Origin of the sequence: Lentibacillus juripiscarius, assembly GCF_042685205.1 — a bacterium.
GTDB classification, from domain to species: domain Bacteria; phylum Bacillota; class Bacilli; order Bacillales; family Amphibacillaceae; genus Lentibacillus; species Lentibacillus juripiscarius.
In genome coordinates, this window is the sequence record NZ_JBHUNA010000020.1 from 115343 (window position 1) to 173013 (window position 57671).

The window sequence follows — 57671 nt, forward strand, 5'->3', positions numbered from 1 at the left end:
GCTTTTCACGGCATGCTATTCAAGATATTTGGAAGCGGACGAAACGGCACCATATATTATTTCGCTGGACGAGGCGTTTGCCGGAGTCGATGAAAACAACATCCGGGAAATGTTCGAGATTGTCGAGGAGCTCGGCTTTGACTACATCATGAACTCCCAGGTGCTCTGGGGCGACTATGATACGATTTCATCCCTGGCCATTTGTGAGCTCGTTCGCCCGAAAAACGAAGGCTTCGTCAGTGTTATCCGCTACTATTGGGACGGGAAGACCCGGCACTTGGATATTCCTGAAGGGGAAATAGCTGCAACGGTGGATTCGTAAAAGGAGTACGTTGGTTATGAACAAAGAACTACAGAAAGCAGTGGCATTTTTTAAAAGTGAACCGGCTTATCAAAAACTGTTCGGTGAGTTCAAAAGGAAATACGAGTCCCTTGGCAGAATTGGCGGTACTGTGCCCGTCCGATTGTTTACGGAAGAGGAACTGGAGGTGATTGGCGGCTTTTTCGGATTGCCCGCATCGAAATTAGGCGCCAAAAAATCCATTTCTGTTGAGGGATTCGAGCGGCAACTGCAAAACACCCGCTTCAGTGATGTGGAGTTGAAACCATTACTAGATGCGTTTTTCGGTGAAGAGATTATCTCGAAAAAACAACGCAAGGAAGAGAAGGAAGCGAACGTGCTCGCGTTTGTGGAAGATCTGAAGGAAAAATATAGTCCACTCGCATTTTGGTTTGACTTTTTGCAGGAAACCCCTGGAGAAACACGCTGGATCTGGACGCTGCTGGAACGGGAAGCCGAGCATTTTATGGGATTGGTCACCCGGCTTCATGATGCCTTTTGTCAATTGCCGGTGTCACCGGAGCGGCTCCCGATGTTCAGCCAGCGGGTGACAGGGGATCCGCACGCGTTTGACTTGCATACAGATCAGGGGAAATTATGGCTGCATGTGTTGGCTGTCAAAGCCGGCGAAGCTGTTCCGTCAAGTACAGAGGCGATTAATGAACTGCTGCAGCACTATCACATTTACCGGGATGATTTGCTGAATTATGTTACTTGTGCAGGGCTTCTCGCCGAGACGAAAACAGGCGTACATCCCGTCTGGAGTGCTGCGGTCAGCGAGAATACCGTGCAAATTGTTCCGATTCGGGAGCTGGTGAGCTCAACAGCTGTTTATCCGGCTCGTGGTAAGGATGTCTGGATTGTGGAGAATTCCGGTGTTTGTGCGACGTTGCTCGATTACAGGCAGGACGTCCCGATTGTTTGTACAAATGGGCAGTTTACGCTGGCCGCGCTAATGCTTTTGGACAGGCTGGTGGAAGCAGGGAATACGCTGCATTATGCCGGGGATTTCGATCCAGAAGGCCTCGGCATGGCTCAGCGGCTGCTGGAACGGTATCCCGAAGGCCGTGTGCAGTTGTGGCATATGAATGAAAGGGCCTATGCAGCTAGCAATCCGGTGAAAGACTTGCCGGAGGAGCGTTTGGAGAAGCTGAACCGGATTGAACACCCTGCCTTGGCAGAAGTGGCTGCAGCTATGCGAGAGAAAGGTAAAGCAGGTTATCAGGAGGCACTGGTGGAGCGGATGGTGGAAGATATTAAAATTGAAGAATGAGCGGGGATGTATGTCGTAACATTGAATTTTGCCCTAGGGGAAAATGATATTTTGAGGGTGTTGAATTGTCAAATTTTCATATTATGTTCTCTTGTTGGATATGGGCCGCGGTGCTATGATTAATGCATGAAAAATGGAGGTGAAATCAGGTGAGCGAAATAACCATGAACGATTTGTTTGTTGCGATCAAGGAGATGTCAAAAGATCTAAATGGACTAACAAAAGATGTAGGAGAGGTTAAGGAAAGCGTCGGCAGGCTGGAAGGAAGAGTCGAAAAATTGGAGACTCATGCTGGAAATCTAGAAGATAGAATGGGAAACCTAGAAACCAGCGTCGACAACATGAAAAAAGAGATGACAAATATGCGCGGTGACATGCGCCGAATCGATCATAAGCTAAACAATTATAATAACGAGCTTGGAGATGCCAAGGCCCAAACTCCGATTTTGCAAAAAGAATTAGGAATAGATTAAAAAACGTGCCCCGTGCAGGCTTATTTTTTTCGTTTTAACCCCGCGTTCCAACCCTATTGTAAATGTAAAAAAATTCCCCGGAAAAGGTTAATAGATTCTCGAACTTTGCCGATATAAGTAATACATCATCATGATGCATGACGAAAAAGCAGGCAGAAAAGTATGCACTTCATCATACATAACTGGTATTAACGCTACGCGGTTCACGCAGTTTCTTTCTCCGCGTTCCCAACGCTTACCTATTAGAAAAGGGGCACCCCTGTTAAAAAGAGTACCCCTTTGGTTTATAAAGTAATACATAAGCTTTCAATTTTATTAATAAGCCTTTTCAGGCGGGAATCACAGAAAAGATTCCGGTTTTGCCGCGGTTTGTGTTCCACTGGAGTTTTCTAACTTAAGCAACGTCAGCCCTTCCTGCTCGAACGTCCTTGTGACCCCGAAGTCACGCCAGTGTGAATAAGCATTTTCAAAAACAAACGAGTAGAATGCCAGAATTAAGTGCTTATCATTACTTCACTCACATCTTTATATAATCGCACAAATACACTGGATTGTCAAATCTATGAGAAACCACCTCCGATAAATAGTTGCACTACGGTTGCAAGCCCCTTAAAACTGGTGCTTAAAATTTTTATTTCCGGTTCTATAAAGTTGGCTGAAACATCTTGACTCTTCTAAGCCCTGTGATATAATTGGCAGTAATTTTTAACTATATAAAAAAGTCAAATAACTAGCGAGGGGTTGAAAAGATGAAAAAAGGTTTATTGCTTGTCATTGCACTTATTACATTCATGGTTATGACTGCATGTGGTGGCAGTAAAAATAATGAGAGTGACGGTTCAAGCTCGAGCGATGCTGATGCTGCAGACGGAGAAAAAACGTATCAGATCGGTGCTACGCAAATTGTCGAGCATCCGTCCCTTGATGCGGCATATCAAGGCTTTCAGGATGCACTAGAAGACGCCGACTTGAATGTGGAATATGATTTGCAAAGTGCTCAGGGGGATCAAAACAATGTCACCCCTATTGCGAATAATTTTGTAGCGGACCAAGTGGATTTAATCTTTGCCAATTCGACGCCTAGTGCACTTGGCGCGGTACAGGCTGCAGATGATATTCCCATTGTGTTTACATCTGTAACGGACGCAGTTGAAGCTGGGCTGGTTGAATCCATGGATCAGCCGGGAGACAACATTACCGGTGTGGTGGATCTTCATCCGGATGCAATCAAAAAGACCGTTCAATTTATTGCGGATAATTTTGAAGAGGCCAACGTCGGGTTGGTTTATAATGCCGGGGAGCAAAATTCCGTAACACAAATTGAAGCAGTAAAAAATGCAGCGGATGGAACCGATCTATCGTTTGCCGAACGGACCGTGGCTAATTCTGCTGAAGTACAACAGGCTGCCCAGTCGCTTGTCGGTAAAGCAGACGTGTTTTATATCATTACCGACAATACGGTCGTATCGGCATTGGATAGTGTTGTCGGTGTAGCGAATGAACAGGATATCCCAATGATCGTAGGGGAACCGGATTCCCTTGAAAAAGGCGGGTTTGCCACATTTGGAATTGACTACGAATCCATCGGTTACCGAACAGGAGAAATGGCGGCGGAAATCCTGAAGGGGAATAAAAAGCCAAGTGAGATAGCTGTTGAACATCCACAAGAGATACAGTTGTTTATTAACAAGCAGGCAGCTGAAGAACAGGGCGTTGAGTGGAACGATGAATGGGACGAAAATGCAGAAATCCTAAAAGCAGAATAACATATTCTTCATTACAATCGCAGCAGGTAGAAGCCGTATCTGCTTGCTGCATTGTACTTCTTAACCTAAATAACAACAGTACATATATTGCAGAAAGACACGTGGAGGTGGACACCATGTTTATAGCATTGTTTGGAGCAGTTGAATCAGGAATTATTTATGCGATTATGGCTTTAGGGGTATACTTAACCTTCCGTGTTTTGGATTTTCCGGATTTGACAGTAGATGGAAGTTTTGTAACGGGTGCGGCCGTTGCTTCAATCTCCATTGTCAATGGGATACCACCAATTTTGGCTACCCTGTTTGCGGCAATTGCCGGATTTATTGCCGGATGTATCACCGGATCCCTTCATGCAAAAGGGAATATTAATGCACTGCTTTCCGGAATTTTGATGATGATTGCCCTTTATTCGATAAATTTACGAATCATGGGGCAACCAACATTATCTTTATTACAAGAAACGACGATTTTCAAACAGTTGGAAACGATGTGGGCTGCAACCGGAATTGATGGGTTGCTGAATGGGATGCTGGCATCTCTTGGTATGGATCAATTGCCGGAAACCTGGGGCCTTTTGCTTGTCATGATGGTTGTAACTGTTCTGATAAAATTTATAACCGATTACTATTTAAAAACGGAGATTGGGCTGGCTTTGCGCGCGACGGGGGATAATAAACGCATGATTCGCAGCTTTTCAGCAAATACCGATTTACTCATCATTACAGGTGTTGGCATCTCCAATGCACTTGTCGCTTTATCAGGAGCTTTCATTGCGCAGTATGGCGGTTTTGCTGACGTTGGTATGGGAATTGGTATGATTATTATTGGTTTGGCCTCTGTCATCATAGGGGAAGCATTATTTGGAACAAAGACCATTGTCTGGACAACGCTGGCGGTTATTGGCGGTGCTGTTATTTATCGAATCGTTGTCACTATGGCACTAAGAGTGGAGTTTCTGGAAACCGGTGATATGAAGCTGATTACGGCACTGCTGGTTATTGCTGCCTTAGTGGCACCAAAAGTGATGAAAGCGCGGAAAGAACGAAAGCGCCGTAGGAAAAAACGGGCAGAGCTTAGCGGATCAAAGGTAAAGGGAGTTTTGTAAATGCTGCAGCTAAACGATATTTCCGTTACATTTAATGAGGGCACCCCGGACGAAAAAGAGGCTTTGCAGCGGATTAACCTGCAATTGGAAAAAGGGGACTTTGTTACCGTTATTGGCAGTAACGGTGCAGGGAAATCAACGTTAATGAATACCGTTGCAGGCAATATTATTCCGGATGTTGGTGATGTTTTTATCAACAATCAGCAAGTTGTCCAGCTGCCGGAATATAAGCGGTCGCAGTTTATCGGGCGCGTTTTTCAAGATCCGCTGGCCGGGACTGCACCGTCCATGACCATTGAAGAAAATCTGGCAATGGCTTATGCACGGAATAAAAAGCGCAAACTCAAACTTGGCGTCACGAAAAAACGAAAGGCAATGTTTCAAGAGTATTTACAAACATTACACCTTGGACTGGAAGACCGCCTCACTGCTAAAGTCGGCTTGCTTTCCGGTGGCGAGCGTCAGGCATTGTCCTTACTGATGGCTACGTTTACAGAACCGGACATTTTAATGCTGGATGAACATACCGCGGCATTGGATCCATCCAGGGCACAATTAATTACGGAAATCACCAAGGATATGGTGAAGAAATTCGATTTAACCACTTTAATGGTTACCCACAATATGCAACAGGCGCTGGATTTGGGAAACCGGCTGATTATGATGGATAGAGGACAAGTTATTTTAGATTTAACCGAAAAGGAAAAAGAAAAACTTACCATAGAACAATTGCTGGAAGAATTTCAACGCATCCGCGGAGAACAATTTAACGATGATCGTGCGATATTGGGGTGAATGTCGGCGGCGGCATTCGGTGCTGGTGTTTGCCGCTGGTCTGCCGGTGCCTGTGGTGCCGGCAGTGCCTGTCACCGCCCGAATTTCGTCGAAACATGTCGAACACGTTGGCAATTAAAGTCGGAGTTATTGTCAATAATGAGCTGCAGCTAGCAGTCATGCACTGGTCAAAATATAAAGCTATGGCTTCAGCCGAATAATCTGAAAGAGTGTCCTACCGGGATTACCTTGCTTAGCCCGAGAATACGGTTCCAAAAATATTTTTCCCAGTCTAGTTCCCTTCTCCATTTAACACCTGGTCCTAATTGTGCTACATTATGTATATAACCCTTTTTACGGAGGTACATATATGAGTGCTATCTTGCAGGATAAAACGATTGTTGTTATGGGTGTTGCGAATAACCGCAGCATTGCGTGGGGGATTACTAAGTCCCTCCACAACGCCGGGGCGAAACTAATTTTCACATACCGGCAGGAGCGTTCCAAGCAGAAGCTGGAAAAATTGCTCGAGAAAAATGACATTGAGCCGCAGATGGTGGTTGCTTGTGATGTGGAAGATGATGACAGCATCAAACAAGCATTCCAGGAAATTGGTGAAACGAATGGCACGATTCATGGGCTTGTCCATTCGGTTGCGTTTGCCAACACGGACGAGCTTCAGGGTGAGTATGCCGATACGTCCCGTGATGGGTACCTGACTGCGCAGAATATTAGCGCGTATTCGCTCGTTGCCGTGACGCGTGAGGCAAGAAAGCTGATGACCGAGGGCGGCGGTATTGTCACGCAGACGTATCTCGGTGCTGAACGGGTTGTCCCGAACTATAATGTGATGGGCGTGGCTAAGGCGGCGTTGGAAGCCAGTGTTCGTTATTTGGCGGAAGATGTCGGCAAGGATGGTGTTCGTGTCAACGCCGTCTCGGCCGGCCCCATCCGCACGCTGTCGGCAAAAGGCGTTTCCGGCTTTAACGAAAAAATGTCGGTTATCGAGGAAAAAGCACCGCTCCGCCGCCAAGTTGATCAGGATCAGGTTGGAGATGCAACCATGTTCTTGCTGAGTGATCTGGCACGCGGAGTAACTGGTGAAGTGCTGCACGTGGATTCCGGCTTTCATATCGTCGCCGGTTCCTAATAATTGAGGCTGTTGGCACAGTGCGTGCGGCCGCTCCGATTTAAAAGCAGGCATCTGTTTATAGATGCCTGCTTTTTTTGCGCTTTTCTCCCCTAAATGAATTACAAACCCTGCAAAATTTCGCATATGCTGAACTATACAAGCATACAACGAAGCTCCCTGTACAGCTATTTTCGAATTCCATCGGCAAAGGTGTCATCTTATACCCGGAAATCTTCTATTACGGAATAGGGTTAGCAATAAATAGTCAAGGCCATGTAAAACAAACATTTGTTCGCATTAGTGGCAGAAAATGTGCTATACTAGTGAATGGATAATGTTCTCGCAAAAAGGGAGAGGGCCATTCCTTCCGGTGAAGGAGGTGAGGCCTTTGGGAATATTTGAAGTGCTGATGGTACTGACGAGCTTCGGTACCCTGCTAATTTGCTTGGTGACACTCATCGTGGAGCTCATCAATAAAAAATAGACCTCCCCGCACATGACAGTAGCAAGAGGTCTATTTCCGGATAGCCAATTCTTCTCGAGAACCGCTTATCCATAGACCACAGTGAAGGCTGTGGTCTTATTACTATATGCACCTTACTTCCTACATTATACCTAGAGAGCCCCTTAAAGGAAAAGGAAAAGCATTTTGAAAAGCAGTAGCATGTCTCGTGAGAAAAAGCAATACCTTAGTAGCGGATCGGTCCGACTTTTTATGAAAACATTCACAAAAAATACATATTTATAGGCGAAAGGAAAAATAAGTAAAAGCCAGCCTGTTTCCGCACTAAAACACGACAAACATATTCATCATTCGACAGTTTTTAACATGGAAAATGAATGGAAGCAATACATTCGACAAAACTGGCCACGAAACCTCAGCACTTGACCTTTGTGTATAATAGAAGTGAGAAAATAAAATATATTCGGAGAGAAGGTTGGTTTGGGGATGAATAATAGAGGCTTGGAACATTCATTTTGTGCTGCTGTGGCACAACACGGGGAACAGATTTATTTTTTTGTGCATGAACCGGGACTTTCTGACTGGGGTGGGTGCTGCTTTCAAGAGGGACTTTTTGGATTATGGGAGGCTCATAGGACATTTGATGCAGGGAAGGGCGATTTTTCCACCTATGCAGGGGAATGTATAAAAAGTCGAATCCAGATTCATCTGCAAAAGCGTCGAGTTCCATGGTTAATCGACCGACATTTACTTCAGATGCTGGAAAACGGTGTGGCTGCGGACTCCCTGAATATGAGGGAACGGAAAAATCATGATCCCCTGAGTGATACTAGGATGAAGTTCACGGTCAATCAATGGAAGTGGCTGTATGGCCATGTTTTGCTTAAAGATTCCCTTATGAATGACCATGGCCAGGAAGCAGGTTAAATCGTACGGTAACTTTTGGCTGGTTGCTGTTGCTTTGTGTCAGGAAGTCCGATTATAATAAAGAAAGGAGTTTTTACGAAGACATTTTATAAAAAAGATAAAGGCAAACTGCTTCGAAAGGACAGGACGCAAAGCCGAGGGTCTAACGTGCATGGAATCTGACCAGCACCACGATCGCCTGGCTGCCATTATTTGCATCCATTTTTGGCTATTCATGTCCTTTTGAATAGCCTTTTTATTTTGAAGTGGTTTGGGAGGGAGAGGCAAAGCCCTGACAGAGGATAGGAGGCTTCAAATGAATACAGATGAATACATGGTGTTATTTCTTGATGAAACGAATGAACTTTTACTGTCAATCAGCGACAATTTGCTAGAGCTGGAAAAACATCCCTTCGATTTTGCCGTTTTAGATGAAATCTTTCGCTCGGCACACACGTTGAAGGGGATGGCGGCGATGATGAAATTCCATGACATCGCTTCTTTGATACATAAAATGGAAAATGTCCTCGACAAAATCCGGAAGAGGGAGCTACCTGTGACGGAACAAGTTATTAACACGCTTATGGAGACACTAGAGGACATGGAGAAATTAGTTGGTGCCATCAACAGCGGGGAGGATGGCAGTGGTCCCGCTGAACGGATGGATGAGCTCGGGAAGGAAAAAAGTCCGCTGTTAGGGAAGCAATATGAAAGGGGAATGGCCACCGCAACAGAATTGGCGCTGGATGATAATCAGCTGGATATGCAGCGTGTAGCCCGGACGATGCGAAAGGCGCCAGTGGAACTGGTCTTCAACCGGTTCCCACAGATGGTGCGGGGGCTTGCCGAGGATCTGAACAAGAAAATAGATTTTGACATTATCGGGGGAGAAGCTGAACTGGATCGGACGGTAGCGTTTGAAATCGGTGATCTGCTTGTCCACCTAATTCGAAATTCCGTTGACCACGGAATCGAGTCACCGGAAGAGCGAAAGGCAAAAGGAAAGCCGGAAAAGGGCAACCTGACACTAAGAGCATATAATAGCGGTACTCATGTGTTCTTTGAAATAGAGGATGATGGAGCTGGCATGAGCCGGGAAGAAGTCGCGAAAAAGGCAATTGAAAATGGGTTGCTTTCCGCGGATCGTGCGGCGCATGTTGAAGAAGAGGATGTTTATCGGTTTATTTTTTCTTCCGGGTTCAGTACTTCGGAAAATGTGTCCGATATCTCAGGCCGGGGTGTTGGTCTGGATGCTGTACGTATGAAAGTTGAAGAACTTGACGGGAATATAGCAGTAGAATCTGAACAAGGTACAGGGAGCAAGTTTTCCATTCAGTTGCCACTGACTTCCTGATAGTAACGATGCCTCCTTTCTATGTTCAGTATGAAACCAGGTATGGGGAAAATTTCCTTGCACCTGGTTCTACTTTGTGAAAGACTTTTGCAGTGGAGTGGATAGGGAAAAATATCCACTGGAGTAGCGTGGCACATCAACCAGGTTTACAGCAGATATCATTCTGTCAGCGGCATATCTCAACCCGAAAGACTAACCATTAACTTAGCCACTTATCTTTTTGAATCACGGTCGTTATGCTATAGTAGGAAGGGAATTTTATCGGGATTTCAATAAAATAAAGCGCCTTAAATTGTGGGTTGCAGTTTCGCGGCACTTTACATATGTTGTGCTGGCCTTGCTGCAGTCCGCTGAGTTTTGCAGAAGGGAATTTGAAAAATGACACATAATCATCCAAAACAGCTATATCGTTTCCTGCTTGTTGCAGGAATTGTGCTTGTGGCGTTTAATCTGCGTCCGGCAATTACATCGGTTGGTCCGGTGATTGGCATTATCCGTGATGATGTCGGTTTATCTAACTGGAGTGCGGGGATGCTGACAAGTCTTCCGCTGATTGCTTTTGCATTTATGTCACCGGTTGCTCCTAGACTCGGCAATCGTTTTACCAATGAACGAACGATAATTGCAGGGCTTATCCTGCTTTTGTTTGGAATCAGCATACGGTCCATATCGGTTATGCTCCTCCTTTTTGCTGGGACACTGTTCATTGGAATGGGAATTGCCATTCTTAATGTTCTCTTGCCCGGTGTGATTAAGGAAAAATTCCCGCAAAAAGTCGGTCTGATGACGAGTGTATATACGACGGCGATGGGCACGTTTGCCGCTGCCGCTTCCGGATTGAGCATACCGTTTGCAGAGGGACTTGGTACGGGCTGGCAGCTGGCACTTTTTGTTTGGGTGGCACCGGCTGTTCTGGGAATAATCGTCTGGATCTATTTGTCAAGAAAAGCTAAAGAAGATGAAGATGCTGATATGAAATATGCGAGTGTGCGCGACAACCGAATGTGGTCGTCCCCACTCGCTTGGCAGGTTGCCTGTTACATGGGGCTGCAGTCGTTCATATTTTATGTCACGATTTCATGGCTGCCGGAAATTTTGCATGACAATGGATTGAGCATGGGAACCGCCGGCTGGATGCTGTCGTTCGCCCAGTTTATCGGGCTTCCGGCCAGTTTTGCTGTGCCGGTTGTTGCCAGCAAGCTAAAATCACAGCGCAGCATTGTTCTGGCATTGGGGCTGTGTGCGCTTGGCGGTTACAGCGGTTTGCAGATCGGTGACTCCTTTGTGGTGATGGTCATAAGCACCATTCTGATCGGGATTACACTAAGCGGAACTTTTGCACTGGCGCTTGCTTTTTTGGGAATGCGCGCACGCAATTCTCGGCATGCGGCAGAGCTGTCTGGGATGGCACAGTCGCTCGGATATACATTGGCAGCCGTCGGACCGATGTTCATTGGTTTTCTGTATGATATGACCCATGCGTGGACCGTGCCGCTGATTACGCTAATTTGTGTGGCGATAATGGTGATGGCCTTTGGAATGGGAGCCGGTCGTGACCAGTATGTGTTAGAAGCAGATACGGCAACTGAGTAAATGGGAATGTTAGTTCTGGTGCGGGGAATGCCGGAAGAATCAACCGGTTCAGGGCAGGAATCGACCGGTTGGCGAGAAGAATCAACCGGTTCAGGGCAGGAATCAACCGGTTCAGGGCAGGAATCGACCGGTTGGCGAGAAGAATCAACCGATTCAGGGCAGGAATCAACCGGTCGCTACTAAATATCAACCCGAACGTGAGAAAACCCTCTGGGAACCGGGACACAAAAGCATCATCCCGAGGAAAAAGACGGCCGGTGCCGGAATAGATAGGAACTGATTATCATTGGATGTGAAATACATGCGACAGCAGGAACAAGGGGTTACGAATATTCATTTTTGGCGGATTACGATTAGCCTGGCTCTGGCATCGTTTTTTGTATTTGCTGGGATGTATGCGGTACAGCCACTTTTTCCGGTTTTTGTAAAGGAATTCGATGTGGCGGTGTCTGCTTCGGGGCTTACATTGTCATTGACGATTGCGGGTCTGATCATTGGACTGGTGGTACTTGGCTTTTTGTCGGACCGCAATGGCCGGACCATTTTTATTAAACTATCATTGGCCGGCTCGGCGGTTCCTTTTTTAATCATGCCGCTGTACGATTCATTTATGGTGCTGCTGGCGTTACGGTTTGTGCAGGGGGTTGCGCTGGCGGGGCTACCCGCTGCCGCACTTGCTTATTTGAGCGAAGAGATAGACAAAAAGCGTGTGCATGTGGCGACAGCGCTGTATATTTCGAGCAATGCGCTCGGGGGAATGGTCGGCCGAGTGATGACAGGATACATAACCGATCATTTTTCCTGGCAAATGGCTTTTTATGCTTTGGCGGTGCTTGGTATTCTTATTCTGGCGGCTGTTGTGTTCATGCTGCCGAAGTCCCGTTTTTTCGAACCAAGCAGGGATACATTCTCTCATGACCTGAAAGCTTTTGCGTATCATTTGAAAAATCCGGTACTGCTTTTGATTTTCGGTCTTGGGGTTGTGCTGCAGCTGTCGTTCACTGGTATGTGGACGTACTTGCCGTTCTATTTGGAGGCGCCGCCATTTTCGCTGTCCCTGGAAACGATCTCGTACATGTTTCTGGCATATGGCCTTGGAGTGGTCGGTTCACCTGCAGCAGGCTGGCTGGCCGGTCATTTCGGCTTGCGTGCTGTCCGGCTTGCCGGGGTGTTTGTTATGGCTGTCGGGATGCTGTTGACGCTTGGGCCGGCGTTATGGATGATTGCGACTGGGCTTTGTGTGACATGCCTTGGCTTTTTTACGGCGCATTCCTTGACGGCTTCATCGGTCGGGGAGGAAGTGAGCCATCATAAAGGCAGTGCTTCCAGTCTTTATCTCGTATCCTATTATATTGGTGTGTCGCTTGGCAGTTCGGCACTGAGCCCGTTATGGAATCATATCGGCTGGCTCGGGCTGGTTGCAGTTATTGCCTGTATTCCTGTTATATATGTTCTGTTTATTCGAATGATGCAGCATAAAAAAAGGAAAGCCTCTTGATGCCGCCTCCCTCATATGAAGGGGACAGATCGATAGAGGCTTTCTTTTTTTAATTGTTTTTAAGCATATCCGGAATTTCACCCAGATCGATGCCCCATGCGATTGGGAGCCAGAAATAGACGGCAAGGCCGACTAAGAGAATCCCGAGAAGATTCAAGGCAAATCCGGCTTTGGCCATATCCGGGATCCGCAAATATCCGGAGCCGAACACGACAGCATTCGGTGGTGTTGCGACCGGGAGCATGAATGCGCACGATGCTGCGACACCAGCTGTAATCATGGCAGCATAAGGATGAATGCCAAGTGCAATCGCCAGGGAAGCCATAATCGGATACATCATGTTTGCGGTTGCTGTGTTGGACGTAATTTCGGTAAGGAAAATAACCATACCAGCAACAACGAGCAAGATAACAAACAGATTGATATCATCGAGGACGGTCAGTTGATTGCCAATCCATTCGGACAACCCTGATTGGCTGAATCCACTGGCAATCGCAAGTCCGCCACCGAACAGAAGCAGGATTCCCCATGGCAGTTTGACAGCTGTATTCCAGTCCAGCAAATGATCACCTTTGTTGTTTTTGGATGGAATGATAAACAAAATGATCGCTGCCGTCATAGCGATGATGGCGTCATTAATATTTTCATTGATTTCCGCCAAAACGAATGAGCGACTGATCCAGGCCAGGGCGGCCAGACCAAAAACGGTCATGACAATTTTTTCCTCGTATGAAGCCCGGCCGAGTTTGTCCTTTTCCTCATGGATAACTTCCTTACCTCCAGGCAGTTCACTGAATTTTAACGGATAAGCAACTTTGACCAGATAAAACCAAACAATAAAAATGAAAATCCAAGCGATGGGCACCCCGAACAGCATCCATTTGGCAAAGGACAACTCTATGCCATATAATTTATCAATTGCACCGGCGAGTGCAGTGTTTGGCGGTGTTCCGATCAATGTCGCAATTCCGCCGATGGATGCGGAATAGGCAATTGCCAGCATCAAGGCTTTTCCGAATCCGAAGTTTTCAGCTGACGTATCGATGGAGTCATCGTCTTTCAGCTGCTCGGACACTTGATAGATAATGGCAAGCCCGATTGGCACCATCATCATGGCGGTTGCTGTGTTGGAAATCCACATGGACAGGAATCCAGTTGCAACCATAAATCCAAGGATAATGCGCTCTGTATTGGTTCCAATCATCGTGATGATGTTTAATGCAATCCGGCGGTGCAGATTCCATTTCTCCATGGCCAGCGCAATCATAAAACCACCCATAAACAGGAAGATGGTATCGTCTCCATACGATGATGTTGTTGCGTCTACGTCCAGTCCGCCAGTGAGCGGAAAGAGAATAATCGGAAGTAAGGATGTCACCGGAATCGGTACAGCCTCCGTCATCCACCAGACGGCAATCCAGAGGGTGCTGGCAAGAATAGCCTGTCCATCACTTCCCAGTCCTTCCGGGTGGAAAAAGACAATCGTCAATATAAATAAAATAGGACCTAAAAATAGTCCGATTAATTGTGCGGGTTTATAGGAACGGTTATTGCCGCCTCCGCCATTGCCCGATGCCGAGTCCGGATGTGTACTTTCCGATCCCAGCTTGGCATCGTTCGGCCGTGCAAAAAATTGCAACAGTTCTTTTGCCTGATTATGCTTTTCCCATAACCAGTCCCATGCAGCAGTTACCATGTAAAATTCCTCCTTTGTCATTCAAAATTGAAAAATAGTCGTATTAAAAAAAGTGCAATCGCTATCATTCCATCTTTTTTATTATAAAGATAAATGCTAGCTTGGGCAACTAGTTTTTGAATACGATTGCAACTATTGCTGTCATTACTTAAGGGGGAAAATATGCTATTATTTTAATAACAATAGATTTCACGTTTAGGGGGCGTCTGGGATGAATGTTAATATGCAGCCGATTGGTGAAACTAGGGTGAAGGTGACGTTTCCTGGAGATGTTTCACCATCGCTGAACAGGACCATAGGACAATTTTGCAGACATTTGAGAGAAGCTGGAAACATACTTGCACAAATTGGAATCATTTTACCAAAATGAGGTGAACGAAAATGAAAAAATTATTGCTGACAGGATTTGAACCTTTCCTGGAATTCCCGGTCAATCCAACAACGGACATAACAAACGAACTTCACCAAAACGTCATCGGCGATTTTGAAATCACCGGCGAAATTTTAACGGTTGATTTTCAAAAGACGGGAACTCAATTAGTAGATTTAATCAAAAAACACCAGCCAGATGCCATTGTTTCATTAGGACTGGCAGCGGGCAGAAACTGTATTACGCCGGAGCGGATTGCGATCAACTGTAATGATGGGCCTGAAGATAATCATGGCCATAAGCCGGATGGGGAAAAGATTTTCGAGGACGGTCCGGTTGGTTATTTTTCCCGTCTGCCGATCAAAGCGATGGCCGAAAGCCTGCAGGAAGCCGGGTTTCCAGCCAGCATATCCAATACGGCCGGAACATACCTTTGTAATCATGTGATGTACTATGGGCTCCACCATTTCGACGGGCCGGCTGGGTTCATCCATATGCCTGCATCGCACAAACTTGCCGTTGCGAAAAAGATGCCAAGCTGGTCTCACGCGGATTTGCTGCAGGCGGTAAAAATTAGCATCCAGTGTCTGTAAGGAGGGCTGCTATGAATCTGACACAGCCAAAGGTCTACGTTCCTGCAAGCAAATGGGAGAAGGTATGCAACGCTGCCTCGCTTGTTGTGATTGCTGTGACGGTACTGTATGTGATTCGCTCCTATGCCAGCCTGCCGGAGACGATACCAATTCATTTTAATGCCCAGGGTGAGGCGGATAATTGGGGCAATAAAGCTACGATTTTTCTTTTGCCTGGCATTTCGTTCGTTCTATTCATTTCGTTGTATTTTTTAAATAAAGTACCGCATTTGTTTAATTTGCCGGTAAAAATAACCGAAGAGAATGCACGGCGAATTTATCCGCTTGCACGAACGATGATGGCCATCATTAATTTTCAAGTAGTTTTGATGTTTTCGTATGCAACCTGGCAAACGATTCAAACGGCACAAGGAAACGCAGGTTTTGGAGTATGGCTGATTATCATTGCTTTCATCGTCCCGCTTGGTACAATTGCACTTTTCATCAAACCGATGCGCCGGCGCCAATAACCCGATCAATAACAATTGCTTAGACTGTCGAAATATATTACAATTAGCTGATGATATTCTAAAAAGCGGGTTGATGGAATTGCCGAAATATATTTGGCTGTTAGTGATTGGAACAACGATTAATGTAACGGGTGCGTCTTTTCTGTGGCCGTTAAACACTATATATATGCACAACGAACTCGGCAGGACGCTAGCGTTTGCCGGGTTCGTTTTGGCGCTGAACCAGGGAGCCGCTATCGTCGGTAACCTTGTCGGCGGCTTTCTGTTTGATAGATTTAGCGCGTATAAGACGGTTCTGATCGGTACAGGGACTGCGTTTGCTTCAGCCGTTACGCTGTCTGTTTTTCACAGTATTGTTCCGTATTCGATATTGCTCGTCATTATCGGCTTCAGCGCTGGTATGACGTGGCCAGTTATGTTTGCGATGGCTGGATCGGTCTGGCCGGACGGGGGGCGGCGTGCATTTAATGCAATTTACGTCGCGAGGAATCTTGGGGTTGCGCTTGGTGCTTCGATTGCCGGGTATGTGGCAAGTTTGTCTTTTGATTACGTGTTCATTGCCAACGCAACGCTATTTGGCATGTTTTTCCTATTCACGCTGATTACGTTCCGGAGCATGGATACGGAGCGGAATAACCGTGTACATACGTCCGTGATTGAGCAGAGTGACAAAATTGAGGATAAACCTGCCTTTATTGCATTGCTTATTTTGTGCAGCGGGCTGCTGATTTCGTGGATTGCCTATAGTCAGTGGCAGTCGACCATTGCTTCTTATACCCAGGATATTGGAATTCCGCTTGATCAATACAGTCTGCTGTGGGCATTAAATGGTTTTCTCATTGTTGTCGGCCAGCCGTTCATCAAATGGATAACCAAGGTAATTACATCGGAAAAAATGCAAATCTATGTGGGGACGACGATATTTCTAGTCTCCTATGTCGTTGCTATGTTTGCAGAAGCCTTTACCTTTTTCGCTGTGGCGATGGTGATTCTGACGCTTGGGGAAATGCTGGTATGGCCGGCAATCCCGACTTTGGCAAATGACCTGGCACCAAAAGGCCGGGAAGGATTTTACCAGGGATTCGTCAACAGTGTCGGTTCAGCCGGACGCATGGTAGGACCGTTCCTTGGCGGTTTGATTGTTGATATGTATAATATAGAAGCGATGTTTTTTGTGCTGCTGGTCTTACTGCTGATTCCGTATATAACGACACGGATTTATGACCGGGGAGTAAAAGAAAGTGAGGCATTGGAATAAAATGAATATAAAACTGATTGCACTGGATATGGATGGAACGCTGTTAAATATGGAAGGAACAATTTCAGATGTTAATCGGGAGCTGATTGCGCAAGCACTTGACAAGGGTGTGTATGTTGTGCTCAGTACGGGCAGGTGGCTAGAATCCTGTTATCCTTACGCTGAGTCACTCAAACTTGACTCTTATCTGGTAACTTGTAATGGCGGTGAAATCTGGACCGTTGATAAAAAACTGATAGAGCGTCATCTACTTGCTCCAGACCGGGTAAACATGATGTGGGATTTATGCAGGGGACTGGACGTCAACACATGGCTGGTGTCGACTGATAATATATGGTACGGTAACCGGCGGCCGGATAACTTTTCAGACCATGAATGGCTGAAACTCGGCTGTGATTCCCATGATACGGAAAAATTAGATGAGATTGTTAAAGAACTATCCTATTATGATGATCTGGAACTGACCAATTCGCTGCCGACCAACATTGAAATTAACCCTAAAGGTGTCAGCAAAGCGAGTGCACTTGAACGGGTTTGCGAGGAACTTGGCATCACGATGCAACAAGTACTCGCGGCAGGTGACAGCCTTAATGACATAAAAATGATTCAGGCAGCAGGAGTCGGTGTGGCGATGGGCAATGCACAGGATGCCATCAAGCAGGCTGCCGACTATGTAACTGAGACGAACGAACAGGATGGTGTCGGGAAAGCTATTGAAAAATTTGTCCTGTAAAAGGTGGTTCAAAAAGTTCTTCTACCTGATCATGCGCTAAAACAAGCAGCATCCCTTTATTGTTCTAACGTCAGAAAGCAAACTATGGATGACCTTATGGGGGAGACGAAATTTTACTATTTTCCGATAAAGGAGTATAATGGTAATAATATCATGAAAGGGGATGCTGTTATGTCATTTTCTCGGAAACCGAAGAAAACGGTTCAGGAAGTGGATACAAATGTGTGGGCCTGCACAAACGAGGACTGTGCCGGCTGGATGCGGGAATCATACAGCTTCAATGAAGTACCTGAATGCCCGCTTTGTCAATCTCCAATGAATAAAGAAGTGCGGGTCCTGCCCGAACTGGACAACAGCTAGAACAAAAGCAGCAATGAATCAAAAAAGAATACATTTTAAATCGGGATGTCGGTCAGAGGCATCTTTTTCTAATGTATAGGCGCTGGAAAACCAGTGCCTTTTTGGTTCGGCTAAATTATTAGCAGGTCAGTCTTTAAGCGCTTCCTAAGTCAAATAATTGGAATAATTTAAAATAAAATTGTATAATCTGATATAGAGGTTTCATCTAGATGTTCCAGCACCTTTGTAAGCGATTACAATAATAAGAGGAGGAAGGGTACAATGAGGTACGCAAATCCGAACACGGAAGGTGCAGTCGTTCATTTTGCCAAGCGGTATGATAATTATATTGGAGGGGAATACCAGCCACCTGCAAACGGCAAGTATTTTGACAATGTGAGTCCGGTAACAGGGCAAGTTTTTTGCGAGATGGCCAGGTCGACGAAAGAAGATGTGGAGGCTGCAGTTGAAGCTGGGCATGCTGCCTGGCAAACATGGTCCAAAACATCTCCGGCAGAACGGGCGAACATCCTGAATAAAATTGCTGACAGAATTGAAGACAATCTCGAAAGCTTAGCGGTTGCGGAAACGTGGGACAACGGGAAAGCTGTCCGTGAAGGGCTCGCTGCTGATATGCCGCTTGCTGCTGACCATTTCCGCTATTTTGCCGGGGCAATCCGGGCGCAAGAAGGCGGTATCAGTCAGATTGACGATGACACGGTTGCCTACCATTTTCAGGAGCCGCTCGGTGTTGTTGGTCAAATCATCCCGTGGAACTTTCCAATTCTGATGGCCACCTGGAAATTGGCACCGGCGCTGGCTGCTGGAAACTGTGTCGTGCTGAAACCGGCGGAACAGACACCAGCCTCGATTCATGTGCTTCTTGACTTAATCAAAGACTTGCTGCCGGCAGGTGTTGTCAACGTGGTGAATGGATTTGGCGTTGAGGCAGGGAAACCACTGGCATCGAATGATCGGATTTCTAAAATTGCCTTCACTGGTGAAACGACAACAGGACGGCTGATCATGCAGTATGCTTCCGAAAATATTATCCCGGTGACGCTGGAACTGGGCGGTAAGTCACCAAACATCTTCTTCCCGGATGTCATGGATAAAGACGATGGATTTCTTGATAAAGCAGTTGAAGGACTCGTCATGTTTGCGCTGAACCAGGGTGAAGTGTGTACTTGTCCATCAAGGGCGCTCGTTCACGAATCGATTTATGATGAATTTATGGAACGCGCCATCAAACGGGTCAACGAGATTAAGATTGGTCACCCGCTTGATACAGAGACGATGATGGGCGCACAGGCTTCAGAAGAACAAATGGAAAAAATAAAATCCTACCTGGATATCGGTAAACAGGAAGGTGCGGAAGTCCTTACCGGTGGGAACGTGAACGAAATGGATGGGGATATGAAGGATGGCTATTATATTGAGCCGACCATTTTCAAAGGAAATAACAGCATGCGCATTTTCCAGGAAGAAATTTTCGGACCGGTTCTTGCCGTGACAACATTTAAGGACGAGGAAGAAGCCATGTCGATCGCGAATGATACGTTGTATGGACTCGGCGCCGGTGTATGGACACGGAATATCAATACCGCCTATCGTTTCGGGCGCGGCATTGAAGCAGGACGCGTCTGGACCAATTGCTATCATCAGTATCCGGCCCATGCTGCATTCGGCGGGTATAAAAAATCCGGAATCGGCCGGGAAAACCACTTGATGATGCTCGATCATTACCAACAGACGAAAAACTTGCTGATCAGCTACAGTGAAGCTCCAGCAGGTTTGTTCTAACACGCTATATAAAATTTTAGCATCCCAAGTGTTGGTCGGACTGGATTATAAAGGAAAACTATTTAGAAAGGGTGTGACGAATGGTCGAACGTGTGACAGCTACCGATGAAGCACTAAGGCTGATAGATACACTGATGGAAACACATGGCCCACTCATGTTTCATCAGTCGGGCGGCTGCTGTGACGGGAGCTCGCCGATGTGCTATCCACGAGGGGAGTTTCGCGTCGGTGAATCAGATGTACTGCTCGGTGAAATCGGGGAAACACCTTTCTACATTTCAAAAGACCAGTATGAATATTGGAAACACACTCAGCTCATCATCGATGCCGTAAACGGGCGCGGCGGCATGTTCTCACTCGAAGGCCCCGAAGGTAAACGATTCCTGACCAGATCACGCGTCTTCACTGAAGAAGAGCGAGCACAACTTTAATAAAATACCATGCGGCTAAAAAGGCCGCATGGTAATTTTTGTGGGGCGTGGGGACAGGTTCATTGTCCCGGCTCAAGCTTTGTGCGAAACCATGCTTGCAGAGGCGGGTTTCCGGCCTGCCTCTGGGTCCAGTATCAACTGGTCTGCGGCATAAATCAACCGTCCGGGACTAAAAATCAACCCTGCGGAAGAGAAATCAACCGGTTCCGGGAAAGTATCAACCGGACAGCAGGAAATATCAACCGGACGATGCCAAGTATCATCCTGTTTTCAACGGATATCAACCGGTTGGCACCAAATCAACAAGACAGCGACGAATGTCCCATTTAAACCAAATATCCGCCCGGGCACAATAAACACAATACCGAAGTCCCCCGGTATAAACATCCCTCCGTCCTGAAGATGAATGTAAAAAATACTAGCATAATGATGCATGATTTTGAAAAATCTGTATAATAAAGGTAACAACTCATTGGAAGGGGACTCAGCCTTAAATGGAAAGTATTATTAAAGTAAATGGTATACATAAAGTGTACAAAAAGCGAAAATCAAAAGAGGTATTTACTGCTGTTTGTGATGTGTCATTCGAAGTGGGGGAGGGCGAGATTATTGGGCTGCTCGGCCCGAATGGTGCCGGAAAAACAACGACAATCAAAACGATCTGCGGACTGCTCGTTCCGGATCAGGGTTCCGTTACAATCAATGGTTGTGACAGTGTGCGGGAGCGGAACAAGGCACTTCGGCATATCAGTGCCGTGCTGGAAGGGAACCGGAATCTGTACTGGCGACTGAGCGTCCAGGAAAATCTAGCTTATTTTGCCGGCAACCGTGGGGTTTCCAAACGAGAAATCCGGGCAAAAATGGACGAACTGATTGCCACGTTCCGCCTCGGTGACAAAAAATATGAATTAGTGAACAATTTGTCCCGCGGGATGCAGCAGAAACTGGCAATAGCCGTCGCCATGCTCGCAGATACGGATGTTGTGCTGCTTGATGAGCCAACACTTGGTCTGGATGTGGAAACGAGTTATGAGGTGAGGGATCTGCTTAAACAAATAGCCTGTGAGCAAGGAAAAACGATTATCATCAGTACTCATGACATGGCGGTCGTCCAAGACTTGTGTGAGCGGACGGTCATTATTAATCAGGGCAGTGTGATTACCGATGAGCGTGTCGACAGTTTGCTGAGTCTGTTTAAAACGAGCGCCTATCAGATTGCGCTAAAAAAAATGCTGACTGACAAGCAGCAGGAGTTGCTGGAGCGGCAATTCCCAATTCATCATTGGGACGGACTCACGTTGGAAGTGAACTTGGATCAGGAGCGGGATATTTACAAACTAATGGACATTCTAAAACAAAACGAAACGCCAATCGAAACAATCAACCCGACTGAAATAAATTTTGAACAGGTGTTCCGGAGACTTGTTCAAGAGGGGGCTGCATCATGACTACGTTTTGGAATGTGCTGCGAATGAACACGTTAAAGGAATATATTGAATTGAAACGGTACACTGCCAACACAATCAGTCTGCTCTTGACGTTCTACATTATCTTTCTTGGCATGATGTATGGGATTCAGGTTGTCGGAAATCCGGCAGAGGCCGGAATGAATACGCAATTCATCATCGTCAACTATATTTTCTGGTATTTTGCCATGATGGCTATCCAGTCCATCGGAGGAACCATCTCAGAAGAAGCGATGCGCGGCACATTGGAACAACTGTTCATGTCACCGGTCAGCCCATGGAAAATTTTACTGGCCAGGCTGGGCGGGATGATTTTTATCCATTTCCTGATTGTCATTGTCCTGTTGTATGTGTCGATGGCGACTGCGGGGGAATGGCTGCATGTGAAACCCGGCGCGATATTGCCAATTTTACTTTTGACAATTGGAAGCCTGATTGGTGCAAGCTTTATTATCGCGGGCATGGCGATTATTTTTAAACAGATTCAGGCATTCTTGCAGATTCTGCAGTTTATTATTGCCGGGCTTACCTTTGTTCCACTGTCAGCAGCGCCATATATGGTGGCAGCACCCATCGTGAAAGGGGTTGATATGACAAGGCATATCATGATTCATGACTATGCACTGGCCGACTTCAGTACCGGTGACTACGCCTGGCTGATTGGAAATACTGTCGTTTATGGTGTCATCGGCATTTTCATTTATATTGCTTGTGAAAAATACGCTATGAAAAAAGGACTGCTTGGCCATTACTAAGTTTGAAAAATCGTTGTCCCGGTATATAGGGATGACGATTTTTTTCATTCAAGAGCTGCTGTATGGTAAGTTCTAAATACGGGAGATGTTTTGAATATATCTTTCAATAGTATAATCATTTCTGAGACCGTTTTGGTGTCATCTAAAAAAACATCATGACCAATGTTACTTTTTCTGGCTGGGATGCGATTATAATAGTAAAGAGGAATGTATTGTTCGGGAGGTTTGTAATGATATGAAGAGAAAAATAGCAATGATTCAAATGGATGTGACGTATGGTGATCCGAAAGTCAATTTCGCCCGTGTTGGCAAATGGGTGATGGATGCTGTGCAGTCGGGAGCGGAAATAATCGTCCTGCCCGAGCTGTGGGATACAGGCTATGATCTGGAGCGGTTTGAAATGCTGGCTGACAAAGATGCAAAAGCGACGATTGAATTTTTGAGCGATCTGGCCAAACAGTGGAACGTTGCCATTGTTGGCGGATCGGCAGCGGAACAAACGGTTGATGGCATGAAAAATACGATGCTCGTAGTAGACCAGGATGGGAAGCTTGTCCATAAGTACAGCAAGCTTCATCTGTTTCAGCTGATGGATGAACATGTGTACTTGACGAAAGGGGAGGACCACGCGGATTTTGAGCTGGCTGGAATCCCATCAGCAGGCTTCATCTGCTATGATATCCGCTTCCCGGAATGGATGCGCAAATCAGCCGTGAATGGGGCAAAAGTCATGTATGTCACCGCGGAATGGCCGAAGCAGCGCATCGATCACTGGCGCACTTTGCTGCAGGCACGTGCAATTGAAAACCAGTGCTATGTGGTCGCTTGCAACCGCGTTGGAGCGGATCCTAATAACGAATTCGGTGGTATGTCGATGGTGGTTGATCCTTGGGGCGAAATTGTTACGGATGGGGGCCATGACGAAAAAATCGTTCTTGCTGAAATCGACCTGGATAAGGTGGATGAAATCAGACGGGAAATACCTATATTTCAAGATCGGCAAGAAGATTGGTATTAATTTTTGTAGGGTGTGAAAGTTGGGGGGGCGGATAACGGACTGTTTTGGCACCACCCACTTTTTGGTATAGAAACTCTAAAATCACTAGATAAAAAGAAATTAAAATGAGCATATCTAATATAATACTCCGATTTTTTAACACTTTTACCCGCTCGCCACATATACTATCTAGGCGATATCATTATATTTATAAAGGATGTGTTCCGTTTGTCCAATCTGCGTTATTACGTTATCGGCAACACTGCTGAAGGGCAAGTTAATCATCTTGATACAAACTTGATTGGAATAGATCAAGTTGTTGCACTCCACCATCCATCAGCTAGGCTAAAAACTGCAGTCCTTCAGAAGTTAATGGACCATTATGCCAATCATAATATTGAGGTACTGGAAAGCTCACTCGGAAACGACGTACTCGACGGCATCATTATCCGTGAAAAGGCCATTGCCTTCCTCGATGAAAGGATCGCGAGGCAGCTTGCAAGCACGGATGTTCATGATCTCAACAACTTTTTCCCATCCCCGGGAACGACCCGGCCGGATGTTAGTGGACTCATGCAGCAGGCGTATGATTCGTTTGCTGAAGGTTTGCGGATACATGACGACCTGGAAGCTATTTACATTAACCAGATGGATTTTGAGCGAGCGGATGAATTTGCGGAAGATTTTATCACTGAGCTGCTAACTGATGTGCCCAAAAAACAGCGGGAGCCGCGGAGGTTTCACAGGCTTTTTGGAACGAACACGGCGGATGGGGTCGTGAATGTGGTGCCGCATTTAATCGAAAACATAAAGGATGTCTATTATATTAAAGGCCGTGCCGGGACGGGGAAATCTGTTTTTATGAAGAAGATTGCTAATGCCTGTCTGGATCATGGTTTTGATGTGGAGATGTATTATTGCAGTTTTGACCCGGGCAGTATTGACATGGTGCTTGTCCGTGAATTGGATTTTTGCATATTTGACAGCACGGATCCCCATGAATTTTTCCCACAACGTGACGGGGAGAAAGTTATTGATATGTATGAAAATTTTGTTGCACCTGGAACTGACGAAACTTATGCAACAGAGATTGATGATGTGCATAAGCGGTATAAATCCTGCATGAAGAAAGGCGTGCGTTTTCTAAAAGAAGCTGGTGAACAATGGCGCAAATGGGAAGACGATTATATGAAAAACGTATCCAATGCTGCTGTCAAAAACGTGGCGAAGTCCTTGCAAATATGAAGAAGAGCAACCTTGCCGCTGACTGTTTGGCAGCAGTTTCATATTATAAACTCCTTGCTATCCAAAGTGGTATTGTGGCCGCATAAAAAGCAATCCGTTCGCTTAGACTAGGGAGAGAAATCCCATTTGCCAAAGCAATGTGAAATTTCTTCTTTCTTGATATTACATTTCATGTTAAAATTGAAAAAAATATAGTTTGGATTACCTGTGCCAACTATAAAAATGAAGCGCCATTCCTTACTATCTTCTGGATAGTAAGGAATTTCTATTTTCGATAATTTATCACTCTATTATTAATTGTCTTAACTTTTTGACGGAAATAGTCTTCATTTTCATTAATAAATCGTAGGAAGGTGTTCAACATGTCAAAACAGGATAATAAAGAAGAATTCAAGCCGTACGTACCGGCATCAAAACACCCTGCCGAATTTACATGGGTAGCGATGGTTATCGGTGCGATACTGGCGATTGTATTCGGTGCAGCTAACGCCTATTTGGGTCTTATCGTAGGTATGACTGTTTCTGCATCGATTCCGGCAGCAGTTATCTCGATGGCCGTTCTCCGTATCATTATGAAACGGACGTCCATTTTGGAAAATAATATTGTCCAGACGATTACCTCAACAGGGGAATCGCTGGCTGCGGGTGTTATTTTTACACTGCCGGCGCTATTCATCTGGCAGCTCGAACCGAGTTTGACGACCATTGCGATCATTGCACTAGCCGGCGGTATATTAGGTGTTGTATTGATGGTTCCGCTCCGCCGCGCGCTGATTGTCAATGAACATGAGACGCTCCCGTATCCGGAAGGCACTGCCTGTGCGGAAGTGCTTCATGCCGGTGAAGAAGGCGGGAAAGGAGCAAAGCTGGTGCTGGGCGGACTCGGTGTCGGCGCTTTGTTCAAAATGCTGACAGATGCGGTTAAAGCATTTCCTTCATCTGTTGAATGGGAAATCTATAAGTTTAAAAATGCGGCCATTGGTATGGATACATTGCCTGCCATGCTTGGTGTTGGTTACATTATTGGTCCGCGCATTGCCGGGATTATGTTTGCAGGTGGTGTATTGGGCTGGCTTGGTATCATTCCGCTGATCAGCTTTATCGGTGATGTTGCGACAGCGCCAATCTATCCTGGTGAAGTGCCGATTTCGGAAATGGGCTTTCACGACATTTGGGATAATTACCTGCGTTATATCGGTGCTGGTGCGGTTGCGTTCGGTGGTATTATGGGACTGATTAAGACATTGCCAACGATTGCATCATCCTTCGCCGGTTCCATCCGAGGCTTCTCGCAGGCCGGGGAAACCAATGATCTCCGTACAGACAGAGATATTCCGATGCCGCTGATTGTGGTGTTGACCGTTTTGTTCATGGGAATTCTCTTACTTTATCCAACGATTAATGTTGGCATTGTCGGTGCTATTCTGCTGTTTATCTTTGGTTTCTTCTTTGTGACTGTATCATCACGGATTGTTGGTATTGTCGGAAGCTCGTCCAACCCTGTTTCGGGTATGACGATCGGGGCACTTATCTTTATTTCCCTTGTTTTGTCTGCCATTGGTCAGACTGGACAAGCTGGGGCAACGACAGCGATTATTATCGGTTCCGTCGTTTGTATCGCGGCTGCGATTGCCGGGGATACATCCCAGGACTTGAAAACCGGTTATATCGTTGGTGCGACACCAAGATGGCAGCAAATCGCCCAGCTGTATGGTGTTTTAGTTACAAGTATCATTATTGGCTTTATTCTTATCTTGTTGGATAATGCTTATGGATTTGGTTCCGCTGAACTTCCGGCACCGCAAGCCGTTCTGATGTCCATGATTGTGGACGGTATTATGAATGGTGATTTGCCTTGGAACTTGATCTTTATTGGTGCGGCAGCTGCTGCAACAGTTGAATTGTTCGGCATTGGTTCACTGCCATTTGCTGTTGGTCTGTACTTGCCGATTCATACGACAGCACCGATTATGGTCGGTGGCCTTATCCGCGGTATCATTAACCGCCGCACGAAAAATAAACAAGAACTGGAAGAGAAAAATGAGCGCGGTATTCTGCTGGCGTCCGGTTATATTGCCGGGGAGGCATTGATGGGGGTTATTGTCGCATTGGCTGTTACGGCTGGTGTCACATTCCCTGAACAGACGATATTCGGACCATTTGTATCGCTGGCAGCTATTGCTATAGTAGCCTGGATCTTGTACCGGACTGCTAACAAGAAGGCGACAAAATAAAATAGGCTTCATGCCAAAAAGAGCCATCTCGCTGTGCGGGGTGGCTCTTATAGTTATATGGGAGGCAAGATGAACAGCCGTTTTTTGTAAAACTTGACCTATATCAAGGAATTGTTCGTGCAGCTGCCGGATACTGAAGAAAAAGGGAGATGGCATGTATGGAACTATTCATGCAGAATTATGCGCTTGTTTTTATCGTCGGGCTATTGACAGGTGTACTGACACTCATGCTCCGGGCGTTTGTGATTACGGCCGTGCAGGCAGCTTTACTGGCGGTCATGCCGGTTCTGCCGGATGTCGGAATGCTTTTGTCTATACTGTCTGTGGTGCAAGTATTATTGAGCGGATGGATACTATTCAAAATGGTGAAGGTAATCGACATGGGTTACCGGCTGGTGCTCGAAAAAACGCACTAAACAACACCGCGACTCATCAAAGAGGAACACCGTGGAAGCAGATTTTCATTTGCCTTGAGAAGCTTTCTCTCGGACATTTCGGCCCGCTTTTGGATGGGTTTTGGCCTTGAGAAGCCATCTTTCGGACTTTTCAGCGGCGGTTTTCCGCAACGGAGGCTGAAGCCGTGCCCGCGGTAAAGAAGACACTGCGAAAAGCGTGAGGTTGAGCAGATGTCGCACTTATGCCTGTGGTGAAAGCGACTGCCCGGAGTGGAAATCAACGTAGCAGTTACGTCGCAGTTTATATAAATTGTTAAGTAGGGCTTCATCCTTAAATATTGCAAATAGCAACGATCTTTTAGAAAACAGCCTTCATTAAAGAGATTGTTCAAAAAGTCCGATAGAAATGATACTTCGATGGAGGACCTTCGACTAAATCCTATTGGAACACGCATTTAAAGTTTTTTCCAAAAGTTCAACATCATCAAACCTGGATTTGGTATGATGGTGGGAGAATGACTGGGGAAGAAAGGGGGAGTGCATTGTTTTGCAGGGAATGTGGTAAGAAAAATGATCCGCATGCGAGCTATTGCCGTTATGACGGGTATCCATTAAAGGCGGAACAGGGTGGGCGACTATGGCCTGCAGAGTCTATGAGCTGTATGGAATGCGGAGCTGAAAAAAGTGATCCCGCTGCGAGGTATTGCACCGCTTGCGGCAGCTCGTTTGATACATATGAAATAGCTGACCCCGCTTCTGTTACCCCGTTTAACGCTGAACTTGGCAGAAAAGTCCTGCCGGGGTTTTTGCTCTCAGCTGGTCTCTTGTTCGTTATCAGTCAGCTAATTGTTCTGTTTGTGGGGAAAATAGAGCGTCCCAGCGGTTATTTGCAACTCCAGCTGCCGGTTGATCAGCCGGTGATTGAATCGCTCAACTTTCTGGATTTTTCTCTATTCGCCAATTTAACAAGCATTACACTTACTTTAGGCAATGATGATTTCACGCAACACATCAGTTATGTATCCTCCGGGCTGGCGTTTATGGCTGTCGTTGCTGTACTGGCTCTGGTACCGGGCGGATTCCTTGTGAAGCGCTTAAACCCAGGAATCACGGCGTGGAGGGCAGCCCTTGTTTTTGCAACCGGTTATGGTGCACTGCTGGGGATTCTATCGCTGCTGGCTGGCGTTGATAATGTCAGCGGTCATGGACATTACCAGACGTCAATTGACTTTTGCATGTGGAGTGCGGTTATAAATGGGGTGTTTCTAGGATTCGCAGGAAGCTATGCCGGTATGGGGCTGCGTTCTGATCGGCATATGCCTGAGAGCAGATCGATAAATGACCGGGCAATCTGTTTTGGAATTTTCACTGTAATGGCGGGCTATGTACTCATGGTATTGGTGAGTGTGATTTTAAATGCACAATATGAACCGCAGCTGGAAACGGATCCAGCAGTTGATGTGGCGGAAGAACAACGGTCCACTTTTGCAAGTTGGTCATTTGTGGCCAAAATGGGCAGCTATTTGTTCCATCTGGCTATAGGGAATTCGTTTATCGTAAATATACCTGGACCTGAATCGGAAACAGTCACGTATTCCTTTTTATCCGGGGAACTGGCGGCAAGAACGTCAGATATTGCTTTTCTGATACCGCCAGATTTCTTTGCTTCTTCTGAAATTATCATTCTTGTATTGACAGCGGTATTTTTTATCGGTGCGGGCTTTCTTTTGGCCAACGTTCGGGGAGGTACTGTCAGGACGATTGCCATCTACAGTTTTGCCGTTGCTGTCATGATGACGTTTTTTGCATTTTACACATCGACGAATTATTCGTTCCAAGTGGAAGAGCAAGCCCATCAATTTCATGAAGATACATCGGTATTTTTCGGGTTCAGGCTGCTTCGGACGTTTATCATTAGTCTTTTGTATGCCGGCGTGACAGCGTTGGTTGGAGCGCTGCTAAGGAAATTATGGAAAGGTGGGATGGAATGAAGAAAAAAACAGACGCAAAACAGCAAGTCGATGAATTGACTTCTGCCAAGTCCAAACTGCTGATTGAGTTGGGACAGGAAGTTTACCTTGCCTATCGCCGCGAGGAACAGATTGCTCCGATTGTCGAGGAGAAAGGACGGGCGATTCAAGAGCTTGATGCGAAACTGTATGCGTTACTGAAGGAGAAAGGCGAAAAGAAAAATGAAGGGCCGGAGTGTTCGTGCGGAGCGCCGCTGGCAGAAGATGATTTGTTCTGTCCAGAATGCGGCAGGAAGGTAGAGCGAATGGATGAAGCTGAAGCAGAAACAATCATTTGCCAGAGCTGTGCCAACGAAGTACCGGCTGATGCAGACTTTTGTCACGTCTGTGGTATAAAAATGGCAAAAAGCCGCCCTGATAGTTGATCAGTGGCGGCCTTTTGCTGTGCAGCAGACAGGATGCTGAGTTTAGACGTGTATTCTTTTAGTTGACGGCTTTTAATATGTCGGTGACTTTATCGACGGTATAGCCGCTGCCACCTTTATCCTCGGTGTTTTCAATCATCATGGCGATTAAGATGTCCTGTTCGTCAGCTGGATAGCCGACAAACCAGCCGTTTTCGGCACCTTCTTCGTCACTGGTTTGCTTGAGTTCTGCTGTACCGGTTTTGCCAGAGATTGGGAAATCGGCATCCCGCGCGCCTTTTGCAGTTCCTTTTGGTGATGCAACAACTTCTCGGAGTGCATCCCGTATGACGGCTGCTTGTTCGCCTGACAGCAGATCTTCTTTCCATGCCTGGCTCTTTTCCGTATCAGCAAGCAGGGTAGGCTTGAGCATAGTTCCGCCATTTAGAAACGGGGTATAGCTTAATGCCAGATGCAATGGGCTAATCTGAACTTGCCCCTGACCGTAAGCCGTGTTGGCAAGGAGCACTTCATCATCAATCGATCCGTTTGAGGAAATGGTTGAGTTTTCAATTCCATATGGAAGTGGAAGCTCATCACCAAACCCAAATTGCTCCAAACCATCCACAAATTTTTCGCTGCCCATTTCAACAGCTTTCTTGGCAAAGTAAATGTTATCAGAACGGATCAGTGCGTCCGTCACGTCAACCGGGCCGTCTGACTCAGAAACGCGCCGGACTTTGTAATCGCCCCAACCTTCGCCATTGCTCCATGTCAGCCCGTTAATTTTTATACCTTCACCTGGAACAATGCCGCCGTTTTGGAGTCCAACAGCTGCTGTAATTGGCTTCATGGCCGATCCGGGTGAGAAGGTTGCACGGAAGCGGTTCACCAACGGGCGCTGCGGGTCATCCTGCAATTGTTCATAACCTGATTGCGAAATGCCAAAGATTCGCTTGTTCGGATCAAATGCTGGTGCACTGACCATTGCGAGTGTTTCGCCTGTTTTTGGATGGATAGCAGCAGCTGTGCCAGCATCATCTTCATACGTGTTATAAATTGTTTCCTGGATATCCGCGTCAATGGTTGTAACGACATTTTCTCCGTCCTGGACTGGTTGTTCAGCGATGACGGTTTCGTCGCCTTCTTCATTCACCGCAGAGATGGTGACACCTTCCTCGCCTTTGAGACGGTCTTCGTACAAGAGTTCAAGTCCGCGCTTTCCAATCATGTCATCCGCATCATAGGAATTGGAGTCCATTTCTTCCATTTCATCAGCGGTGATTTTGCCAATGTAGCCTGTCAAATGTGCTGCCGCTTTCCCAAGCGGATACTCTCTTGCTGTCGCATCCTGTGTGGAAACAGCATCGATTTCAAGCAGCTGGGCTACCAGATCTTCTTGACTTTTGCGCACTTTTTGAATCGGCACGTGCATGTTCGGGCCAACCCAGTCCTGGTTCAGTTTGCTGTTAATCGTTTCAACCGATACATCGAGCAAATCGGCAATCTTTTGTTTTGCCTGTTCCGGATTGTCCCCCAGTTTTCCGGGTATGATACCAATCTCATGGACGATAGCATTGATAGCCAGTGGCATGCGGTTGCGGTCAAGGATTTCGCCGCGCTTTGGTTCTGTCGTTTCTAGAGCGATGTCTGCACCGTCCTTAATCTCTGGAAAGATAAACCCCGGATCCCATTTAAGATACCAGTTTTTCTCTTCTTCTTTGCCTTCTTTAATGAGTGTTGCTTTATAGTCAAAGGTGATTGATCCGGCGATAGATTCCATTTCAACCGTGAATGGAAATTGTGCTGTCCCTTTTTCCATGGCTTTTTCCATTGCTTCATCGGATAGTTTGTCATAGGACACTTTTAAGTCTGAAATCCCCAGGTCGCTGTATATTTTTTTGTACCGATCGACAAATTCTTTCGTTGGATATGTTTCAGCTGCATTGGATGTAAGCATTTTGTACATCTTGGGAAATTCTTGTTCATTCCAATGATCAACATACGTATCAAAACGTTCCTGTGGCGTAACTTCATCGTCAGAGCATGCGGTGACGAATATAGATAGCAAAATAATAAGGAATATAACTGATTTTCTCATGACAACCCCCCGCGATCATGGTTTGTTTCGTACTATTATAACATGGGCTCTGTGCAAAAATATACAAGACGAACTTTTCTCCTTTGAGACTAAAAAGGTAAAAGCCGAATGTAACGGACTTTACCTCGCCTGCATGTGATTCTTTATCTCGGTTTGAATGCGATTGATTTCCTCGTCCGGCACCATGTAATACCATAAACCCCCAATATACTGCCCACTTCCGTTCATTTCCATAGAATCAATATTGTTGCGGGTCTGCCGGTAGTCGGCAAGCAGTGCACGCATCTGCTTCATTTGCAGATCTGTTTTCACATTGTCTCCAATAATGTTGAGAATGTCAGTGACTTTCGTAATACTGGAAAAACTGGAACCTTTGTCGATTGCTGCTTGAATGACAGCTCGCTGCCGTTCATTCCGGCCGATATCCCCTTTAGAAAGTCCTTTGCGTTTGCGGATGTATTTCAGTGCTTCCTCGCCATTCAAATGGATTTCACCAGTTGGGAAATCTTTGCCTTTATGGGAAAATGCGGTATCATTTTGGACGGTCACGCCGCCGAGTGCATCAACCCCTTGCTTAAATCCTTCCATGTTTACTTTGACATAAAAGTGGACGGGTACATCCAGCAGCCCATGGACAGTTTGTACAGATAAGCCGACCCCTTCATAGGCATAGGCATGATTGATTTTATCCATGCCGTATCCAGGAATAGGGACCCGGGTATCACGCGGAATGCTCAGCATTTTCATGGAATCTGTCTGTGGATTCATGGAGACAAGGATCATGGTATCGGATCGGCCTTTATCATGTTCTCGTTCATCCACACCGAGCAGCAAAATATTAATGGATTTTGTGTCCTTGAAAATGGAATCGAGCTCCTTTTGCCGTTCCGGATTGTCGTCCCTATCAAGCGGATTGTGCATCGTGTCGACGGTGTCACTGACTTGATCATATAAGTAAAGCAGGTAAATGCCGATGCCAATGACGATAAGTAATAGACCGCCACCAGCCCAATAAAGCCATTTACGGCGTTTGCTTCTATGTTTATTTTCCACTCTGGAATCCAAGTACATTCTCCTCTTTTCCGTCTGTATTATTAAAATAATATCGGAATCTGTCTGATTAGTCTATCAGATAATAAGACGTATATACGCGAGCTGAGGTTTCACTGCTTTGATGCTTGAGGCTATATCGTTTCCGTTCGTTATATATGTATATGCTGGGGAGGTGAACAAATAGAAGGGTCCACTATGGTTGTTTTGGAGGAATTTTGGAGCTTTAAATGCTGTGCTTTATATAGAACTAACAGGATGCGTATGATATAATAGAAAGGAAGGAAGGTGTGACAATTGATTGGTGAAAAGATTAAAAGGCTGCGCATGGAGCAAGGCCTGTCCATTTCTGAGCTTGCTAATGAGGCTGGTGTGGCCAAGTCGTATTTAAGTTCCATCGAACGCAGTATCCAAAAAAACCCTTCCATCCAGTTTATAGAGAAAATCAGTTCCGTTCTGGGTGTGTCCGCAGATGACTTAATACGTGAGACTAGAGGCAGTAAGATGGACGAGCAGCTGGATGAGGAATGGATGATGATTGTTCAGGATGCGATCAAGTATGGTATGACTAAAGAACAGTTTAGGGAGTTTGTTGATTTTCATAAATGGCGCACACAGCAGAAAGATTAACAACAACCGCCGAGCAGCCGCTTGCGGTTTTTTATTTAAAACGGTTAAATTTATTGTAACAAATGAACGGAGAAATCGTTGTATAGTATAGAGGGAGGTGGGGGCTGATTTGCAAAAACAGACATTTACAGAGCTATTCGAACAGTTCCAGCTCCCGCTTTACCGGTACTTGCTAAAGATGACGCGGGATAAACAAGTTGCGGAAGAGCTGCTGCAGGAAACGTTTTACCGGGCGATGATTTCCCTCAAGGTAAAAAACATGACCCAAGCAAAGGCGTGGCTCTTCAAAGTGGCCCGCAATCTTTATATTGACCGGACGCGAAAAAGGAAATCAGAGCAGCAGATGGTGGAACGAATGAAGGCAGAACAAATACATACCAGTGGACTGGGCAATCCGGATCAGCATTTAGAAACGCTGACAAAGCAAGAACATATTGAAGCAGTCTTTAACCGTCTGCCGGAGCGAATGCGGACGATCCTATATTTGCGGGAAATACAGGAATTTACCTATAAGGAAGTGGCGGCTGCGATGAATCTAACAGAAAACCAGGTCAAGACGACACTGCATCGTGCACGGAAAAAGTTCCGGTATTATGATCAGCTGCTGAAAGGAGGAGATCCTGATGAAGGAAGATAACGATAATGTACTGGATGGGCTGAAAGAGACGGATGAAAGTACGCTAGATAAAAAGAGTGCACGGAAAATGGTCTGGCGCACAAGACTGTCAATCGGGTTTACGGTTATACGGACACTGGTCATTATTTTTCTGCTTTATGCGGCTTATATGATTCCGGTAAATATGTATTACGATATGTCCGGTAAGCAGGCCGGGTTTGACCGTCTTGTGACTACTCTTGTCGAAACACGGCACCCTGGAGTGGAAGTCGATTATATGCACGGGTCTAGTGCTGAAATCAACCCTTTTCTGACCCAATCAACCTCGCTAAAGTTATACCGCAATGTTGGCGAGTGGGATGTGGTGGTTGGTGAAGTGGAAGCGAAAAAGCGCCTTTTCGGAAAAGTGAACGTTAAAATGAATTTTGATAATGAGTATTTGAATGGAAATGATATCAAAGCTTTTGCGATACCACCAAAGCTGCTGGATCGGGATCCTGCCAATATTGAATCCGGCAGTAAAGATATGTTAAAAGACCAAATAGCCAAGATAGATGATGGCCATGTTGCGCAAGTACAGTTTTCCGTCAAAAAGGTGATGAAACCGAAAGCAATGCTGGAAGCACTGGAAGGTTATGATGTTCGGGTTTTCCGGATGCCAGTTTACGGCGGGGAGCTGACTGAGTTTGACATTACCAACTATGGGAGCGGCCAGACAAGGCTTGCTCAGTCTTTTTTACTAAGACCTCAGGTAGTCTATGATGATAATAACAGGCATTCTTCCTCCGTAAGTTCACTATCGAATGTTACGTTAGAAAGGTCGAAGGAGCAATTCTATAAAGATATCGAATGGCTGATTAACAACGGCAATTATAATGACCGCAATATTGATCAAAAGCGGCTCAACTATATACGTGAACATGGCATGCAAGTATATGGGGCTGTTGTGACAGGACCAATCCGTGAAATCGAGAAACTGATGGAAGAGGAACAATTCTATCAGTTCAGGCTAGGTGGCATTGAAGTGTGGAACTGGTATGAGGGATAAGGTGAGAAAAATATGAAGAAATGGGTTTATTGGCTGCTGCCGGTAATGTGGATGGGTGTTATTTTCTATTCGTCGGCAACGCCATATGAACAGCAGGATGTAAAACCGTTTATGGGAAGAACGTTTGATTTGTCTTTTATGGCGCCGTATGTGGACTGGATCGCCTTTACCTATCACCATGCCGAGGTAAGTGTAGCTGCGCTAGGTGTGGAAGGGTTTATTGAATTTTTTCTTCGCAAGGGTGCACATGTGGGTGTGTTTTTCATTTTAATGTGTTTGTTTTTTATAGCCATTCGCCAGACAACTCGCCTACGGTTGCGAGCTGCATTAGCTGTGTCTTTTTTTCTGACTGCTGCATATGCTGGAATGGATGAATTTCATCAAAGTTTTACGGCAAACCGCACACCATACGCCGGTGATGTGCTGTTGGATACAGCAGGTGCATTGCTTGCGGGGATACTGTTGGTATTTTTTCAGCGAAAACGGGACAAAAAATAATAGTTGTCACGAAATATTTAAAAGAGTGCAAGAAATTACTGGATATGACGTTTTTCGACAACATCATAAAACAATTTGTGCTATGATTTTTTTAGACAAGGAAAAGGGAATGGAAAAGGCGGTATCAATATGGCAGAGCAAGAGCGTTATAAACGTCTACTGGAGAAACTAATCCGGGAGACAGAGAATGCGACGATCCAATCGGCAGATGAAATGGTTCAGAAGCTGGTCCGAGAGCTGGCCGATCGAAACACGTCAGCAGCGGATCATTTCCGGTAGAAACTGCGTCCGATTGATGGATGCAGTTTTTTGGGGATACATGTGTCTTTGTTCAAATGGACAAGCTTGCCTCCGTTGTGCTACGTTATGAGTAGAAAATGCAAAGGAATGATTGGATGACTGGCATTTATATTAAAAATGCGGCTATTTTCACCGAAACGGACGGTATCATCAATGGTTCGCTGCTGGTGGAAGGGCGTGAGATTAAAGCTATATATGAAGAAGAGCAGACGCCGCCGGAAGGGGTAACCGTCATTGATGGAAGCGGCCTCAACGTTATCCCGGGTTTTATTGACGGGCACATTCACGGAGCAGCGGGTGCTGATGTGATGGATGCAACCGAAAAAGCACTGGATACGATGGCCGGTGCTTTGCCTGCAGAAGGTACGACAAGCTTTCTGGCGACGACGATCACCCAAGCGCCGGAAAACATTGCGAACGCACTTGTTAACGTGGCGAAATATACATCGAAACAAGGACAGGCGGAAGTAATCGGGGTTCATTTGGAAGGTCCTTTTATTGAAAAAAGCAAAAAAGGCGCCCAGCCGCTTGAACATATTAAACAACCGGATATTCGCCAATTTGACGAATGGCAGCGTTTATCAGGGAATAACATAAAAACGATTACCATGGCACCGGAACTTGATGAGAATGGCGAGTTTATCCGCCATTTATATGAATCCGGTGTGAATGTTTCTGCTGGACATACCGATGCAGGATTTGCAGCGATCAAAAAGGCGATTCCGTATGGTTTGCGGCAAGTTACCCATCTCTGTAATGCGATGAACGGGATTCATCACCGTGACATTGGTGCTGTTGGTGCAGCCTTCCAGCTGGAGGAGCTGCGCGCGGAACTGATTGCGGACGGGATTCATGTGGAACCTGAAATGCTTGAACTGATTTATGACAATGTTGGAAGTGAGCGGCTGATCCTGATAACGGATGCCATGCGGGCTAAATGTCTGCAGGCAGGCAATTATGAACTTGGCGGCCAGCCTGTAACCGTAACGGAAGACTGGGCAGTTTTGGAGGATGGCACATTGGCCGGCAGTATTTTAAAAATGCAGGAAGGTGCCCGGCAGATGCTGCAGCTCAACGATGCCGATATCCGGAATGTTATCCAGATGACAGCGGAAAATCCGGCAAAACAGCTACATATATTTGATAAAAAGGGAAGTATTAAGCCAGGCAAAGATGCCGACTTGCTGCTCGTGGATGACGAGTTGAATGTACACTCCACCATTTGCCGGGGAGAGGTAGCTTATCAGAAGGGATGAGGAACATGGAAATCATTCGAACATCTAATTATGACGCGATGAGTAAGCAGGCGTGTGATTTAATCATTGAGACTGTACAGCAATTGGAGCGGCCAGTGCTGGGACTGGCGACCGGATCTACACCGGAAGGCCTATACCAGCAGCTGATGGAGCGCCATGAAAATGGAGACGTATCCTTTAAAGATGTGAAGACATTCAATCTGGATGAGTATGTCGGGCTGGCATCGGATGATCCGAACAGCTACCGGTACTATATGAACAATAAGCTGTTTCATCACATTGACTTGTCTGATGATCAGGCATTTTTGCCTAAAGGCGATGTGAGTGATCTGGAACAGGAATGCCAGGACTATGAAGCAATGATCCGAAAGGCAGGGCAGGTGGATCTGCAGGTGCTGGGCCTTGGGCTGAACGGCCATATCGGATTCAATGAGCCGGGCACTTCCTTCGACAGCAGGACACATGTTGTTGACTTGGATGAGTCGACACGGAAAGCGAATGCACGTTTTTTCGAGTCAATGGATGATGTCCCGAAAAAAGCGATTACGATGGGGATTGAAACGATCATGGAAAGCCGGAAAATCGTGTTGCTCGTTTCCGGAGAGAAAAAAGCCGACGCGGTTCGTCAGCTGGTAAATGGCGAAGTAACGGAAGAATTCCCTGCATCGGTTTTGCAAAAACATGAGAATGTAGTACTGATTGCCGATGAGGGAGCACTGTCTAAGCTTTAAGACAGTGCTTTTTTCTAATTTCCGGTAGGTCGGGGCAGGGGTTCCGGCCGATAATCAACCTATCGGTGGTAATATCAACCAGAGCTAAGGGAGTACCAACCGGACGGCAGGTGGAATCAACCGGAAAGTGTGGATATCAGCCCTTTTCCAGCGAATATCAACCCGTTCACAGGAAATATCAACCTGTGAGCGAGAAATATCACCCCGTTCGCAGCACCATACTTTTTTATACGTCTATCTCCACATAGGCAGTTCCTTTATCAGCAAATGTTACCTGATCACTGGTGAGGTCGACTATCCAATCATGAAATTTCTGCTCTTCCCCGTCAGGCACATACACGACAAATTCCACTTTTTCCATATAGTTTATTGCGTCCACAATATAATCTGAATTGCGCAGTGCGTTTTCCAGTTTGCCATGAAGTGAATAATCGGCCGTGACTGAAATTCCTTTCATCAGCCGGCGCTCCACGATGCCCGCTGTTTCGAGGGCTTGTGATGTCGTGCTGCTATAGGCGCGGATTAGACCGCCAGCCCCGAGTTTAATGCCACCGAAGTATCTTGTCACAACCACAGCTGTGTCTTTTAAGTCTTTTTTCTTTAAGACTTCCAGAATCGGCACACCTGCTGTTCCGCTTGGTTCCCCGTCGTCGTTTGCTTTCTGAACCTGGTTGTGCTCTCCGACCATGTAGGCGGAGCAGTTGTGTGTGGCGTCATGATGCTTTTTTTTAATCTCTTGGACGAAAGCCTGTGCATCTTCTTCCGTTTCCACTCGTTTAACATAGCCAATAAATCGTGACTTTTGTATCATTACCTGGTCAAAATTTTCTTTTTTTACGGTATAATAGGTCGATAGCATGTTGATTTTTACCTCCTGGTTATTAGTATACTAGAGAGTAATACATCATTGTATCTATTTCTCAGGAAAAAATTACCCGAATGTCCGTAAAAAACCCCCTGGAAAAATAGAAGGATTCCGAATCATTATAGCATAGGCTGGTGGGATAGATGACACAAAAGCTGGAAGAAAAGGCATTGGATTTTGTTGTTGAGGAAATGATTGATGTTGTTCAAAAAAGCAAGGATGAAATATTTCATATCAGTGAGGAAGCGCGCAGTGAACATGAGCAGCTGCAAATAGAACTGAATGAAACGAAAGAAAAGGTTACAAAACATATTAATGACGGGGACGCACTGGAACAGAAAGTCCGTTTTTCCAGACAGCGCCTGTCAGAAGTCAGCAAGTATTTTGACCGCTATTCGGAAAGTGAGATTCGCGAAGTGTACGAAAATACACATGCGATGCAGACACGGCTTGCCATGCTTCGCCAGGAAGAGAAAATTTTGCGGGATAAGCGTGATGAACTGGAGCGGCGGCTAGTTACATTGGACCAGACGGTTGCACGGTCAGAGGGACTGGCGAGTAAAATATCCGTTATCCTTACATACCTGAACGATGATCTCAGACAGGTAAATGAGATGATTGAGGAAGCCAGGGAAAAACAGGAATTCGGATTAAAAATTATTGAAGCTCAGGAAGATGAGCGCAGGAGAATATCCAGAGAAATCCATGACGGTCCTGCACAAATGCTTGCTAACATTTTGCTCCGGTCTGAACTGGTTGACAAAACCTTCCGCCATGGAACGACTGATGAAACGATTGGTGAAATTAAAAGCGTCCGGAAAATGATTCGGTCATCCTTGTATGAGGTCCGGCGCATCATCTATGATCTCCGGCCAATGGCACTGGACGACCTGGGGTTAGTGCCGACAATCAAAAAATATATCGCAACGATTTCTGATTACAATGATATTCAAATTGAATTCAAACCAATTGGCAAAGAGCAGCGGGTAAGCCAGGAATACGAAATTGCATTTTTCCGTCTTATGCAGGAGGGACTTCAGAACGCCATTAAGCATGCAGACGCCTCACTGGTTAAAGTGAAACTTGAAATAGGAACGAACACCATATCGTTGGTGATTAAAGATAATGGTAAAGGGTTTGATCCTGCAATAAAACGGGAAAAGTCTTTCGGCTTAATCGGTATGCGTGAACGGGTGGAAATGCTCAATGGCACATTGTCCATCAACTCAATGATTGGTGAAGGGACAACGATTGTGATTCATGTACCGTATAACCTCTCTTAATATTCACAATTAGCCAGCAGATAAGGTATACTTACTATAAATCGAAAAAGACAAGAGACCAGTATTTTCATAGAAATGTAATAGGGTGAAATTTTTAATAGTGCGTGTTCAAATAGGAGGGTAAAAAGGACCAAGAATTTCAAGGCGGCGCAGCTTTGAGTAGCGAAGTGTATGCAAATTAATACATGAGCAACGGAAAAGCAAGCCAACGAAGAAATTCGAAGTGTCATTTTTACCGGATTTTTTGAACAACCTCTAATAGAGTGATCATTTGGGAGGAAGTTAGCTGATGACAAAGAAACAGACAAAAATTCTACTGATTGATGATCATAAATTATTTCGTGAAGGGGTAAAACGGATTTTGGAATTTGAACCGTCGTTTGAGGTTGTGGCAGAAGGGGATGATGGGTATGTTGCTGCCAATCTTGTTAAAGAATATAACCCTGATGTCGTCCTGATGGATATTAACATGCCGCAGCTGAATGGGGTGCAGGCAACAGCAGACCTCATAAAGCAGTTTCCTGACTTGAAAGTGATTATTTTGTCCATCCATGATGATGAAAGTTATGTCACGCATGCACTGAAAACGGGTGCGCAGGGCTACTTGCTGAAAGAGATGGATTCAGATTCTTTAATTGAAGCGATTAAAGTCGTCCGTGAAGGCGGATCCTATCTTCATCCGAAAGTAACGCACAATCTTGTCAAGGAATACCGACGCCTTGCCGGAGAAAGCGTCCCCGCCAGTACCGGTGTGGCCGAGCCAAGCATCAGCTATCACAAACCGCTGCATCTCTTAACAAGCCGCGAATGTGAAGTGCTTCAGCTGCTTGCGGACGGGAAAAGCAATCGCGCGGTTGCAGAAACTTTGTACATCAGTGAAAAAACTGTTAAAAATCATGTCAGTTAAACATACATGATTGGATTAGGCGACCCCTGTGAACGAGGGATCGCCTTCCTTATTTTTAGCCCCTCTTTTCCACGGAAAGAACGGATTAATGTTATTCCAAAGTCCTTCCTAACCATGCCATATCAGCTTTCGTACCAGTTGACTACCTGTTTTGTCGAAACTTGTCGCACAGAATACTAATTTTTAATTTTGAAGTTTATTCATTCGCTATTTTTCACGAATTATACATACGGATGCGTCGAAAATTGTGTTTTCGCCATAAAATTATGTCGAATGGCAAGCTGAAAAGCAAAAATAGCAATTGGCGCTCTTTGCCGGTTTCGTGCTATAAATGAATCACACTAGATGAAAGGAGCAATTTATGTGAGTGAATGCAAGTATGATGAACTGGTGAGAAAGGTCGAGCAGCATGAACAGACCATTGCACAGTTAGTGGCGATCATCGCCTCGACCAATCGCCAGCTTGCCGAATTGGACAGGAAGCAAAAAGAGCAGTCACATACCTATTCACTTACATAAGCTTCCTTTTCATTACCTCCATGTAAGCCTCTATAATCCTCACTCGAAAGAACAGTTCATCCCCGGACTGTTCTTTCAATTTTTCAACGCACAGGACGTGACGGTTTTAGCCTGTGAACACACAGGACAGGGAAGTTTCGACAGTCTATTACCGTGTTCATCAGTTGTAACAGAAGAACAGATGCGTTATGATTAGTATTGGGTTATAATAAGATATTGCATATTTGCTGAAATCATATGAGGAGCGTTTTAAATGGCTGGATTACTGACCAGGATTTTTGGGGATGGAAATAAAAAACAACTGAACCGTTTACAGAAAAAAGTCGATCAGATAGAAACGCTGGAACCTGATATAGAAAAATTGTCAGATGATGAATTAAAAAATAAAACAGAAGAATTTAAAGAACGTCATGCAAATGGTGAGTCACTTGATGATTTGCTTCCTGAAGCCTATGCGGTGGTGAGAGAAGGTGCGAAACGTGTGCTGGGCATGCGTCCGTTCCCTGTTCAGCTGACAGGTGCAGTAGCATTACATGAAGGCAATATCGCCGAAATGAAAACAGGGGAAGGGAAAACATTGGCATCCACCATGCCGGCTTATTTGAACGCCATATCCGGAAAAGGTGTCCATATTATTACGGTCAACGATTACCTGGCCGGTCGTGACGCGAAGGATATGGGTGAACTGTACAATTTTCTTGGCCTGACTGTCGGTCTTAACGGCAATGGCATGACGAAAGAAGAAAAGCGGGAAGCCTATTATAGTGACATTACGTACGGCACGAATAACGAGTTCGGCTTTGACTATTTGCGTGATAACATGGTTCTATACAAAGAACAGATGGTGCAGCGCCCGCTGAACTTTGCCATTATTGACGAGGTGGACTCGATCCTGATTGACGAGGCACGTACACCACTGATCATTTCAGGTTCTGCCCAAAAATCGGCATCGATGTACCAGCAGGCAAATGGGTTTGTTCGGATTTTAAGCCGTGAGACGGATTATACGTATGATGAAAAAACGAAAGGTGTCCAGCTGACGGAAGAAGGCATCAACAAGGCTGAGCGCTATTTCAGTATTGAAAATCTGTTTGACTTGAATCATGTATCACTCACCCACCATATTAACCAAGCATTAAAAGCCCACGTGTCGATGCAGCGTGATACTGATTATGTTGTTGAAGAAGGCGAGGTTGTCATCGTTGACCAATTCACCGGTCGTCTGATGAAAGGCCGCCGCTACAGTGACGGGCTGCACCAGGCAATTGAAGCAAAAGAAGGGCTGCAGATCCAGAACGAAAGTATGACCCTGGCATCGATTACGTTCCAGAATTTCTTCCGCATGTATCAGAAGCTCTCCGGGATGACCGGTACAGCTAAAACAGAAGAAGAGGAATTCCGTAACATTTACAACATGGATGTTATTGCTATTCCGACGAACAAGCCGATTATCCGGGACGACAAAGCGGATATGATTTACAAGTCAATCGAAGGGAAATTCCGTGCCGTCGTTGATGATATTAAAGAACGGCATGAAAAAGGACAGCCTGTTCTGGTCGGGACGGTCGCAGTCGAGACGTCGGAATTGATTGCCAAGATGCTGAAAAAAGCAGGTGTTCCACATAACGTCCTTAACGCTAAAAACCATTACCGGGAAGCAGAAATTATTGAAAATGCCGGACAGCGGGGTGCGGTTACGATTGCAACGAACATGGCCGGTCGTGGTACCGATATTAAGCTCGGTGATGGTGTGACAGAGCTGGGCGGTCTGGCCGTCATTGGAACTGAGCGCCATGAGTCACGCCGGATCGATAATCAGCTGCGCGGACGTTCCGGGCGTCAGGGTGATCCAGGGGTGACGCAGTTTTACTTGTCAATGGAAGATGACCTGATGCGCCGATTCGGATCCGACAATATGCGATCGATGATGGAACGGCTTGGCATGGACGATTCCCAGCCGATTGAAAGCAAGATGGTATCAAGGGCTGTGGAATCCGCACAAAAGCGGGTGGAAGGTAACAACTTTGATGCGCGTAAAACCGTTCTATCCTATGATGACGTTCTTCGTCAGCAGCGGGAAATCATATACAAGCAGCGGTTTGATGTTATTGAAGCCACTGAAGATCTACGTGAAATTGTCGAGGGTATGATTCGGTCTACGCTTAAGCGTGTTGTACAGGCGAATACACAGGATGAACTGGACGAAAACTGGGAACTGGATTCCATCATTGAGTATGTGCATGGCAATCTCTTGAACCCGGATGATATTTCAGTCGATGATATTAAAGGCAAAGAGCCGGACGAAATGATTGACTTTATTATGGGTATTGTCAACCATCGCTATAATGAAAAAGAACAGGAACTGTCACCAGAGCAAATGCGTGAATTTGAAAAAGTAATTGTACTGCGAACGGTCGACACTAAATGGATGGATCACATCGATCAGATGGATCAGCTTCGCCAGGGTATTCACTTGCGTGCGTATGGCCAAAATGATCCATTGCAGGAATATCAGGCTGAAGGCTTCCAGATGTTTGAAGAAATGATTGTTGAAATTGAAGAGGAAGTAGCCAAGTATGTGATGAAAGCCCAAATCAGGGATAATCTGCAGCGGCAGGAAGTAGCCAAAAATACACAGGCAGTATCTGGCGAACAGGAAGAGGAAGAAAAGAAAAAATCACGCAAACCTTACGTGAAGACGGAGACCACTGGCCGGAATGACCCATGCCCGTGCGGCAGCGGAAAAAAATATAAACACTGCCATGGCAAATAACCGGGGACCCATGGCATTGACCATAGTTTCCTGACGGTTTTAAATAAAGAAGCACTTCTGGTCCGGTGAGGGTGTTTTCCTTGTTATTTTAAACTAACTTAGAGGTGAGACAGATGGAACTTGCAGAGATTGGAAATGAACTGGGACGAATGATGAAGCGAATTAATGAATTCAGGGGGTCTCTTTGACTTAGATGTCAAACGGGAACGGATAAAGGAACTCGAAATGCGCATGACAGAACCTGAATTTTGGGACAATCAGGAAGAAGCGCAAAAAGTTATCAATGAATCAAATCAGCTGAAAAGCTATGTGGAAGGTTTTGAGGAACTGGAGGAAAAACTGGAGAACCTGGAAGTATCCTACGAGCTGGTGAAAGAAGAAAATGACCCGGAACTGTTCGCTGATTTGGAACAGGAAATCACCGGACTGCGCAGTGCCGTTGATCAATTTGAGTTACAGATGCTTTTGAGTGAGCCATATGATAAGAACAATGCGATCCTGGAGCTGCACCCGGGTGCGGGCGGTACGGAATCACAAGACTGGGCAAGCATTCTACTGCGGATGTATCAGCGCTGGGCTGAAGGGAAAGGATTCACCGTGGAGACTCTTGATTATCTCCCCGGTGATGAAGCCGGTGTGAAAAGTGTGACATTGTGGATCAAAGGACATAACGCTTATGGCTATTTAAAAGCCGAAAAAGGTGTACATCGCCTTGTCCGGATATCACCGTTTGATTCTTCCGGCAGACGCCATACATCCTTTGCATCGTGTGAAGTGACACCGGAGATGGATGATGATGTCGATATCGAAATCAATAATGAAGACATCAACATTGACACGTATCGGGCTAGCGGTGCCGGCGGACAGCACGTCAACACGACAGATTCAGCCGTTCGTATCACGCACTTGCCAACTAAAATTGTCGTTACCTGTCAGTCGGAACGTTCCCAGATTCAAAATAGAGAACGCGCAATGAAAATGCTCCGGTCCAAGCTCTATCAGCTGGAATTGGAACGCCAGCAGCAGGAGCTTGATGAAATTCGCGGAGAGCAAAAAGAAATTGGCTGGGGAAGTCAGATCCGCTCTTACGTTTTTCACCCATACACAATGGTGAAAGACCATCGTACCAATGAGGAAGTAGGGAATGCGCAAGGTGTTATCGACGGTAATATCGACCCATTCATTGACTCCTATTTGCGCTCCCTGATCGACTAGGCATGCATGGTCATAGGATAGTCATGAAATTGACACAATCTGCCAGTAAGCTGATTGTACCGCGATTTGTAAGGGAAAACCGGTGATATTATTTCTCTTGTACAGGTTTTAAAATAATGGAAATAGGTTATAATATCCTTGATAACCTTTTCACTACATTATGTTAGGGGGATTTAAACATGAAAAAAGGATTATTATCCATTCTGTTCGGCACGGCGCTTGTGCTCGGCGCTTGTGGCGGCGGTGGGGATGACGGTGGCACTGATAACGGAAACAATGGTGACACCGGTACGGAAGAGTCTTCCGGTGAAAACGGTGAATCAACCGCTGCAGCGGAAGAAATTTTCCAAAATAACTGCGCTTCCTGCCACGGAGGAGATCTTTCTGGCGGAGTTGGACCTGATTTGACTTCAGTTGGTGCAGATCATTCTAAAGATGATATTGTTGATATTATTCAGAATGGTCAAGGCGACATGCCTCCCCAGGATGTAGCAGAAGAGGATGCTCAGACACTTGCATCATGGCTGGCGGAGAAAAAATAACTGGATGACTAGCAGTTTGGCCTGTTTCGAATGAGAAAACAGGCCAAACTTTTTTAATTACGTTTGCAAGGCTTTCCCGGAACACCTTCTTTTCTGGGCATCACCCCGCAAAAAACATGGAACTTTCCTCGTGTTCCTTTCAAATTCAAAGTTCATAGTACGAAGTTTTACAAAAACCGCAGACAACATGACAAATTGAAATGAAAATGTAATATAATTTTGTCTAAAATTCATGCCGAAAGATGTTATAATGGAAAATAATTATTGAATTTGTCGGAACGCATAAAAATACCCCGGCGTATTAAAACACGGTTTATGAAGAATCGACAACTATGTTTAACAACACTTCAGAACAAAAGGTGATCCATAGATGATAAAGATGAGAGACGTACATAAAACATATGTCAACGGAGTGACTGCACTTAATGGCATTACAATTGATATTGATCAGGGAGAATTTGTGTATATTGTCGGCTCGAGCGGTGCTGGCAAATCGACATTCATCAGGCTGATGTACCGAGAAGCGAAGCCATCCGAAGGCAGTATCACGATTAACGACATGGATTTGGGCAGTATAAAAAAGAAGCACGTCCCTTTTTTACGCAGGGATATCGGTGTTATTTTTCAGGACTTTAAGCTTTTGCCGAAACTAACAGTCTATGAAAATATTGCCTTTGCGCTGGAAGTTATTGAGGAATCGCCACGCAGCATCCGGAAGCGGGTAATGGATGTGCTTGAATTAGTAGGTCTGAAAAATAAGGCACGCTTCATTCCGGACGAGCTTTCTGGGGGCGAACAGCAGCGTGTGTCCATTGCCCGGGCAATAGTCAACCATCCGAAAATTGTGATCGCTGATGAGCCGACCGGTAATTTGGACCCGGAGACATCATGGGGAATTATGCGTATTTTTGAGGAAATTAATTCTCGAGGTACTACCATCCTAATGGCCACCCACAACAGAGAAATAGTCAACGCGATTAAAAAGCGCGTTATCGCAATCGAAGACGGGCTGATCGTGCGAGACGAACATCGAGGTGAATATGGCTATGAAGTTTAGGACGATAAAACGGCATCTGCGGGAGGGTGTTAAAAATATTTTCCGCAACGGCTGGATGACAGTGGCCTCCGTTGGTGCCGTAACGACCACACTTTTACTTGTCGGTGCATTCCTTGCACTAATGCTGAACCTTAATCATATGGCAGACGGCCTTGAGGAAGAGGTGCAGATTGAGGCGCTCATTGACCGGACAGCGACAGAAGATGATATACAGAAGCTGGGGGATAAAATCCAGGAAATGGACCAAGCAGGATCGGTTGCCTTTTCATCCAAAGATGAACAGCTTGAACAGGTGATTGAAGGCATGGGGGAAGAAGGCGACGCATTGAAGATGTTTGAACAGGACAATCCGCTCAGCCATGCTTACGTCGTGAAAGCTGCAGATCCTGCTGATACAGAATCCCTGGCCAAAAAAATTAACAGCTTTAAAAACATTCAGGAAGTAAACTATGGAAAAGACGTCGTCCATCGGCTGTTCACCTTCAACGAATACGCCCGGAATATCGGCTTAATTTTGATTGTCGGTTTAGTCTTTACAGCCATATTCCTGATATCCAACACGATTAAACTAACGATCATGGCCAGAAGCGAAGAAATTGGTATTATGAAGCTTGTTGGTGCCACAAATGGATTCATCCGCTGGCCGTTTTTCATTGAGGGTATGCTCCTCGGGGTTCTGGGTTCCATCTTGCCTATAACGGCTGTTCTGGCCGGGTATTACTATTTGGACCATAATGTCAGTGATAAAATTACGTACGATTTTGTGGAACTGCTCCCATTCAGTCCATTCGCATGGCAGCTTTCCTTACTCATTCTAGTTATTGGGGCATTCATCGGCGTATGGGGAAGTGTTATGAGTGTCCGTAAGTTCTTGAAGATCTAAAAAAATATGTACTATTCATAGACGAGGAGAGGGGAAATAGTGATGAGGAAATCAATTGCCTATTCGCTTATTGCTACTATAGTTTTCGGAACCGGATTGGCTGACTGGCACAAAGTATCAGCTGAGTCAGCCAGCAATGTGAAAGAGGAAATAAACGAACTGGAAGAAAAACAAGATAAGTTAAGCGATAAAAAGTCCAATTTGAACAGCGAGAAAGAAAACACCGAAGAGAAAATTGAAGAAAATAAAGAAAAACAGGCAACCGTCAATAGCGAGATTGAAGAAATTGACCAGAATCTGGCCGAAACCCGGAATACCATCAAATCAAAAGAAAATGAAATTGCGGAAACAACCCAGCAGCTGGAAACATTAAAAAAACGGATGGACAAGCTAAATGGGAAAATCGACAAACTGAAAGATGATATTAAAAAGCTGAAAGAACGGATTGAAAAACGGGAACAGCTATTGAAAGATAGGCTCCGTGCAATCCAGTCAAACGGCGGGAGTATGAAATACATAGAAGTCATTATGGGATCGAGCAGTTTCAGTGATTTTATCAGCCGCTCTTCCGCTGTTAGTACGATAATGGAGCAGGACCAGAACATCATGGAAACCCATGCGAAGGAAAAGAAAGAGCTGGAAAACAAGCAAGCGGAAGTGGAAGAAAAGAAAAAAGAAATAGAAGACAAGAAAGGTGAAATAGAGAACAAAAAAGCATCACTCGAAAACCAAAAGCAGGAGCTTGAGTCACTGCGGGCGCAAATGGACGAGCAAATGGGGGCGAAAGAAGACAAGCTTGGGGAACTGAAAGAAGAGCAAAATCAGCTTGAAGAATACAAAATGAGTATCGGTGAACAGGAGCAGGTACTGAAAGATCAAGCAGCAGTTATCGAAAATGCAAAAAAAGAAGCCAAAAGCAAACTTAATCAATTGTCCAAAGAAAATAACAGCTCATCAAATGAATCGAACAGTAATTTTAGTGGTGGAGGAAGCGGAACATTTATTAAGCCTGTAAATGGCAGGTATTCCTCAGGATACGGTCCAAGACCGGCGCCATATGGAGATCATTTGGGGGTTGATTTCGCAGCACCAATTGGTACAACTATCAAAGCGGGCGCATCCGGAGTTGTAACAAGGTCAGCATACTCCTCCAGCTATGGTAATGTTGTGTACGTGTACCATCCGAAGCTTAATAAGTCAACGGTTTATGCTCACATGTCTGCACGATCCGTAAGTCTTGGTCAATCCGTATCGACCGGACAGAAATTGGGTGCTGTCGGCAATACCGGCGATTCTTATGGTGCCCATCTCCACTTTGAAGTGCATAATGGAAAATGGAGTCATAAAGGCGGTATTAATCCTATGCCATTCCTTCCATAATTAACATGAATGCTATTGCATAATGCTTGCATAAACTATACTATTAAAGGCATCGCACATTAATGTTGTGATGCCTTTTTAGGCAGTTAAGAAATATAAATACTGAATGAGTGCAGTTAGGGAGCACCGCCTAAAGCTTGCACTCCAAAGCGTAGGGGCTTTTGTGGATGCAAAGAACGCTTTCTAAGTATCTCTTTAACGGCAAGCCAAGTTTTCTAACACTTAAAACAGGACAAGCCATCCGGGCAATATATTAAATGGGGTGAAAACATGAAACTGCAGAAGCAACATATAGTCCTACTATTGTTCGCTGCACTTGTTTTGGGATTTGCGGGAGCGTATGCTGGTGTGAAACTGGCTCAGCCCGGACCGGATAACGGACAGGATTCTGCAGCGAATCAGACGGATGAACAAAATCAGGAGAATGTGGAACCACCGGCCAAAATCCAAAAAGTCGCACGAGCGTATAACTTAATCAAAGACAACTACCTGGAAGATGTGAAGGATAAGCAATTAATCGAAGGTGCCATTCAAGGCATGCTTGCATCTTTGGAAGATCCGTACAGTTCATACCTTGATGCGGAGATGATGAAAAACTTTAATGATACGATAGAATCATCATTTGAGGGTATTGGTGCGGAAGTAAGTATGGTTGACGGGAAAGTCACTATTGTGTCACCAATTAAAGATTCACCAGCCGAAGAGGCAGGGCTGCGTCCGAACGATCAAATACTGAGTGTAGACGGTGAAAGTGTTGCCGGACTTAACTTGCAGGAAACGGTTCAGGAAATTCGTGGTAAAAAAGGAACGGAAGTCGTGATCAAAATCCAGCGTGATGGAGTTTCCGAACCTTTCGATGTCACCCTCGTCCGTGATGACATCCCGGTTGAAACGGTTTATTCCGAAGTGAAAACTATTGACGGCAAGAAAACAGGGTTAATGGAAATCACCTCGTTTGCAGAAAATACGGCTGAGCATTTCTCGAAACAACTGAAGGAACTGGAAGATAAGGGGATTGAAGGTTTGGTCATTGACGTGCGCGGAAATCCAGGTGGACTGTTGACCGCTGTCGAGAAGATCTTGAAAAACTTTATTCCTGATGATATTCCATATGTGCAGATTGAAGATCAGAATGGCCAGGTATCCAAATCGTACTCCAATCTGGGTGAAAAGAAGCCATATCCAATTAGTGTATTGATTAATGAAGGCAGTGCTTCTGCATCCGAGATATTGGCGGTCGCCATGAAAGAAACCGGCTATGATGTTGTCGGGACGAAAAGTTTCGGCAAAGGGACGGTTCAGCAGGCACTTCCGCTAGGAGACGGAAGCAGGGTTAAATTGACCTTTTTCAAGTGGCTTTCGCCAGAAGGGACATGGATTCATGAGAAGGGCGTCAAACCAACCATAAAAGAAGAGCAGCCTTCTTATTATTTCACAAATCCAGTCCAGCTTGTTGAACCGCTGTCTTACAACGATACCGGCGATAATGTGAAAAATATACAGATTATGCTGAAAGGATTGGGCTATGACCCGGGACGTACTGATGGCTACTTCAATCAGGATACGGAAGAAGCAGTGAAGTCCTTCCAGAAGGAACATGAACTTAAGGCAACCGGAAAAGTGAATGATAAAACGGCAGGTAAGATTGAAACCGAGATCGTTGAGCATATTCGTTCCGGTGAAGATGATCAGCAGATGGAAAAAGCATTAAACGAGTTATATCAGTAAACCATCATGGTGTATTACAGTAAGTTAATTCCGCGGGTTCTGCCCGCGGAATTTTTGATAGAGGTCCCAGGTCTTTAGTTTTTCTAATCGCCATGCAGGAAAAGACCTGTCCTATACCGAATATAATATACAATGGTATAATGTACAGAAGGCAGTTGTGGAAGGTGATCATCATGGCAGAGACATGGCTTATCGAATTATGGAAAGGGTTAGGCAGATTCTTTCTTAATCCCCTTGTTTACTGGACGGTTATTCTGGTTGTTCTAGCCGGACTTAAACGGATCCGAAGAGAGCGGAGGGATTTTGGTCTGAAGCTGTTTGACCCATTTGTGGAATGGCGGCATACATGGGTTTTGTCCGTTGGTTTCGGATTGTTTTTATCGATGCTGGCTGTTGGAGTGGGGCTGGTCTTTTCCAGGGAGACAATTTGGATGCTGGCCATTGTAACCGTTCTGTTAAGTCTATCGCTTCGTTTCACACTGCTTTCACCGGTATATATAGTTGGGATCAGTTATTTGCTTTTATTATTTCTTCCATTTGTGTTCGAAAACCAGACATTTACCGATATAACCTTCTCATCATCTGCAAATTTTGTGGGGTTAAGTATACTGCTGGCAATACTATTAATAGCTGAGGCATTATTGCTTACCCGCAGCGGGCGGACCCGGACATATCCGGAACTGCAGCTTGGACGCCGTGGGTATTGGATAGGTGTGCACCATTTGAAAAAAGTCAGTCTGATTCCTTTTTTTGTCCTGATCCCGGCAGGCCCCATCACAGCTTTTGCACCATTTTGGCCGTATTTTTCAATAAATGGAGAGGTGTACAGCCTTGCACTTGTTCCGTTTGTGATTGGATTTGATCATGCCGTTCAAGGAACACTTCCCAAAAAAGCCGCCGGGGCAATTGCGAGACGGGTGCTCATCCTATCTATGGCAGTACTATTCATGGCTGTCGGCAGTATTTATGCCGGCTGGCTGTCATTGGTGGCTATTTTAACTGGAATCATCGGAAGGGAATATATTAATTACAGACATCGCCTTACAGACCGGGCGAAAGTCCCTTTTTTCCATAAAAATGAACGCGGAATCAAGGTGCTGGCAGTTATTCCCGGCACGCCAGCTGATCGTTTGGGTATTGTGGCAGGAGAAACGGTAACGAAAGTGAATGGAACGAAGATAAATGATATGGAAGCATATTATTATGCACTGCAGGAAAGCGGAGCGTTTTTTAAACTGGAAATCCTAGGAGAAAATGGGGAGGTCCGGTTTGTGCAAAGTGCGCTTTATGAAGAGGACCACCATGAACTGGGAATAATAACGGCGAACAGCCGCTCTCAGGTGAAACAAATACCGGAGCATGGATAATGATTCATATCGAAAAGCGGCAGACACAGCTGATTATGTCTGCCACTTTTTAATGTTCTCGGGCCGTGAGTTCCATAAAACTATTCGCATAATTACAACTACAAAAACTGAAAGAACTGTCTTTTCACAAAAAAATGTCTCTAAATAGTGACCTGTATCACTGGTAGGCTCCTTGAATTTCGTATGATATAGCAGAACAAATTGCACACCAGTTCAGTCACGTACAAAAAGGCGCAGTCGGGAAACTAATCGCAACGGAATGAAACATGAAAACTAGAAGCAGAAAACGCCTGCCAGATACGGCAGGCGTTTTTGTATGAATGGATATTCACTTAGTTTAACGAACTTGGGTAAAATTTCCTTCATTAGGAATAACGTATTTAAGCAAACTAATGATGCTACTTTTCCGTAAAGAAGGCAGACAAATGAGGAACTATTTATTGAATATGTGGTATATGCTTGACCCGCTTTACTACAAGCTCACAAGACTGCAATACGTACCTGACAGCCGTATGAATAACACCATATTCCGTGTACGCCCGACAACATACAAAGGCGCATCGGTTGTGCTGCAGGATGGGACAACCATAAATAAAAATGATATATTGCTGAAAATTCATTTGCATAATATTCGTATTATCCGCGATACGCAGCGAGACGAGAGTGAACTGCAGCGCGCAATACGTTTATACCACACGATACGAAGAGATTTGCAATCCTTATCACGCTATGTTGAGGGACATCATAAATACCCGGAAATCAAGGGGATCCTTGGTATTACACTGCTGCACAAAGGCATCGACCGACTCGGATTTGAAGCATTTCCAATCCGGAACACGTATTACCGCCTGTTTAAACAAGGAACCTTTCTGCCCATCAACTTTATTGCCGGATCGGGACATCGGAATCAGCCGTTTTATCTCTTTATGTCGAAGGAGCGCCTTTTGCAGCAGTACAATGACTAGGAAACGTGCTCGACTGCACGGAAGGCAATGTGGTGGAACGTGATTTCAGGCCGGCTGCCGACACGCATATTAAAACCAGTTTGGCCAAGTCCCTCACTAATATAGAATGGTGCTTCCCGGTAATAATGCAGTCCTTTTATCACATTCTGGCGGGCAAGTTTGCCCATTTTGACAAGATGATATGCTTTTGGGTAACAAATTTGTCCGCCGTGGAAGTGACCGGCCATTAAATAATCAAACTTGTAATTCTGCATCTCCAGTACAATGTTCGGATCATGTGTCAGAACGATATTCATTCCATTTTCCACATGCTGATAGGCAGCTGACAGATCACTTCGGTTTGTGCTGGAATCATCAATACCAATAATATTGATGACGTGTCCATTGGCCAAAATGGTATCACTCCCGTTTTGCAAAACGCGAACATCATAGTTTTCCAGCATGTTTTTTAGTGCAGTAAGATTGTTCTCGTCCAGTACATAATCATGATTGCCAAGAACGGCATACACGCCATATGCAGGTTCCAGACTCTGCAATACTCGAAGATAAGGATCCAGTTTCGGGATGGTCCGTTTTCGGTCAAGAAAGTCACCAGTCAGTGCGATCATGTCAATTGGTTCATTCCTGAGTTTGGCTGCAAGCTGTGCCGGGCTTATGGAAATATGCTCTAAATGCAAGTCAGATAGATGAAGGATGGATAATGTGGATTTGTTCCCAGCAGCATCTGAAGTGGGATTTATATTGCGAACCTGTATATCTTTTGTATTATTGTAAGCTTTTCTCAGAAAGTAAATGAAAGCAATCATGGTACAGGCTGAGATGAAATAGATCATGGCATTGCTCCTCTCTGAGAAAAATTATAGCATGTCTGTTCTGTTCAAGTCATTGGTAATTGAAGCCAAACAAAGGCATGATTTCCCGATGGAGGTGAACTGATGGATTCGAATAAGGCACTGTTTTTGCCATTTATGAGAATTCAAACAGGGCATCACCATACTGCCGACGCACTAATGGAAGCAGTTCAGTTGGCACGTACTGATATGGTATGTGATAAAGTGGATATACTGTCGTACAGTTATGGAAATATCGAAAGAGTGGTTACTTCCGCCTATCTGAATTGGATCCGCTTCTTTCCCGAGCTCTATGATAGGCTGTACAGGCACGCTTCTTGTAATAATAAACCTCTGAAGCGCCGCAGTTTCTTTTATGAGATGATGTTTATCCCCTTCTTCAGACGGCTTGTCCGCGAACATCATCCACAGGTACTCGTTTCCACACATGCATTGCCGTCGAACCTGGCGAGCCGCTTAAAGCTGAATAATCAGCTGCAGTCGATTACAGTCAATGCCTATACAGATTTTTTCATTAATGATGTCTGGGGGATAGATGGTATTGATTACCACTTTGTGCCTACAGCTGCTGTGAAAGCCTTTCTTGTCCGAAGAGGGATTCCGGCTGAACGGGTCTTTGTAACCGGCATTCCTATTCATCCGGTCTATCGAAAAATGGAATATAAGGCAAACACAGATAGCAACATCAGGGTGCTGGTGACTGGCGGGAGTCTGGGTACTGGAAGCATACGCAAATTACTGTCATCGCTGAAATCACCATCGATTCATTACAACGTGCTATGCGGGAAAAATGAATCGTTGTACAGAGAACTGCTCCGGAATCGGCCCAACAACGTGACTCCCATTTCATATATTGGCAGCAAAATGGAGATGAATGCACTCTACGACGAGGCTGATGCCGTTTTAACAAAGCCGGGTGGTGTTACCGTCAGTGAGTGTCTGATGAAACGGAAACCTATTTTCATGTACGACCCATTGCCAGGGCAGGAAAAAGTCAATGCAAGGGAACTAAACCGGCTTGGCGTGGGCATAATGGTTAATCTTCATCATAAACCGGAACAAGAGCTGCTCCGCTTTTTTTCCAGTACGGAAAAACAGGATGCTTATCAGAGACATATCGAAGAGTACCATCGGCAGCTGGATGACCGGCCGCTGACTGAATTATTTACAACTATATTGACCGATCAGCATTAGCAGGCACGCTTGCTAATGTTTTTTTGCTGGGGAAAGAGGCAGTTTCCGTATTTGCTGGTTTTCCTAAGCATGGTGGGTGATTTCATGTGCGTAAATCGGGTAAAATGGAAATAGAGCATTCCATGATTCGAATATTTGTTCGTTTATTCATTTAAATGATATGATAGAATGAGAGTAAGGCAAGGAACGGAGGTTTACGGTTTGGAAAATAAATTTGATCTTGTGGCACAGTACGAGCCGAGCGGTGACCAGCCTGAAGCGATAGCAGAAATGGTCGAAAAAGTGAAAGCTGGTCAGCGGCATCAGACATTGCTTGGTGCTACCGGAACTGGAAAAACGTTTACGGTTTCCAATGTCTTAGAAGAAATTAACCGGCCGACACTTGTTATTGCACACAATAAAACATTGGCCGGACAACTGTACAGTGAGTTTAAGGAACTGTTTCCGAATAATGCTGTCGAATATTTTGTCAGCTATTATGACTACTATCAGCCGGAAGCGTATGTCCCGTCAACAGACACATTTATTGAAAAAGATGCAAGCATCAATGATGAAATTGACAAACTGCGGCACTCGGCGACATCTGCTTTGATTGAGCGGCGTGATGTGCTGATTGTTTCAAGTGTGTCGTGTATTTACGGCCTAGGGTCACCGGAAGAATATAAAAGCCAGGTCCTTTCTTTGAGGATGGGGATGGAAAAGGATCGCGACCAGCTTTTACGTGATCTTGTCGACATTCAATATGCCAGGAATGACATTGATTTCCAGCGTGGCACATTTCGAGTCCGCGGGGATTCTGTTGAGGTTATTCCGGCCTCCAGGGAAGAACACTGTATCCGGATTGAATTTTTCGGTGACGAAATTGACCGAATCCGTGAAGTCGATGCTCTGACAGGTGAGATTGTCGGGGACCGCGAGCATGTGGCTATTTTCCCGGCATCCCACTTCGTTACCCGTGAAGAAAAGCTGAAAAAGGCTATTAAAAATATCGAAAAAGAACTGGAAGAACAGCTAGCGGAACTTCGTGAGCAGGATAAGCTGCTTGAAGCGCAGCGGCTGGAGCAGCGGACAAACTATGATATTGAAATGATGAACGAGATGGGTTTCTGTTCGGGTATCGAGAATTATTCGCGGCACCTGACATTCCGGGAACCAGGATCGACGCCATATACACTTTTGGATTTCTTTCCGGACGATTTCCTTGTCGTTGTCGACGAATCGCACGTTACTCTTCCTCAGATCAGGGGTATGTATAATGGGGACAAGGCACGTAAACAAGTGCTGGTTGATCATGGTTTTCGTTTGCCGTCCGCTTTGGATAACCGTCCATTGACATTCGGTGAGTTTGAAAAAGCGACCAACCAGCTCATCTATGTTTCGGCAACGCCCGGACCGTATGAGGAGGAGCATGCACCCGATGTCACCGAGCAAATCATCCGTCCGACGGGGCTGCTGGATCCCGAGATCGACGTGCGCCCAATCGACGGGCAAGTTGACAATCTGATAGAGGAAATCAATAAGCGGTCCCAGCGGAATGAGCGCGTACTTGTGACGACACTGACGAAAAAAATGGCGGAAGACCTGACCGATTACTTGAAGGAAATTGGCATCAAAGTAGCCTACCTTCACTCAGAAATTAAGACACTGGAACGGATAGAAATTATCCGTGATTTGCGTGTCGGCAAGTATGATGTTTTAGTAGGAATCAACCTGCTAAGGGAAGGACTGGATATACCGGAAGTGTCACTGGTTGCCATTTTGGATGCTGATAAGGAAGGGTTCCTCCGCTCAGAGCGTTCCCTTATCCAGACAATGGGCCGGGCTGCCCGGAATGAAAACGGGGAAGTCATCATGTATGCCGACAAGGTGACAAAGTCGATGCAGGTGGCGATGGATGAAACGAACCGCCGCCGTGAAAAACAAATCGCCTATAATGAAAAATATAATATCACCCCGACAACCATACGGAAAGAAGTCAGAGATGTCATCCGTGCAACTGTCGCATCAGAAGATAATGAATCATACGAAAGCAAGAA

55 protein-coding genes, 2 pseudogenes and 1 riboswitch (2 of these 58 running past the window's edge) are annotated in these 57671 nt (G+C 45.5%); of the genes and pseudogenes, 52 read left to right on the forward strand and 5 right to left on the reverse strand.

Translation table 11 applies throughout. The features are described 5' to 3' along the window. From ACFSUO_RS09450 to ACFSUO_RS09510, 14 genes and pseudogenes are all read left to right on the forward strand, one after another. On the forward strand, positions 1–322 hold the final stretch of the coding sequence (locus ACFSUO_RS09450) for a TIGR02680 family protein (RefSeq protein WP_382393403.1). 3827 nt of this gene lie to the left of the window's left edge; the window shows 322 of its 4149 coding nt (coding positions 3828–4149); its start codon lies beyond the left edge, outside the window; the stop codon is at positions 320–322. 16 nt (positions 323–338) lie between these two features. Further along, positions 339–1613, forward strand: a complete 1275-nt coding sequence (locus ACFSUO_RS09455) for a TIGR02679 family protein (protein WP_382393405.1) — start codon at positions 339–341, stop codon at positions 1611–1613. A gap of 149 nt (positions 1614–1762) precedes the next feature. Continuing rightward, positions 1763–2086, forward strand: a complete 324-nt coding sequence (locus tag ACFSUO_RS09460; RefSeq protein WP_382393407.1) for a hypothetical protein — start codon at positions 1763–1765, stop codon at positions 2084–2086. Between the two features lie 749 nt (positions 2087–2835). Next, positions 2836–3852 (forward strand): ABC transporter substrate-binding protein, encoded by a 1017-nt coding sequence (locus ACFSUO_RS09465; RefSeq protein WP_382393409.1) that lies wholly within the window; start codon positions 2836–2838, stop codon positions 3850–3852. A 116-nt stretch (positions 3853–3968) separates the two neighbouring features. After that, entirely contained in the window at positions 3969–4958 is a 990-nt protein-coding gene (locus ACFSUO_RS09470; RefSeq protein ID WP_382393411.1) for an ABC transporter permease, read from the forward strand. Further along, positions 4959–5753, forward strand: a complete 795-nt coding sequence (locus tag ACFSUO_RS09475) for an ABC transporter ATP-binding protein (RefSeq protein ID WP_382393413.1) — start codon at positions 4959–4961, stop codon at positions 5751–5753. It begins immediately after the preceding gene. 349 nt (positions 5754–6102) lie between these two features. Further along, on the forward strand, positions 6103–6882 hold the full coding sequence (gene fabI, locus ACFSUO_RS09480) for an enoyl-ACP reductase FabI (RefSeq protein WP_382393415.1): 780 nt from the start codon (positions 6103–6105) through the stop codon (positions 6880–6882). Positions 6883–7198: 316 nt separating this feature from the next. After that, positions 7199–7348 carry a putative holin-like toxin gene (locus ACFSUO_RS09485; protein WP_382393575.1) on the forward strand — a complete coding sequence of 50 codons (150 nt, stop codon included), beginning with the start codon at positions 7199–7201 and terminating at the stop codon, positions 7346–7348. A 465-nt stretch (positions 7349–7813) separates the two neighbouring features. Continuing rightward, positions 7814–8254, forward strand: coding sequence for a sigma factor (locus ACFSUO_RS09490; RefSeq protein WP_382393417.1), 441 nt, complete (start codon positions 7814–7816; stop codon positions 8252–8254). 92 nt (positions 8255–8346) lie between these two features. Continuing rightward, positions 8347–8444: riboswitch (cyclic di-GMP riboswitch) on the forward strand. 123 nt (positions 8445–8567) lie between these two features. After that, positions 8568–8825 (forward strand): annotated as a pseudogene (locus ACFSUO_RS16425) (Hpt domain-containing protein); the annotation flags it as partial. 168 nt (positions 8826–8993) lie between these two features. Next, positions 8994–9581 (forward strand): annotated as a pseudogene (locus tag ACFSUO_RS16430) (chemotaxis protein CheA); the annotation flags it as partial. A gap of 384 nt (positions 9582–9965) precedes the next feature. Then, entirely contained in the window at positions 9966–11180 is a 1215-nt protein-coding gene (locus ACFSUO_RS09500; protein WP_382393421.1) for a CynX/NimT family MFS transporter, read from the forward strand. Further along, the gene (locus tag ACFSUO_RS09505) at positions 11181–11363 is read left to right on the forward strand and encodes a hypothetical protein (RefSeq protein WP_382393423.1); all 183 of its coding nucleotides are present in this window, start codon (positions 11181–11183) and stop codon (positions 11361–11363) included. 118 nt (positions 11364–11481) lie between these two features. Continuing rightward, positions 11482–12678 (forward strand): MFS transporter, encoded by a 1197-nt coding sequence (locus ACFSUO_RS09510; RefSeq protein ID WP_382393425.1) that lies wholly within the window; start codon positions 11482–11484, stop codon positions 12676–12678. 49 nt (positions 12679–12727) lie between these two features. Here ACFSUO_RS09510 and ACFSUO_RS09515 read toward each other — a convergent pair whose 3' ends face one another. After that, a complete protein-coding gene (locus tag ACFSUO_RS09515; RefSeq protein ID WP_382393577.1) occupies positions 12728–14374 on the reverse strand; it encodes an SLC13 family permease in 1647 nt (548 codons plus the stop codon). A 211-nt stretch (positions 14375–14585) separates the two neighbouring features. On the opposite strand from ACFSUO_RS09515, the gene ACFSUO_RS09520 reads away from it, so the two are divergent. The 17 genes from ACFSUO_RS09520 to ACFSUO_RS09600 all read left to right on the forward strand — a co-directional run bounded on the left by ACFSUO_RS09520 (position 14586) and on the right by ACFSUO_RS09600 (position 29897). After that, a complete protein-coding gene (locus ACFSUO_RS09520; RefSeq protein ID WP_382393427.1) occupies positions 14586–14744 on the forward strand; it encodes a hypothetical protein in 159 nt (52 codons plus the stop codon). 11 nt (positions 14745–14755) lie between these two features. After that, positions 14756–15337 (forward strand): pyroglutamyl-peptidase I, encoded by a 582-nt coding sequence (locus tag ACFSUO_RS09525; protein ID WP_382393429.1) that lies wholly within the window; start codon positions 14756–14758, stop codon positions 15335–15337. Positions 15338–15348: 11 nt separating this feature from the next. Beyond that, positions 15349–15846, forward strand: a complete 498-nt coding sequence (locus ACFSUO_RS09530) for a DUF1648 domain-containing protein (protein ID WP_382393431.1) — start codon at positions 15349–15351, stop codon at positions 15844–15846. A 73-nt stretch (positions 15847–15919) separates the two neighbouring features. Then, on the forward strand, positions 15920–17104 hold the full coding sequence (locus tag ACFSUO_RS09535) for an MDR family MFS transporter (protein ID WP_382393433.1): 1185 nt from the start codon (positions 15920–15922) through the stop codon (positions 17102–17104). 1 nt (position 17105) lies between these two features. Continuing rightward, a complete protein-coding gene (locus tag ACFSUO_RS09540; RefSeq protein ID WP_382393579.1) occupies positions 17106–17837 on the forward strand; it encodes a Cof-type HAD-IIB family hydrolase in 732 nt (243 codons plus the stop codon). Between the two features lie 84 nt (positions 17838–17921). Further along, entirely contained in the window at positions 17922–18197 is a 276-nt protein-coding gene (locus ACFSUO_RS09545) for a cold-shock protein (RefSeq protein ID WP_382393435.1), read from the forward strand. 261 nt (positions 18198–18458) lie between these two features. Further along, entirely contained in the window at positions 18459–19979 is a 1521-nt protein-coding gene (gene exaC / locus ACFSUO_RS09550) for an acetaldehyde dehydrogenase ExaC (RefSeq protein ID WP_382393437.1), read from the forward strand. Between the two features lie 80 nt (positions 19980–20059). Further along, positions 20060–20410 carry a DUF779 domain-containing protein gene (locus ACFSUO_RS09555; protein WP_382393439.1) on the forward strand — a complete coding sequence of 117 codons (351 nt, stop codon included), beginning with the start codon at positions 20060–20062 and terminating at the stop codon, positions 20408–20410. Positions 20411–20491: 81 nt separating this feature from the next. Beyond that, on the forward strand, positions 20492–20740 hold the full coding sequence (locus ACFSUO_RS09560) for a hypothetical protein (protein WP_382393441.1): 249 nt from the start codon (positions 20492–20494) through the stop codon (positions 20738–20740). A gap of 164 nt (positions 20741–20904) precedes the next feature. Beyond that, positions 20905–21858, forward strand: coding sequence for an ABC transporter ATP-binding protein (locus ACFSUO_RS09565; protein ID WP_382393443.1), 954 nt, complete (start codon positions 20905–20907; stop codon positions 21856–21858). Continuing rightward, positions 21855–22631 (forward strand): ABC transporter permease, encoded by a 777-nt coding sequence (locus ACFSUO_RS09570; protein ID WP_382393445.1) that lies wholly within the window; start codon positions 21855–21857, stop codon positions 22629–22631. Before ACFSUO_RS09565 ends, ACFSUO_RS09570 begins: the two co-directional genes overlap by 4 nt. 235 nt (positions 22632–22866) lie before the next feature. Then, complete coding sequence (locus tag ACFSUO_RS09575; protein ID WP_382393447.1) at positions 22867–23649, forward strand: carbon-nitrogen family hydrolase; 783 nt, start codon at positions 22867–22869, stop codon at positions 23647–23649. Between the two features lie 207 nt (positions 23650–23856). Then, positions 23857–24873 carry a hypothetical protein gene (locus ACFSUO_RS09580; protein WP_382393449.1) on the forward strand — a complete coding sequence of 339 codons (1017 nt, stop codon included), beginning with the start codon at positions 23857–23859 and terminating at the stop codon, positions 24871–24873. Positions 24874–25235: 362 nt separating this feature from the next. After that, entirely contained in the window at positions 25236–27107 is a 1872-nt protein-coding gene (locus tag ACFSUO_RS09585) for an OPT family oligopeptide transporter (RefSeq protein ID WP_382393451.1), read from the forward strand. A gap of 158 nt (positions 27108–27265) precedes the next feature. Further along, positions 27266–27523 (forward strand): hypothetical protein, encoded by a 258-nt coding sequence (locus ACFSUO_RS09590; protein WP_382393453.1) that lies wholly within the window; start codon positions 27266–27268, stop codon positions 27521–27523. Between the two features lie 521 nt (positions 27524–28044). After that, positions 28045–29493, forward strand: coding sequence for a zinc ribbon domain-containing protein (locus ACFSUO_RS09595; protein ID WP_382393455.1), 1449 nt, complete (start codon positions 28045–28047; stop codon positions 29491–29493). Beyond that, positions 29490–29897: a zinc ribbon domain-containing protein gene (locus ACFSUO_RS09600; protein ID WP_382393457.1), complete on the forward strand. Its 408-nt coding sequence runs from the start codon at positions 29490–29492 to the stop codon at positions 29895–29897. Before ACFSUO_RS09595 ends, ACFSUO_RS09600 begins: the two co-directional genes overlap by 4 nt. A gap of 58 nt (positions 29898–29955) precedes the next feature. Here ACFSUO_RS09600 and ACFSUO_RS09605 read toward each other — a convergent pair whose 3' ends face one another. Both ACFSUO_RS09605 and ACFSUO_RS09610 read right to left on the reverse strand, forming a co-directional pair. Then, positions 29956–31977 (reverse strand): penicillin-binding transpeptidase domain-containing protein, encoded by a 2022-nt coding sequence (locus tag ACFSUO_RS09605; protein WP_382393459.1) that lies wholly within the window; start codon positions 31975–31977, stop codon positions 29956–29958. A 120-nt stretch (positions 31978–32097) separates the two neighbouring features. Further along, on the reverse strand, positions 32098–33042 hold the full coding sequence (locus ACFSUO_RS09610; RefSeq protein WP_382393461.1) for an LCP family glycopolymer transferase: 945 nt from the start codon (positions 33040–33042) through the stop codon (positions 32098–32100). Positions 33043–33324: 282 nt separating this feature from the next. Between ACFSUO_RS09610 and ACFSUO_RS09615 the strand changes: the two genes are divergently transcribed. From ACFSUO_RS09615 to nagB, 7 genes are all read left to right on the forward strand, one after another. Next, entirely contained in the window at positions 33325–33657 is a 333-nt protein-coding gene (locus ACFSUO_RS09615; RefSeq protein ID WP_382393463.1) for a helix-turn-helix domain-containing protein, read from the forward strand. 109 nt (positions 33658–33766) lie between these two features. Then, positions 33767–34294 carry an RNA polymerase sigma factor gene (locus ACFSUO_RS09620; RefSeq protein WP_382393465.1) on the forward strand — a complete coding sequence of 176 codons (528 nt, stop codon included), beginning with the start codon at positions 33767–33769 and terminating at the stop codon, positions 34292–34294. Continuing rightward, positions 34281–35321, forward strand: a complete 1041-nt coding sequence (locus ACFSUO_RS09625; protein ID WP_382393467.1) for an anti sigma factor C-terminal domain-containing protein — start codon at positions 34281–34283, stop codon at positions 35319–35321. The genes ACFSUO_RS09620 and ACFSUO_RS09625 overlap by 14 nt, the downstream gene beginning before the upstream one ends. Positions 35322–35333: 12 nt before the next feature. Further along, the gene (locus ACFSUO_RS09630) at positions 35334–35819 is read left to right on the forward strand and encodes a VanZ family protein (protein WP_382393469.1); all 486 of its coding nucleotides are present in this window, start codon (positions 35334–35336) and stop codon (positions 35817–35819) included. Positions 35820–35948: 129 nt separating this feature from the next. Further along, positions 35949–36098 (forward strand): hypothetical protein, encoded by a 150-nt coding sequence (locus ACFSUO_RS09635; RefSeq protein ID WP_382393471.1) that lies wholly within the window; start codon positions 35949–35951, stop codon positions 36096–36098. 116 nt (positions 36099–36214) lie between these two features. Continuing rightward, the gene (nagA, locus tag ACFSUO_RS09640; RefSeq protein WP_382393473.1) at positions 36215–37375 is read left to right on the forward strand and encodes an N-acetylglucosamine-6-phosphate deacetylase; all 1161 of its coding nucleotides are present in this window, start codon (positions 36215–36217) and stop codon (positions 37373–37375) included. A gap of 5 nt (positions 37376–37380) precedes the next feature. Beyond that, positions 37381–38106: a glucosamine-6-phosphate deaminase gene (gene nagB, locus ACFSUO_RS09645; RefSeq protein ID WP_382393475.1), complete on the forward strand. Its 726-nt coding sequence runs from the start codon at positions 37381–37383 to the stop codon at positions 38104–38106. Between the two features lie 226 nt (positions 38107–38332). On the opposite strand, the gene ACFSUO_RS09650 is transcribed toward nagB, so the two are convergent. Beyond that, a complete protein-coding gene (locus tag ACFSUO_RS09650) occupies positions 38333–38965 on the reverse strand; it encodes a YigZ family protein (protein ID WP_382393477.1) in 633 nt (210 codons plus the stop codon). A gap of 149 nt (positions 38966–39114) precedes the next feature. Between ACFSUO_RS09650 and ACFSUO_RS09655 the strand changes: the two genes are divergently transcribed. From ACFSUO_RS09655 to ACFSUO_RS09710, 12 genes are all read left to right on the forward strand, one after another. Next, the gene (locus tag ACFSUO_RS09655; protein ID WP_382393479.1) at positions 39115–40254 is read left to right on the forward strand and encodes a sensor histidine kinase; all 1140 of its coding nucleotides are present in this window, start codon (positions 39115–39117) and stop codon (positions 40252–40254) included. A gap of 289 nt (positions 40255–40543) precedes the next feature. After that, positions 40544–41161 carry a response regulator gene (locus ACFSUO_RS09660; protein WP_382393481.1) on the forward strand — a complete coding sequence of 206 codons (618 nt, stop codon included), beginning with the start codon at positions 40544–40546 and terminating at the stop codon, positions 41159–41161. A gap of 363 nt (positions 41162–41524) precedes the next feature. Then, positions 41525–41680 (forward strand): hypothetical protein, encoded by a 156-nt coding sequence (locus ACFSUO_RS09665; protein ID WP_382393483.1) that lies wholly within the window; start codon positions 41525–41527, stop codon positions 41678–41680. Positions 41681–41933: 253 nt separating this feature from the next. After that, complete coding sequence (secA, locus tag ACFSUO_RS09670; RefSeq protein WP_382393485.1) at positions 41934–44453, forward strand: preprotein translocase subunit SecA; 2520 nt, start codon at positions 41934–41936, stop codon at positions 44451–44453. 113 nt (positions 44454–44566) lie between these two features. Then, a protein-coding gene (gene prfB, locus ACFSUO_RS09675) for a peptide chain release factor 2 (RefSeq protein ID WP_382393487.1) occupies positions 44567–45668 on the forward strand; the annotation gives its coding sequence in 2 pieces (ribosomal slippage) (positions 44567–44638 and positions 44640–45668; 1101 coding nt in all). Between the two features lie 179 nt (positions 45669–45847). Continuing rightward, positions 45848–46210, forward strand: a complete 363-nt coding sequence (gene cccB, locus ACFSUO_RS09680) for a cytochrome c551 (RefSeq protein WP_382393489.1) — start codon at positions 45848–45850, stop codon at positions 46208–46210. A gap of 370 nt (positions 46211–46580) precedes the next feature. Next, positions 46581–47267 carry a cell division ATP-binding protein FtsE gene (gene ftsE / locus ACFSUO_RS09685; protein WP_382393491.1) on the forward strand — a complete coding sequence of 229 codons (687 nt, stop codon included), beginning with the start codon at positions 46581–46583 and terminating at the stop codon, positions 47265–47267. After that, complete coding sequence (ftsX, locus tag ACFSUO_RS09690) at positions 47257–48150, forward strand: permease-like cell division protein FtsX (protein WP_382393493.1); 894 nt, start codon at positions 47257–47259, stop codon at positions 48148–48150. Before ftsE ends, ftsX begins: the two co-directional genes overlap by 11 nt. A 42-nt stretch (positions 48151–48192) precedes the next feature. Further along, on the forward strand, positions 48193–49530 hold the full coding sequence (locus tag ACFSUO_RS09695) for a murein hydrolase activator EnvC family protein (protein WP_382393495.1): 1338 nt from the start codon (positions 48193–48195) through the stop codon (positions 49528–49530). A 270-nt stretch (positions 49531–49800) separates the two neighbouring features. Beyond that, entirely contained in the window at positions 49801–51258 is a 1458-nt protein-coding gene (locus ACFSUO_RS09700) for a S41 family peptidase (protein WP_382393497.1), read from the forward strand. A 173-nt stretch (positions 51259–51431) separates the two neighbouring features. After that, a complete protein-coding gene (locus ACFSUO_RS09705) occupies positions 51432–52625 on the forward strand; it encodes a PDZ domain-containing protein (protein WP_382393499.1) in 1194 nt (397 codons plus the stop codon). A gap of 425 nt (positions 52626–53050) precedes the next feature. After that, positions 53051–53590 (forward strand): YkoP family protein, encoded by a 540-nt coding sequence (locus tag ACFSUO_RS09710; RefSeq protein ID WP_382393501.1) that lies wholly within the window; start codon positions 53051–53053, stop codon positions 53588–53590. Here ACFSUO_RS09710 and ACFSUO_RS09715 read toward each other — a convergent pair. Continuing rightward, entirely contained in the window at positions 53587–54423 is an 837-nt protein-coding gene (locus tag ACFSUO_RS09715) for a metallophosphoesterase (protein WP_382393503.1), read from the reverse strand. The genes ACFSUO_RS09710 and ACFSUO_RS09715 overlap by 4 nt on opposite strands. A gap of 102 nt (positions 54424–54525) precedes the next feature. On the opposite strand from ACFSUO_RS09715, the gene ACFSUO_RS09720 reads away from it, so the two are divergent. Beyond that, positions 54526–55635 carry an MGDG synthase family glycosyltransferase gene (locus ACFSUO_RS09720; protein ID WP_382393505.1) on the forward strand — a complete coding sequence of 370 codons (1110 nt, stop codon included), beginning with the start codon at positions 54526–54528 and terminating at the stop codon, positions 55633–55635. Positions 55636–55836: 201 nt separating this feature from the next. Then, positions 55837–57671: the 5' portion of an excinuclease ABC subunit UvrB gene (gene uvrB, locus ACFSUO_RS09725; protein ID WP_382393507.1), read on the forward strand. Its footprint extends 148 nt past the window's final position; the window shows 1835 of its 1983 coding nt (coding positions 1–1835); it begins with the start codon at positions 55837–55839; its stop codon lies beyond the right edge, outside the window.

Coding starts and splice junctions, on each gene's coding strand:
- ACFSUO_RS09520 (WP_382393427.1), top strand. CDS start 14,586: ATGAATGTTAATATGCAGCCGATTGGTGAAACTAGGGTGAAGGTGACG.
- ACFSUO_RS09695 (WP_382393495.1), top strand. CDS start 48,193: ATGAGGAAATCAATTGCCTATTCGCTTATTGCTACTATAGTTTTCGGA.
- ACFSUO_RS09575 (WP_382393447.1), top strand. CDS start 22,867: ATGAAGAGAAAAATAGCAATGATTCAAATGGATGTGACGTATGGTGAT.
- ACFSUO_RS09540 (WP_382393579.1), top strand. CDS start 17,106: ATGAATATAAAACTGATTGCACTGGATATGGATGGAACGCTGTTAAAT.
- ACFSUO_RS09655 (WP_382393479.1), top strand. CDS start 39,115: ATGACACAAAAGCTGGAAGAAAAGGCATTGGATTTTGTTGTTGAGGAA.
- secA (WP_382393485.1), top strand. CDS start 41,934: ATGGCTGGATTACTGACCAGGATTTTTGGGGATGGAAATAAAAAACAA.
- ACFSUO_RS09535 (WP_382393433.1), top strand. CDS start 15,920: ATGGAATTGCCGAAATATATTTGGCTGTTAGTGATTGGAACAACGATT.
- ACFSUO_RS09585 (WP_382393451.1), top strand. CDS start 25,236: ATGTCAAAACAGGATAATAAAGAAGAATTCAAGCCGTACGTACCGGCA.
- ACFSUO_RS09500 (WP_382393421.1), top strand. CDS start 9,966: ATGACACATAATCATCCAAAACAGCTATATCGTTTCCTGCTTGTTGCA.
- ACFSUO_RS09490 (WP_382393417.1), top strand. CDS start 7,814: ATGAATAATAGAGGCTTGGAACATTCATTTTGTGCTGCTGTGGCACAA.
- ACFSUO_RS09700 (WP_382393497.1), top strand. CDS start 49,801: ATGAAACTGCAGAAGCAACATATAGTCCTACTATTGTTCGCTGCACTT.
- fabI (WP_382393415.1), top strand. CDS start 6,103: ATGAGTGCTATCTTGCAGGATAAAACGATTGTTGTTATGGGTGTTGCG.
- exaC (WP_382393437.1), top strand. CDS start 18,459: ATGAGGTACGCAAATCCGAACACGGAAGGTGCAGTCGTTCATTTTGCC.
- ACFSUO_RS09570 (WP_382393445.1), top strand. CDS start 21,855: ATGACTACGTTTTGGAATGTGCTGCGAATGAACACGTTAAAGGAATAT.
- ACFSUO_RS09530 (WP_382393431.1), top strand. CDS start 15,349: ATGAATCTGACACAGCCAAAGGTCTACGTTCCTGCAAGCAAATGGGAG.
- ACFSUO_RS09565 (WP_382393443.1), top strand. CDS start 20,905: ATGGAAAGTATTATTAAAGTAAATGGTATACATAAAGTGTACAAAAAG.
- ACFSUO_RS09510 (WP_382393425.1), top strand. CDS start 11,482: ATGCGACAGCAGGAACAAGGGGTTACGAATATTCATTTTTGGCGGATT.
- ACFSUO_RS09525 (WP_382393429.1), top strand. CDS start 14,756: ATGAAAAAATTATTGCTGACAGGATTTGAACCTTTCCTGGAATTCCCG.
- ACFSUO_RS09605 (WP_382393459.1), bottom strand. CDS start 31,977: ATGAGAAAATCAGTTATATTCCTTATTATTTTGCTATCTATATTCGTC.
- cccB (WP_382393489.1), top strand. CDS start 45,848: ATGAAAAAAGGATTATTATCCATTCTGTTCGGCACGGCGCTTGTGCTC.
- nagA (WP_382393473.1), top strand. CDS start 36,215: ATGACTGGCATTTATATTAAAAATGCGGCTATTTTCACCGAAACGGAC.
- ACFSUO_RS09635 (WP_382393471.1), top strand. CDS start 35,949: ATGGCAGAGCAAGAGCGTTATAAACGTCTACTGGAGAAACTAATCCGG.
- ACFSUO_RS09590 (WP_382393453.1), top strand. CDS start 27,266: ATGGAACTATTCATGCAGAATTATGCGCTTGTTTTTATCGTCGGGCTA.
- ACFSUO_RS09715 (WP_382393503.1), bottom strand. CDS start 54,423: ATGATCTATTTCATCTCAGCCTGTACCATGATTGCTTTCATTTACTTT.
- ACFSUO_RS09475 (WP_382393413.1), top strand. CDS start 4,959: ATGCTGCAGCTAAACGATATTTCCGTTACATTTAATGAGGGCACCCCG.
- ACFSUO_RS09505 (WP_382393423.1), top strand. CDS start 11,181: ATGGGAATGTTAGTTCTGGTGCGGGGAATGCCGGAAGAATCAACCGGT.
- ACFSUO_RS09470 (WP_382393411.1), top strand. CDS start 3,969: ATGTTTATAGCATTGTTTGGAGCAGTTGAATCAGGAATTATTTATGCG.
- ACFSUO_RS09515 (WP_382393577.1), bottom strand. CDS start 14,374: ATGGTAACTGCTGCATGGGACTGGTTATGGGAAAAGCATAATCAGGCA.
- ACFSUO_RS09630 (WP_382393469.1), top strand. CDS start 35,334: ATGAAGAAATGGGTTTATTGGCTGCTGCCGGTAATGTGGATGGGTGTT.
- ftsE (WP_382393491.1), top strand. CDS start 46,581: ATGATAAAGATGAGAGACGTACATAAAACATATGTCAACGGAGTGACT.
- ACFSUO_RS09660 (WP_382393481.1), top strand. CDS start 40,544: ATGACAAAGAAACAGACAAAAATTCTACTGATTGATGATCATAAATTA.
- ACFSUO_RS09465 (WP_382393409.1), top strand. CDS start 2,836: ATGAAAAAAGGTTTATTGCTTGTCATTGCACTTATTACATTCATGGTT.
- ACFSUO_RS09625 (WP_382393467.1), top strand. CDS start 34,281: ATGAAGGAAGATAACGATAATGTACTGGATGGGCTGAAAGAGACGGAT.
- ACFSUO_RS09485 (WP_382393575.1), top strand. CDS start 7,199: ATGTTCTCGCAAAAAGGGAGAGGGCCATTCCTTCCGGTGAAGGAGGTG.
- ACFSUO_RS09650 (WP_382393477.1), bottom strand. CDS start 38,965: ATGCTATCGACCTATTATACCGTAAAAAAAGAAAATTTTGACCAGGTA.
- ftsX (WP_382393493.1), top strand. CDS start 47,257: ATGAAGTTTAGGACGATAAAACGGCATCTGCGGGAGGGTGTTAAAAAT.
- ACFSUO_RS09455 (WP_382393405.1), top strand. CDS start 339: ATGAACAAAGAACTACAGAAAGCAGTGGCATTTTTTAAAAGTGAACCG.
- nagB (WP_382393475.1), top strand. CDS start 37,381: ATGGAAATCATTCGAACATCTAATTATGACGCGATGAGTAAGCAGGCG.
- ACFSUO_RS09710 (WP_382393501.1), top strand. CDS start 53,051: ATGAGGAACTATTTATTGAATATGTGGTATATGCTTGACCCGCTTTAC.
- ACFSUO_RS09555 (WP_382393439.1), top strand. CDS start 20,060: ATGGTCGAACGTGTGACAGCTACCGATGAAGCACTAAGGCTGATAGAT.
- ACFSUO_RS09545 (WP_382393435.1), top strand. CDS start 17,922: ATGGATGACCTTATGGGGGAGACGAAATTTTACTATTTTCCGATAAAG.
- ACFSUO_RS09600 (WP_382393457.1), top strand. CDS start 29,490: ATGAAGAAAAAAACAGACGCAAAACAGCAAGTCGATGAATTGACTTCT.
- ACFSUO_RS09720 (WP_382393505.1), top strand. CDS start 54,526: ATGGATTCGAATAAGGCACTGTTTTTGCCATTTATGAGAATTCAAACA.
- ACFSUO_RS09705 (WP_382393499.1), top strand. CDS start 51,432: ATGGCAGAGACATGGCTTATCGAATTATGGAAAGGGTTAGGCAGATTC.